At 64.8% G+C, this 54833-nt stretch carries 54 protein-coding genes and 2 tRNA genes (1 of these 56 running past the window's edge); 32 read left to right on the top strand and 24 right to left on the bottom strand.

Going from position 1 to position 54833, the window contains the following annotated elements; all coding sequences use genetic code 11:
- Window positions 1-3154, top strand: the 3' portion of a protein-coding gene (locus tag ACOHX0_RS15410) for a vitamin B12-dependent ribonucleotide reductase (RefSeq protein ID WP_420677932.1). Its footprint begins 494 nt before the window's first position; only the last 3154 of its 3648 coding nucleotides appear in the window; the start codon falls outside the window, past its left edge; its stop codon occupies window positions 3152-3154.
- Window positions 3155-3311: 157 nt separating this feature from the next.
- On the opposite strand, the gene ACOHX0_RS15405 is transcribed toward ACOHX0_RS15410, so the two are convergent.
- Complete coding sequence (locus ACOHX0_RS15405; protein WP_420677931.1) at window positions 3312-4871, bottom strand: trimethylamine methyltransferase family protein; 1560 nt, start codon at window positions 4869-4871, stop codon at window positions 3312-3314.
- 627 nt (window positions 4872-5498) lie between these two features.
- Here ACOHX0_RS15405 and ACOHX0_RS15400 point away from each other — a divergent pair.
- From ACOHX0_RS15400 to ACOHX0_RS15380, 5 genes are all read left to right on the top strand, one after another.
- Entirely contained in the window at window positions 5499-5852 is a 354-nt protein-coding gene (locus ACOHX0_RS15400; RefSeq protein WP_420677930.1) for a hypothetical protein, read from the top strand.
- Between the two features lie 238 nt (window positions 5853-6090).
- Window positions 6091-6672 (top strand): outer membrane protein, encoded by a 582-nt coding sequence (locus ACOHX0_RS15395; RefSeq protein ID WP_420677929.1) that lies wholly within the window; start codon window positions 6091-6093, stop codon window positions 6670-6672.
- A 344-nt stretch (window positions 6673-7016) separates the two neighbouring features.
- Window positions 7017-8399 (top strand): cysteine--tRNA ligase, encoded by a 1383-nt coding sequence (cysS, locus tag ACOHX0_RS15390; RefSeq protein WP_420677928.1) that lies wholly within the window; start codon window positions 7017-7019, stop codon window positions 8397-8399.
- The gene (gene cimA / locus ACOHX0_RS15385; RefSeq protein ID WP_420677926.1) at window positions 8399-10033 is read left to right on the top strand and encodes a citramalate synthase; all 1635 of its coding nucleotides are present in this window, start codon (window positions 8399-8401) and stop codon (window positions 10031-10033) included. Before cysS ends, cimA begins: the two co-directional genes overlap by 1 nt.
- Window positions 10023-10799: a phytoene/squalene synthase family protein gene (locus ACOHX0_RS15380; protein WP_420678012.1), complete on the top strand. Its 777-nt coding sequence runs from the start codon at window positions 10023-10025 to the stop codon at window positions 10797-10799. The genes cimA and ACOHX0_RS15380 overlap by 11 nt, the downstream gene beginning before the upstream one ends.
- A gap of 181 nt (window positions 10800-10980) precedes the next feature.
- Here ACOHX0_RS15380 and ACOHX0_RS15375 read toward each other — a convergent pair whose 3' ends face one another.
- Window positions 10981-12198, bottom strand: coding sequence for an MFS transporter (locus tag ACOHX0_RS15375; RefSeq protein ID WP_420677925.1), 1218 nt, complete (start codon window positions 12196-12198; stop codon window positions 10981-10983).
- Between the two features lie 97 nt (window positions 12199-12295).
- On the opposite strand from ACOHX0_RS15375, the gene ACOHX0_RS15370 reads away from it, so the two are divergent.
- Window positions 12296-12955: a DNA-3-methyladenine glycosylase family protein gene (locus ACOHX0_RS15370; RefSeq protein ID WP_420677922.1), complete on the top strand. Its 660-nt coding sequence runs from the start codon at window positions 12296-12298 to the stop codon at window positions 12953-12955.
- The gene (locus ACOHX0_RS15365; protein WP_420677920.1) at window positions 12952-13617 is read left to right on the top strand and encodes an alpha/beta hydrolase; all 666 of its coding nucleotides are present in this window, start codon (window positions 12952-12954) and stop codon (window positions 13615-13617) included. The genes ACOHX0_RS15370 and ACOHX0_RS15365 overlap by 4 nt, the downstream gene beginning before the upstream one ends.
- A gap of 99 nt (window positions 13618-13716) precedes the next feature.
- Here ACOHX0_RS15365 and ACOHX0_RS15360 read toward each other — a convergent pair whose 3' ends face one another.
- Window positions 13717-14151, bottom strand: coding sequence for a VOC family protein (locus ACOHX0_RS15360; protein WP_420677918.1), 435 nt, complete (start codon window positions 14149-14151; stop codon window positions 13717-13719).
- 12 nt (window positions 14152-14163) lie between these two features.
- Entirely contained in the window at window positions 14164-14811 is a 648-nt protein-coding gene (locus ACOHX0_RS15355; protein WP_420677917.1) for a pseudouridine synthase, read from the bottom strand.
- A gap of 238 nt (window positions 14812-15049) precedes the next feature.
- On the opposite strand from ACOHX0_RS15355, the gene ACOHX0_RS15350 reads away from it, so the two are divergent.
- Window positions 15050-15634 carry an HNH endonuclease gene (locus ACOHX0_RS15350; protein WP_420677915.1) on the top strand — a complete coding sequence of 195 codons (585 nt, stop codon included), beginning with the start codon at window positions 15050-15052 and terminating at the stop codon, window positions 15632-15634.
- Between the two features lie 226 nt (window positions 15635-15860).
- Here ACOHX0_RS15350 and ACOHX0_RS15345 read toward each other — a convergent pair whose 3' ends face one another.
- From ACOHX0_RS15345 to rocF, 3 genes are read right to left on the bottom strand one after another with little or no spacing between them, the layout of a single operon-like run.
- The gene (locus tag ACOHX0_RS15345; RefSeq protein ID WP_420677914.1) at window positions 15861-16907 is read right to left on the bottom strand and encodes an ornithine cyclodeaminase; all 1047 of its coding nucleotides are present in this window, start codon (window positions 16905-16907) and stop codon (window positions 15861-15863) included.
- Window positions 16904-17833: a citrulline utilization hydrolase CtlX gene (gene ctlX / locus ACOHX0_RS15340; protein ID WP_420677912.1), complete on the bottom strand. Its 930-nt coding sequence runs from the start codon at window positions 17831-17833 to the stop codon at window positions 16904-16906. Before ctlX ends, ACOHX0_RS15345 begins: the two co-directional genes overlap by 4 nt.
- A complete protein-coding gene (rocF, locus tag ACOHX0_RS15335; RefSeq protein ID WP_420677910.1) occupies window positions 17830-18756 on the bottom strand; it encodes an arginase in 927 nt (308 codons plus the stop codon). The genes ctlX and rocF overlap by 4 nt, the downstream gene beginning before the upstream one ends.
- A 116-nt stretch (window positions 18757-18872) precedes the next feature.
- Between rocF and ACOHX0_RS15330 the strand changes: the two genes are divergently transcribed.
- Window positions 18873-19298 carry an Lrp/AsnC family transcriptional regulator gene (locus tag ACOHX0_RS15330; protein WP_420677909.1) on the top strand — a complete coding sequence of 142 codons (426 nt, stop codon included), beginning with the start codon at window positions 18873-18875 and terminating at the stop codon, window positions 19296-19298.
- Window positions 19299-19349: 51 nt separating this feature from the next.
- Here ACOHX0_RS15330 and ACOHX0_RS15325 read toward each other — a convergent pair whose 3' ends face one another.
- Together ACOHX0_RS15325 and ACOHX0_RS15320 are read right to left on the bottom strand one after the other, a co-directional pair.
- Entirely contained in the window at window positions 19350-19817 is a 468-nt protein-coding gene (locus ACOHX0_RS15325; RefSeq protein WP_420677907.1) for a disulfide bond formation protein B, read from the bottom strand.
- A 2-nt stretch (window positions 19818-19819) separates the two neighbouring features.
- Entirely contained in the window at window positions 19820-20398 is a 579-nt protein-coding gene (locus ACOHX0_RS15320; RefSeq protein ID WP_420677905.1) for a YqaA family protein, read from the bottom strand.
- Window positions 20399-20564: 166 nt separating this feature from the next.
- On the opposite strand from ACOHX0_RS15320, the gene ACOHX0_RS15315 reads away from it, so the two are divergent.
- A tRNA-Leu gene (locus ACOHX0_RS15315) sits at window positions 20565-20650 on the top strand.
- 87 nt (window positions 20651-20737) lie between these two features.
- Here ACOHX0_RS15315 and ACOHX0_RS15310 read toward each other — a convergent pair.
- The 4 genes from ACOHX0_RS15310 to ACOHX0_RS15295 form a co-directional block, all read right to left on the bottom strand.
- Window positions 20738-21409, bottom strand: coding sequence for a class II aldolase/adducin family protein (locus ACOHX0_RS15310; RefSeq protein ID WP_420677903.1), 672 nt, complete (start codon window positions 21407-21409; stop codon window positions 20738-20740).
- An 11-nt stretch (window positions 21410-21420) separates the two neighbouring features.
- Entirely contained in the window at window positions 21421-22527 is a 1107-nt protein-coding gene (gene mtnA / locus ACOHX0_RS15305) for an S-methyl-5-thioribose-1-phosphate isomerase (protein WP_420677901.1), read from the bottom strand.
- 118 nt (window positions 22528-22645) lie between these two features.
- Window positions 22646-23491 carry a KPN_02809 family neutral zinc metallopeptidase gene (gene ypfJ / locus ACOHX0_RS15300; protein ID WP_420677900.1) on the bottom strand — a complete coding sequence of 282 codons (846 nt, stop codon included), beginning with the start codon at window positions 23489-23491 and terminating at the stop codon, window positions 22646-22648.
- Window positions 23492-23575: 84 nt separating this feature from the next.
- Window positions 23576-23785 (bottom strand): hypothetical protein, encoded by a 210-nt coding sequence (locus ACOHX0_RS15295; protein ID WP_420677898.1) that lies wholly within the window; start codon window positions 23783-23785, stop codon window positions 23576-23578.
- A 487-nt stretch (window positions 23786-24272) separates the two neighbouring features.
- Between ACOHX0_RS15295 and ACOHX0_RS15290 the strand changes: the two genes are divergently transcribed.
- The 3 genes from ACOHX0_RS15290 to ACOHX0_RS15280 all read left to right on the top strand — a co-directional run bounded on the left by ACOHX0_RS15290 (window position 24273) and on the right by ACOHX0_RS15280 (window position 28400).
- Window positions 24273-25235, top strand: coding sequence for a TAXI family TRAP transporter solute-binding subunit (locus ACOHX0_RS15290; protein ID WP_420677896.1), 963 nt, complete (start codon window positions 24273-24275; stop codon window positions 25233-25235).
- Window positions 25236-25362: 127 nt separating this feature from the next.
- Window positions 25363-27972 carry a TRAP transporter permease gene (locus ACOHX0_RS15285; protein WP_420677895.1) on the top strand — a complete coding sequence of 870 codons (2610 nt, stop codon included), beginning with the start codon at window positions 25363-25365 and terminating at the stop codon, window positions 27970-27972.
- The gene (locus tag ACOHX0_RS15280) at window positions 27969-28400 is read left to right on the top strand and encodes a universal stress protein (RefSeq protein WP_420677893.1); all 432 of its coding nucleotides are present in this window, start codon (window positions 27969-27971) and stop codon (window positions 28398-28400) included. The genes ACOHX0_RS15285 and ACOHX0_RS15280 overlap by 4 nt, the downstream gene beginning before the upstream one ends.
- A gap of 41 nt (window positions 28401-28441) precedes the next feature.
- Here ACOHX0_RS15280 and ACOHX0_RS15275 read toward each other — a convergent pair whose 3' ends face one another.
- Genes ACOHX0_RS15275 through ACOHX0_RS15265 form a run of 3 tightly spaced genes read right to left on the bottom strand, consistent with a single transcriptional unit; the run spans window position 28442 to window position 32554 of the window.
- Window positions 28442-29494, bottom strand: coding sequence for a lipocalin-like domain-containing protein (locus ACOHX0_RS15275; RefSeq protein ID WP_420677891.1), 1053 nt, complete (start codon window positions 29492-29494; stop codon window positions 28442-28444).
- Window positions 29484-31901 carry an FtsX-like permease family protein gene (locus tag ACOHX0_RS15270; RefSeq protein WP_420677889.1) on the bottom strand — a complete coding sequence of 806 codons (2418 nt, stop codon included), beginning with the start codon at window positions 31899-31901 and terminating at the stop codon, window positions 29484-29486. Before ACOHX0_RS15270 ends, ACOHX0_RS15275 begins: the two co-directional genes overlap by 11 nt.
- Entirely contained in the window at window positions 31898-32554 is a 657-nt protein-coding gene (locus ACOHX0_RS15265; protein ID WP_420677888.1) for an ABC transporter ATP-binding protein, read from the bottom strand. Before ACOHX0_RS15265 ends, ACOHX0_RS15270 begins: the two co-directional genes overlap by 4 nt.
- A gap of 204 nt (window positions 32555-32758) precedes the next feature.
- Between ACOHX0_RS15265 and ACOHX0_RS15260 the strand changes: the two genes are divergently transcribed.
- A complete protein-coding gene (locus ACOHX0_RS15260; RefSeq protein WP_420678010.1) occupies window positions 32759-33184 on the top strand; it encodes a potassium channel family protein in 426 nt (141 codons plus the stop codon).
- On the opposite strand, the gene cls is transcribed toward ACOHX0_RS15260, so the two are convergent.
- Window positions 33181-34596, bottom strand: a complete 1416-nt coding sequence (cls, locus tag ACOHX0_RS15255) for a cardiolipin synthase (protein ID WP_420677886.1) — start codon at window positions 34594-34596, stop codon at window positions 33181-33183. The two genes, ACOHX0_RS15260 and cls, sit on opposite strands and share 4 nt — an antisense overlap.
- Window positions 34597-34741: 145 nt before the next feature.
- On the opposite strand from cls, the gene ACOHX0_RS15250 reads away from it, so the two are divergent.
- Entirely contained in the window at window positions 34742-35623 is an 882-nt protein-coding gene (locus ACOHX0_RS15250; protein WP_420677885.1) for a YihY/virulence factor BrkB family protein, read from the top strand.
- 55 nt (window positions 35624-35678) lie between these two features.
- Here the strand turns inward: ACOHX0_RS15250 and ACOHX0_RS15245 are convergent, their stop codons facing one another.
- Both ACOHX0_RS15245 and ACOHX0_RS15240 read right to left on the bottom strand, forming a co-directional pair.
- Complete coding sequence (locus ACOHX0_RS15245) at window positions 35679-36395, bottom strand: RlmE family RNA methyltransferase (RefSeq protein WP_420677883.1); 717 nt, start codon at window positions 36393-36395, stop codon at window positions 35679-35681.
- Between the two features lie 76 nt (window positions 36396-36471).
- Window positions 36472-37584 carry a Ppx/GppA phosphatase family protein gene (locus ACOHX0_RS15240; RefSeq protein WP_420677882.1) on the bottom strand — a complete coding sequence of 371 codons (1113 nt, stop codon included), beginning with the start codon at window positions 37582-37584 and terminating at the stop codon, window positions 36472-36474.
- Window positions 37585-37915: 331 nt separating this feature from the next.
- Here ACOHX0_RS15240 and ACOHX0_RS15235 point away from each other — a divergent pair, with 331 nt between their 5' ends.
- The 3 genes from ACOHX0_RS15235 to ACOHX0_RS15225 are packed head-to-tail and all read left to right on the top strand — an operon-like array spanning window position 37916 to window position 40236.
- A complete protein-coding gene (locus ACOHX0_RS15235) occupies window positions 37916-38212 on the top strand; it encodes a virulence factor (protein WP_420677881.1) in 297 nt (98 codons plus the stop codon).
- A 26-nt stretch (window positions 38213-38238) separates the two neighbouring features.
- A complete protein-coding gene (locus tag ACOHX0_RS15230; RefSeq protein WP_420677879.1) occupies window positions 38239-39165 on the top strand; it encodes a methylenetetrahydrofolate reductase in 927 nt (308 codons plus the stop codon).
- A gap of 9 nt (window positions 39166-39174) precedes the next feature.
- Window positions 39175-40236 (top strand): methyltetrahydrofolate cobalamin methyltransferase, encoded by a 1062-nt coding sequence (locus tag ACOHX0_RS15225; protein WP_420677878.1) that lies wholly within the window; start codon window positions 39175-39177, stop codon window positions 40234-40236.
- Between the two features lie 227 nt (window positions 40237-40463).
- Here the strand turns inward: ACOHX0_RS15225 and ACOHX0_RS15220 are convergent.
- Window positions 40464-40553: transfer RNA gene (locus tag ACOHX0_RS15220), tRNA-Ser, on the bottom strand.
- 118 nt (window positions 40554-40671) lie between these two features.
- Between ACOHX0_RS15220 and ACOHX0_RS15215 the strand changes: the two genes are divergently transcribed.
- The 7 genes from ACOHX0_RS15215 to ACOHX0_RS15185 all read left to right on the top strand — a co-directional run bounded on the left by ACOHX0_RS15215 (window position 40672) and on the right by ACOHX0_RS15185 (window position 46974).
- Window positions 40672-41532, top strand: coding sequence for a DUF2059 domain-containing protein (locus ACOHX0_RS15215; RefSeq protein WP_420677876.1), 861 nt, complete (start codon window positions 40672-40674; stop codon window positions 41530-41532).
- Window positions 41533-41765: 233 nt separating this feature from the next.
- A complete protein-coding gene (rplU, locus tag ACOHX0_RS15210; protein ID WP_420677875.1) occupies window positions 41766-42317 on the top strand; it encodes a 50S ribosomal protein L21 in 552 nt (183 codons plus the stop codon).
- 11 nt (window positions 42318-42328) lie between these two features.
- Complete coding sequence (rpmA, locus tag ACOHX0_RS15205) at window positions 42329-42598, top strand: 50S ribosomal protein L27 (RefSeq protein ID WP_420677873.1); 270 nt, start codon at window positions 42329-42331, stop codon at window positions 42596-42598.
- A gap of 251 nt (window positions 42599-42849) precedes the next feature.
- Complete coding sequence (locus ACOHX0_RS15200; protein WP_420677872.1) at window positions 42850-43386, top strand: GNAT family N-acetyltransferase; 537 nt, start codon at window positions 42850-42852, stop codon at window positions 43384-43386.
- A gap of 116 nt (window positions 43387-43502) precedes the next feature.
- A complete protein-coding gene (gene obgE, locus ACOHX0_RS15195; RefSeq protein WP_420677870.1) occupies window positions 43503-44537 on the top strand; it encodes a GTPase ObgE in 1035 nt (344 codons plus the stop codon).
- Entirely contained in the window at window positions 44525-45631 is a 1107-nt protein-coding gene (gene proB, locus ACOHX0_RS15190) for a glutamate 5-kinase (RefSeq protein WP_420677867.1), read from the top strand. Before obgE ends, proB begins: the two co-directional genes overlap by 13 nt.
- A gap of 77 nt (window positions 45632-45708) precedes the next feature.
- A complete protein-coding gene (locus ACOHX0_RS15185; protein ID WP_420677865.1) occupies window positions 45709-46974 on the top strand; it encodes a glutamate-5-semialdehyde dehydrogenase in 1266 nt (421 codons plus the stop codon).
- A gap of 72 nt (window positions 46975-47046) precedes the next feature.
- Here ACOHX0_RS15185 and ACOHX0_RS15180 read toward each other — a convergent pair whose 3' ends face one another.
- Complete coding sequence (locus tag ACOHX0_RS15180; RefSeq protein ID WP_420677863.1) at window positions 47047-47643, bottom strand: histidine phosphotransferase family protein; 597 nt, start codon at window positions 47641-47643, stop codon at window positions 47047-47049.
- Window positions 47644-47672: 29 nt separating this feature from the next.
- Between ACOHX0_RS15180 and ACOHX0_RS15175 the strand changes: the two genes are divergently transcribed.
- From ACOHX0_RS15175 to tsf, 5 genes are all read left to right on the top strand, one after another.
- Window positions 47673-47855: a DUF3553 domain-containing protein gene (locus ACOHX0_RS15175; protein ID WP_420677862.1), complete on the top strand. Its 183-nt coding sequence runs from the start codon at window positions 47673-47675 to the stop codon at window positions 47853-47855.
- Window positions 47856-47959: 104 nt separating this feature from the next.
- Window positions 47960-48721 carry an L-ornithine N(alpha)-acyltransferase gene (gene olsB / locus ACOHX0_RS15170; protein WP_420677860.1) on the top strand — a complete coding sequence of 254 codons (762 nt, stop codon included), beginning with the start codon at window positions 47960-47962 and terminating at the stop codon, window positions 48719-48721.
- Entirely contained in the window at window positions 48718-49548 is an 831-nt protein-coding gene (olsA, locus tag ACOHX0_RS15165; RefSeq protein WP_420677859.1) for a lyso-ornithine lipid O-acyltransferase, read from the top strand. The genes olsB and olsA overlap by 4 nt, the downstream gene beginning before the upstream one ends.
- 180 nt (window positions 49549-49728) lie before the next feature.
- Window positions 49729-50499, top strand: coding sequence for a 30S ribosomal protein S2 (gene rpsB, locus ACOHX0_RS15160; protein WP_420677857.1), 771 nt, complete (start codon window positions 49729-49731; stop codon window positions 50497-50499).
- A gap of 76 nt (window positions 50500-50575) precedes the next feature.
- Window positions 50576-51451: a translation elongation factor Ts gene (tsf, locus tag ACOHX0_RS15155; protein ID WP_420677856.1), complete on the top strand. Its 876-nt coding sequence runs from the start codon at window positions 50576-50578 to the stop codon at window positions 51449-51451.
- Window positions 51452-51854: 403 nt separating this feature from the next.
- Here tsf and ACOHX0_RS15150 read toward each other — a convergent pair whose 3' ends face one another.
- From ACOHX0_RS15150 to ACOHX0_RS15140, 3 genes are read right to left on the bottom strand one after another with little or no spacing between them, the layout of a single operon-like run.
- Window positions 51855-52610, bottom strand: coding sequence for a helix-turn-helix transcriptional regulator (locus ACOHX0_RS15150; protein WP_420677854.1), 756 nt, complete (start codon window positions 52608-52610; stop codon window positions 51855-51857).
- Window positions 52607-53056: a type II 3-dehydroquinate dehydratase gene (gene aroQ, locus ACOHX0_RS15145; RefSeq protein ID WP_420677853.1), complete on the bottom strand. Its 450-nt coding sequence runs from the start codon at window positions 53054-53056 to the stop codon at window positions 52607-52609. The genes ACOHX0_RS15150 and aroQ overlap by 4 nt, the downstream gene beginning before the upstream one ends.
- Before the next feature lie 45 nt (window positions 53057-53101).
- Window positions 53102-53506: a hypothetical protein gene (locus ACOHX0_RS15140; protein WP_420677851.1), complete on the bottom strand. Its 405-nt coding sequence runs from the start codon at window positions 53504-53506 to the stop codon at window positions 53102-53104.
- 169 nt (window positions 53507-53675) lie between these two features.
- Between ACOHX0_RS15140 and ACOHX0_RS15135 the strand changes: the two genes are divergently transcribed.
- The gene (locus ACOHX0_RS15135; protein WP_420677849.1) at window positions 53676-54704 is read left to right on the top strand and encodes a phosphotransferase family protein; all 1029 of its coding nucleotides are present in this window, start codon (window positions 53676-53678) and stop codon (window positions 54702-54704) included.
- Window positions 54705-54833 lie beyond the last annotated feature (129 nt).

Raw genomic sequence — 54833 nt, 5'->3', positions numbered from 1 at the left:
GCATCACTACGTCGACTTCAAGACCGGCAAGCTGACCAAATCCGCCTCCGCCTATGAGCACCCGCAGCCGCATGCGTGCTTCATCCAGTCGGTGACCGACGACCTGGTGCAGGACGGCGGCATCATGGACCTTTGGGTGCGCGAGGCGCGGCTGTTCAAATACGGCTCCGGCACCGGCACCAATTTCAGCCACCTGCGCGGCGAGGGCGAGGCGCTGTCGGGCGGCGGCAAGTCGTCCGGCCTGATGGGCTTCCTGAAAATCGGCGACCGCGCAGCGGGCGCGATCAAATCCGGCGGCACCACCCGGCGCGCGGCCAAGATGGTGATCGTCGATGCCGACCACCCGGATATCGAGCAATTCATCGATTGGAAGGTGATCGAGGAGCAGAAGGTCGCCTCCATCGTTGCGGGCTCCAAGATGCACGAGAAGATGCTGAACGGCATCTTCGAGGCGATCCGCGGCTGGGACGGCGCCGAGGGCGATGCCTATGACCCCGCGGTGAACGGCGGGCTGAAGGCCGCGGTGCGCGAGGCCAAGAAGATCGCAATCCCGGAAACCTACATCAAGCGCGTGCTGGACTACGCGCGTCAGGGCCATACCTCGATCGAGTTCCCGACCTACGACACCGATTGGGACAGCGAAGCCTACAGCTCGGTTTCCGGGCAGAACTCCAACAACTCGATCCGCGTCACCAACGCGTTCCTGCACGCGGTGGAGAAAGACGCCGACTGGGAGCTCATCAACCGTACCGACGGCCGCGTTGCCAAGGTGGTGCGGGCGCGCGAGCTATGGGAGAAGGTCGGCCACGCCGCTTGGGCATGCGCCGATCCGGGGATCCAGTTCCACGACACCGTGAACGAGTGGCACACCTGCCCGGCGGATGGCGAGATCCGCGGCTCAAACCCTTGTTCGGAATACATGTTCCTGGACGATACCGCCTGCAATCTGGCGTCGCTGAACCTGCTGACCTTCCTCAAGGACGGCAAGTTCCAGGCCGATGACTTCATGCATGCCTGCCGCCTGTGGACGGTGACGCTGGAAATCTCGGTGATGATGGCGCAGTTCCCCTCGAAGGAAATTGCGCAGCGGTCGTATGATTTCCGCACCCTGGGCCTGGGCTATGCCAATATCGGCGGCCTGCTGATGAACATGGGCTTCAGCTATGACAGCGACGAGGGCCGCAGCTTGTGCGGGGCGCTTTCGGCGCTGATGACCGGCGTCTCCTATGCCACCTCGGCCGAGATGGCGGCGGAGCTGGGCGCCTTCCCGGGCTATGCCAAGAACGCCGAGCACATGCTGCGGGTGATCCGCAACCACCGCAACGCCGCAAAGGGCAACGCCGAGGGTTACGAAAACCTGTCGGTCAAGCCGGTGCCGCTGGACATCGCCAGCTGCCCCGATCCGCTGCTGACGGGTCTGGCGGCCGGCGCCTGGGACGAGGCGCTGGAGCTGGGCGAGAAACACGGCTACCGCAATGCGCAGACCACAGTAATCGCCCCTACCGGCACCATCGGCCTGGTGATGGATTGCGACACCACCGGGATCGAACCGGACTTCGCGCTGGTGAAGTTCAAGAAACTTGCGGGCGGCGGGTACTTCAAGATCATCAACCGGTCGGTGCCGTCGGCACTGGAAGGGCTGGGCTACAGTTCCGCCGAGATCGCCGAAATCGTAGCCTATGCGGTTGGTCATGGCACAATCTCCAATGCGCCCGCCATCAACCACACATCGCTGGCAGGCCACGGTTTTGGTCCGGCTGAGCTGGCCAAGGTGGATGCGGCGCTGGAAGCGGCCTTCGACGTGCGCTTTGTCTTCAACCAGTGGACACTGGGTGAGGATTTCTGCACCGGCGTGCTGGGCATTCCCGGACCCAAGCTGAATGATCCGACCTTCGACCTCCTGCGCCACCTCGGCTTTACCAAGGCTGATATCGAAGCGACCAACGACCACGTCTGCGGCACCATGACGCTGGAGGGCGCGCCGCATCTGAAGGAAGAGCACTACGAGATCTTCGACTGCGCCAACCCCTGCGGCAAGAAGGGCACCCGCTACCTGAGCGTGGACAGCCACATCCGTATGATGGCGGCAGCGCAGAGCTTCATCTCGGGCGCAATTTCCAAGACCATCAACATGCCGAATTCCGCCACGATCGAGGACTGCCAGTTGGCCTATGAGCTGAGCTGGAGCCTCGGCATCAAGGCCAACGCGCTCTACCGGGACGGCTCCAAGCTGAGCCAGCCGCTGGCCGCCGCGCTGGTCGAGGATGACGACGAGGCTGCCGAGGTGCTGGAAAGCGGCTCGCAGCAGGAGAAGGCCGCGGTGCTCGCCGAGAAGATCGTCGAAAAAGTGGTGGTGAAGGAGCTGGTACGCAGCCACCGCACCAAGATGCCCCACCGCCGCAAGGGCTACACCCAGAAGGCGGTTGTTGGCGGCCACAAGGTCTACCTGCGGACCGGCGAATACGAAGACGGCACCCTGGGCGAGATCTTCATCGACATGCACAAGGAAGGCGCGGGCTTCCGGGCGATGATGAACAACTTCGCCATCGCAGTCTCCGTTGGCCTGCAATACGGTGTGCCGCTGGAGGAATTCGTCGACGCGTTCACCTTCACCAAGTTCGAGCCTGCGGGCATGGTGCAGGGCAACGACTCGATCAAGAACGCGACCTCGATCCTCGACTACGTGTTCCGCGAGCTCGCTGTTAGCTACCTCGATCGCACCGACCTGGCCCATGTGAAGCCGGAAGGCGCCACTTTCGACGATCTCGGCCGCGGCGAGGAAGAGGGTGTGTCGAACCTGACCGAGCTGAGCGAAAGCGCGGCCAGCCGCTCGCTGGAGGTGCTGAAGCAGATCTCCTCCACCGGCTACCTGCGCAAGCGGCTGCCGCAGGAGCTGGTGGTGCTGCAGGGCGGCCAGAGCGAGGTGACTGCGCTAGGCACCGGCACCGACCCGGTGCGCGCACTGCAGACGCTGGTGCCGGAAACTTCCGAGCAGTCAACGGCGCAAGGCGCCAGCGGCATGGACGCGCGCGTCAAGGCAAAGATGCAGGGCTACGAAGGCGAAGCCTGTGGCGAATGCGGCAACTACACGCTGGTGCGCAACGGCACCTGCATGAAGTGCAACACCTGCGGCGGCACCTCCGGCTGCAGCTGAAGAATCTGGAGCGGGTGCGCCCGCTCTGAACACCGGGAAGGCCCAGGCAAGAAAACACTCGGGCAGTCAACGAAGGAGCCCGACCGGTGCGACTGGCCCCCTCCATCACGGAGGGGGCCTTTTCTTTGCGGGTTCCCGGTCTGTCCGCTGCGCAGGTTCAGGCCGGCAGGTGGATGTTGAACCGGGCGCGGATCGCCTTGTCGGTTGCCGCATCGAAACGGGCGGCCGCACGTTCCGACAGAATGCGCTCCTTGCGGGCGGTGGCCTTTGCGATCAGGTCGGGCTTGTCGCGCTCGGCCCATTCCTTGGGGGAGGTCCGGTCGCCAAGTGCCGGGTAGACATAGTCAACCTGCATCCGGCCCAGGGTTTGACCCGTGCCGAGGTAATGGCCGCTGCCGCCCAGGCAGACCTCGGCGATCTGCTCCACTGCGAGGGTTTCCTCACTCACCTCGATGCCCCGCACGCAGCGCAGCGCCTGGCCGATGATGTCATCCGAGAGGATCAGCGACTCGTGGCAGAAGCCCAAGAGCGACGCGTGCATGCCCGCGGCCTCGTACACCATGTTGAGCCCGGAGAGCCCCGCCATCACGTTGGAGCACATCTGCTCCCAGCCCGCCTGCATGTCCGGCAGCTTGGCATCCGACGCGCCCGCAGCGGCACCGCCCGGCAGATCGTAGAATTTGTGCATCTGGGCGCAGCCCGCGCTCAGCAGCGCCTGTTCGCCCGAGCCAACGGACATCGCCCCCGTGCGGAGGTCGAGCCCGAAGGGCCAGGTGCCAAAAATCGCGGGAGCGCCTGGCTTTACGGCGTTTACGTAAACCAGCCCGGCGAGGCATTCGGCAGTCGCCTGCACGATGGCACCGGCAATGGTCGAGGGTGCGGTGGCGCCTGCCATGCCCGCCGACAGCAAAAGCACCGGCATGCCGCCCTTGATGCATTCTTCCATCACCAGGCAAGATTCGGTGGCGAACTTCATCGGCGGCACGACAAAGCAGTTGGAGTTCGACACGAAGGGGCGTTCGCGCCACTTGTCCTCTCCGCCCGCGATCATGTGCAGCATTTCCAGCGCGTCCCGAACGTAGCTCGGATCGGTGAAGGAAGTGCCGACATGTTTGGTGGTGCCCGCGCAAGCGGCGTAGATCGTGTTCAGGTCCATGTCGCGGTTGTCGGCGATGTCGCGGCACACCATCGGCCGCTGCACGAAGTGGATGTTGTCCAGCTGGTCGCAGATGCGCGCGGCGTCATGCAGGTCCTGCACCGTGGAGTCGCGGTAGTTGCGCCCCTCCGCATCGACCATATGCACCGCAGCGCCGGCGGTGCCGTAGTGAACGCGTGATCCGGAGAGCTCCAGGTCCGTCCGTCCGTCGCGGCTGTGCAGCGTGACCGATCGGTTGGCCTTGGCGATGGTGTCTTCGACCAGGGCGCGGGGGAAGCGGATGCGTCCGTCCGCGCCGAGAGTGCAGCCCGCGGCGGTCAGGTATGCGACGCCGCTTTCGGGGGCGTCTGCCAGGCCGATCCGCTCAAGCGCGTCAAGTGCCGACGCGTGGATCTTCTCCATGTCCGATTGCGACAGAAGTTTCAGGGTGCCGCCCTCCTGGCCGGGGCGGACCGGGCGCAGGTGGTCGGGCAGGGAGGCGGCGCGGGCGGCGCGGCGCGCGTTGCGCCCGCCGCTGCGTGCGCTGGCTGCGGTGCGTGCGGTGTTTGCAGTCTGGTTCATGCGAATGTCTCTGATTTGCGTGCGGTGGAAGGGGAAAGCATCTGCCTCAGACCGGCCGCCCGCGGGCCGCACGTCCGCGCGCCGCACCGATGGTGCGGCATACCAGGCTCACTGAACAGCGTTCCCCCTGCATGCGGTCTCTCCTCACGTTAGGGACAGACTGGCAGCTGGGTGGTGCGATTCTATCGTGTTCGCGACGTCAGTGAAAAAAGCGACATCTTTTTCATCCCGCTGGCGCCTGTCCCATCTGCGGCCTGTCCCCGGCATTGTGCCGCAACCCGGTTAAATACGGATAAAATGCAAGCCAGCTCGCGCCGCCGCGGCGAGATTTTCTTTGGCGCTGAGAACCATGCGGTGGCACAGTGGCAGGAACCAATTGTTAAGACTTGCCTGCGAGACTGGCGGTCCAGGGATGGCGCGCAGAAACGGCGCAGACAGTAGGGGCAAAGCCACATGCCAGCAGCTTGGAAAATGCACCCCTTCCTGACCGTTGCCGCGGCTCTTGCCTGCCTGGCCGCTCCGCCGTCCCATGCCAGTGACTGGAGCAGGCCGCTGTTCTCTTCCGCAAGCTCCCGGCAGGCCGCAGCCCCAGCTGCTCCCGCGCGCAATCCGGCGCAGGCCGGCACCATGCGGCTGGATTATGACCGCGATTTCGGCAGCCTTGTGCTTGGCGGCATGGTCGCGCTCACCCAGGACGGGCCATTGGCCCGGGCGCTGGAGGCCGAGGAAACCCGCCAGCTGCGCGCCCGGGCGGGCTATGATTTCGGGCCCGCGCTTGGCTACGTCACCTTGGGCCGGGTGCAGGCCGCCACCGGGGGCGGGCGCAGCAGCGGGCCCGTGCTGGGGCTGGGCATGCGGGTGTCGCTTAACCGCGCGCTGCAACTCACCGGGGAGCTGCTGCATCACCAGGCCGGTCCTGCCAGCGGCCCGGCTGCACCGCGGGGTGAAACCCTGTCCTTGGGCGCCGCATTTCGATTTTAGCGGCTCCAATTGGGTGCGCGGCAGGCGTATTTCAACACGCGCCGTGCAAACTGGCTGGCGCAGTTGCAAAAATCCGGCGGCTATTGGCGGAAAAATGCACACGTCATGGGCGTTTTGGCAAACCGCCGCGTATTTGGCAGGGGCATTTGACACCAGCACTGGAAGTTCCGGTCCCGAGCCCTTTTGTACAATCCACCGGCGCACAACTTGCGCTGGCACTGCAAAAGGAGAAGTCTGAATGACTCGTTTCGTAGCTATGACAGCCATCGCCGCCGCAATGGGCAGTGCGGCATTCGCCGGCAACCTGAGCGAACCGGTTGTGGAACCGGCACCCGCGCCGGCACCGGTTCCGGTGGTCGATTACGGTGGGGACTGGACCGGTTTCTATCTGGGTGGCCAGGTTGGCCAGCTTGACGCCGACGCCGACAACGGCCTTTCGGGCGACGACGCTGCCTACGGTATTCACGGCGGCTACAATCACGATTTCGGCCGTTTCGTGCTGGGTGGTGAGATTGAATATGACGAGACCGATGTGGATCTGGGCGGCGTCGCGAGCGTCGATTCCGTCGCACGCGGCAAAGTGAAGGCCGGTTACGACTTCGGCCGCGTTCTGGGTTACGTGACCGCTGGTGTTGCGGAGGCCGAAACCTCGCTGGGTGATGAGACCGGCGAATTCTACGGCCTCGGCCTGGCCTACAAGGTGAACGACCAGTGGAGCGTCGGCGGCGAAGTCCTGGAGCATGACTTCGACGAATTCGGCAACACCGGCGTCGGCGGCGAGGCAACCTCGGTTGCGGTGCGCGCGTCGTTCCACTTCTAAGCCTGCCGGGGGCTCTGGCGCGGCCCGCCTCTGCGCAGCCGTGCCCCAAGGCCGTCCTGACTGTCCCGTTCATGGGGCGGCCGGGGCGGTCTTTTCGTTTGCCTGAATCCGCATTTTGCGGACCTTTCGCCGCCGCGCGCGCACGGCAGACTTGGCGGTGCGCAAAACCCGTGCTATCCAGCCTGCATGAAACAGACCCTCATCGCGATGATCTGCTGCATTACCTGCTGACATATCAGCGGGCCGGTTTCTGTCGTTTCCATTTTCCTGACAAGTTGCTAAGCCCGCGCTGCGCGTGAAGGGAGCGCCGGCCAGCCACGGCCGGGCATGTGAAAGGACCGGGCATGGACACCAAGGATATTGCGATCAAGCTGCACAACACCAAGACGCGGGCGCGGGAGGTTTTTGAGCCGATCGACGCCGCCAATGTGCGGATGTATGTCTGCGGTCCTACCGTTTACGACCGGGCCCATCTGGGCAACGCACGCCCGGTTGTGGTCTTTGACGTTCTGTTTCGGCTTCTGCGCGAGGTTTATGGTCGAAAATCAGTGACCTATGTGCGAAACTTCACTGACGTCGACGACAAGATCAACGCCCGCGCCGCGGAAACCGGCCGCCCGATCGGCGACATCACCGCCGAGACCACCGCCTGGTTCCTGGAGGATATGGGCGAACTGGGTGCGCTGGAGCCCACCCATATGCCGCGCGCGACGCAATATATCCCGCAGATGGTGGCGATGATCGGGGATCTGATCGCCAAGGGCCACGCCTATGCGGCGGAGGGCCATGTGCTGTTTGCAGTGGAGAGCTGGAAAGAGCGCTATGGCAGGCTGTCAGGGCGCTCGGTCGATGACATGATCGCGGGTGCCAGAGTGGAGGTCGCGCCCTACAAGAAGAACCCGATGGACTTCGTGCTGTGGAAGCCGTCGAGCGGCGATCTGCCCGGTTGGGACAGCCCTTGGGGCCGCGGCCGGCCGGGCTGGCACATCGAATGCTCGGCGATGGCGTATGAATTGCTGGGTGAGACCTTCGACATTCACGGCGGCGGCAACGACCTGATGTTTCCGCATCACGAGAATGAAATCGCGCAAAGCTGCTGTGCCCGTCCCCAGAGTGAGTTTGCGCGTTTCTGGCTGCATAACGAGATGCTGCAGGTCGAGGGCAAGAAAATGTCCAAGTCGCTGGGCAATTTCTTCACCGTGCGCGATCTGCTCGACCAGGGCTACCCGGGGGAGGTGATCCGCTTTGTGTTCCTGCAAACCCATTACCGTAAACCAATGGATTGGACCGACAGGAAAGCCAAGGAGGCCGAGGCCACGCTGCGCAAGTGGCGGGCGCTGACCGCGGGCATCGAGCCCGCGTCCAGCGCTGCTGCCGCGGTCCTGGAAGCACTGGCGGATGACCTCAATACCGCAGGTGCCATTGCCGAGTTGCACAAGCTGGCGGCGGCGGACGACGCGGCCGGACTGCTGGCTTCGGCCAGGATGCTCGGGCTGCTGACCGAGGACTTGGGGGCTTGGGCATCCGCACCTTCCATTGATCTGACGGCCTATGAGGAAAAGTTCTCCGACGTGCGGCGGAAGGCCATGGAAAGCAAGGACTTTTCCGAAGTAGACCGGCTGAAGGCGGTTTTTGTGAAGGCAGGCCTCGAGGTTCGTATGAGCAAAGCCGGTGTCGAACTGGTGCCGGGCACGGGATTTGACCCCGCTAAACTGGAGGCGCTTTGATGTCCAAGGAACGCCTTTTTCTCTACGACACCAGCCTGCGGGACGGGCAGCAAACCCAAGGGGTTCAATTCTCGACCGCGGAAAAAAAGCAGATCGCGCAGGCGCTTGACGGCCTGGGCATCGACTACATCGAAGGCGGCTGGCCCGGTGCAAATCCGACCGACAGTGCGTTTTTTGAAGAGGCGCCGAAGACCCGCGCCACCATGACCGCTTTTGGCATGACCAAACGGACCGGGCGGTCCGCCGGAAATGACGATGTTCTGGCGGCAGTGATCAACGCAGGCACCCCGGCCGTCTGTCTGGTCGGCAAGAGCCACGACTACCATGTAACCCACGCGCTGGGGATCGGGCTTGAAGAGAACCTGGAGAACATCCGCGCCTCGGTCGCCCATATCGTGGCGCAGGGGCGCGAGGCGCTGTTTGATGCCGAGCATTTCTTCGACGGTTACAAGGACAATCCGGACTACGCGCTGGCAGCCTGCCGTGCAGCGCTGGAGGCCGGGGCGCGCTGGGTGGTGCTGTGCGACACCAATGGCGGCGCGCTGCCCGCGGAGGTGCATCGGATCGTCACCGAGGTCGTTAAGGCCGGAATTCCGGGTGAGAAACTGGGCATACATACCCATAACGACACGGAAAACGCTGTGGCCTGTTCGCTGGCCGCGGTGGATGCCGGGGCGCGGCAGGTCCAGGGCACGCTGAACGGTCTGGGCGAACGCTGCGGCAATGCCAACCTCACCGCGCTGATCCCGACGCTCTTGCTGAAGGAACCCTATGCCAGCCGGTTCGAGACCGGGGTGAGCCTGAACGCCCTCGCGGGGCTGACCCGGATCAGCCGGATGCTGGATGATATCCTGAACCGGGTTCCGGTGCGGCAGGCGGCCTATGTGGGGGCCTCGGCCTTTGCCCACAAGGCGGGCCTGCACGCCAGCGCGATCCTCAAGGATCCTTCGACCTATGAGCATATCGACCCGGGCAGGGTCGGCAATGCGCGGGTCATCCCGATGTCTAACCAGGCCGGCCAGTCGAACCTGCGCAAGCGCCTGACCGACGCGGGGCTCACCGTTGCAAAGGGCAACCCGGCGCTGGCGCAGATCCTGGAGCGGATCAAGGCGCGCGAGGCGGAAGGCTATTCATATGACACCGCGCAGGCCTCCTTCGAACTGCTGGCGCGGGAAAAACTGGACCAGCTGCCGGAGTTCTTTGAGGTCAAGCGCTACAAGGTCACCGTCGAGCGGCGCAAGAACAAGTACAACCGGATGGTCAGCCTCTCGGAGGCCGTCGTGGTCGTGAAGGTCGATGGCGAAAAGCGCTTGTCCGTCAGCGAGTCGCTCGACGAAACCGGCAGTGACCGCGGCCCGGTGAACGCGCTCGCCAAGGCGCTGATAAAGGATCTGGGGCGCTATTCCGTGCAGCTTGAAGACATGCGGCTGGTCGATTTCAAGGTGCGCATCACCCAGGGCGGCACCGAGGCGGTGACCCGCGTGATCATCGACAGCGAGGACAGCCAGGGCCGCCGTTGGTCCACCGTTGGCGTCAGCGCGAACATCATCGATGCGTCGTTCGAGGCGCTGCTGGACGCCATCCGATGGAAACTGGTGCATGACTGCGGGGCCGGGCAGGCGGATGCAGTTTGACGACGATCTGACCGCCTGCGCGGAGCTGGTGCAAAAGAGCGACCCGGACCGGTTTCTTGCCACCATGGCGGCTCCGGCCGAGGCACGTCCGCTGCTGTTTGCGCTATACGCCTTCAACATCGAGCTGGCGCGGGCGCCCTGGGCCAGCCAGGAGGCGATGATCGCAGAGATGCGGGTGCAATGGTGGCGCGACGCCGGGGCCGAGATTGCCGCGGGTAAACCGGTGCGCCGCCACTACGTGGCAACACCCCTGGCGCGGACGCTGAAGCCGGAATTTGCGCGGCTGATAGAGGGCATGGCCGAAGCGCGGCGCTGGGACATCTACCGCGACGCCTTCGAGGATGCAGGGGCCTTTGACGCCTATATCGACGCGACCGCCGGGTCGCTGATGTGGATGGCGGCGGGCTCTCTGGGGGAGGCCGACGAGTCCGTGGTACGCGATTTTGCCTATGGGGCCGGGATCGCCAACTGGTTGAGGGCCGTTCCTGAGCTGGAGCGCAACAACCGCATTCCGCTGGTGGAGGGCACGCCGGAAGCCGTCCAGGCGCTGGCCCGTCGCGGGCTGGAGCGGCTGGAGGCCGCGCGTGCGGCCGGCAGCAAGGTCTCGCGCGAGGCGGGGGTCGCCTTGCTGGCGGGCTGGCAGGCCGGCTCCATCCTGCGGCAGGCGGTGCGTCAGCCCGAACGGGTGGTGCAGGGCGCACTGGGGCTGAGCGAATTCCGCAAGCGTGGCAGCCTGATGTGGCGCGCGGCGCTGGGGCGGTGGTAGCGCGACGGCTGTTTTGACACAGGGGCGGGCCGCGCCCGGACGTGCGAGGGGGCATGCGCCGTCCGGCTGGTGCAACCCGGTCCCCATTCAGATCCGCGGTTGGTCTTGCCGGGAGGTTGCAGCGCGCCCGCCCGGGGAGAGGGTCGGGGGCCGCCCTTCCCGGTGCCGCCGAGGCCTGCTCTCACGCCTCCCGCGGCCGCAGCACCAGCCACAGAAGCGCGCCGCCCGCAAGCACCAGGAAGGGCGTCATCGCCATGTTGACCGCGTTCCAGCCATCCACCGGGTTGCCGCCGGAGCAGTTCATCAAGCCGCCCGAGGCAAGCGAGGCCACGGTCACGCCGCCAAATACCAGAAGATCGTTCAGCCCCTGCATCCGGCCGCGCTCATGCGCCTCATGGGCGCCGGCCAGCATGGTCGTCGCGCCGATAAAGCCGAAGTTCCAGCCCACACCCAAGAGCACCAGCGCCACGAAGAAATTGCCAAGCTCCACCCCTTGCAGCGCCACCGCCCCGGCCGCGGCCAGGATCACCAGACCGGCCGCCACGATCTTCTCCACCCCGAAGCGGGCGATCAGATGGCCGGTGAAGAATGACGGCACATACATCGCCAATACGTGCGAGGTCACCACATCGGCGGCCCGGCCCTCGGAGTAGCCGCAGCCCACCACCGCCAGCGGGGTCGAGGTCATCACCAGGTTCATCAGCGCATAAGAGACCATCGCGCAGATCACCGCGACCGCGATTACCGGCGTCTTCAACAGCTCAGCCCGGCTGCGGCCGCGCGGCGCATCCACCGCAGGCGCCGGCGGTTTGGGGATGTCGAGGAACAGGAACAACGCTGCCCCCAGCACGTTCACCGCAATCACCGCCATATAGGTGCCGAGGAAGGGGATCACAAAGGCCTGGCTCGTCGCCTTCACCAGCTGCGGGCCGATTATGGCCGCCGCCAGCCCGCCGGCCATCACGTAGGAAATCGCCTTGGGCCGGAACGCCTCGGACGCCGTATCGGCGGCGGCAAAGCGGTAAAAGCCATGCGCGCTCATGTAGATGCCGGTCAGCAGACTGCCGAGCAGGAACAGCGGGAAGGAGCCGAGGTAGAGCCCATAGGCCCCGATCAGCCCGCCAAGCGCGCCAAAGGCTGCCCCCACGAAGAATCCCGCGCGCCGGCCCCAGCGCTGCATAATGGCCGAAATCGGCGTGGCCGCCAGCATCGAGCCGCCCACGATCAGCGAGATCGGCAGCGTTGCAAAACAGGGGTTGGAGGCGAGCGCCTGCCCCGCCAGCCCGCCGATGGTGAAAATCATCGGCATCTGCGCGCCCAGGATCGCCTGCGCAAGCACGAGGATCGCGACGTTTTTCTTGGCGACGCTGTCGCTGGGGGTGGTCATGCTCATGGTCATATGGGATGCGTAGCCGCGAATATGACGCGGGGCAAGCCGCCTGCCGCGCTGGAGGGCGCGGCATTTGCGGACCGTTTTGAGCCTGGAGGCGAGTGACGTGACGTCAGATCGGCAATCTTCGGCCCCGGGTGTGGGGCGCATCATCACCACCCCGGCCTGTGTCGAAGAAGGCGCGGCCTGGCTTGCGGCGCAGGATGCGCGCTTTGCCCGCGCGCTGGAACTCACCGGCCCGCTGCCGCTCAGGCGCAAGCCCGATGGCTTTGCGGAACTGTTGAGCGCGATTGTCAGCCAGCAGGTGAGCGTCGCCTCCGCCAATGCGATCTGGGCGCGGCTGAAGGACGCGCGCCTGACCGGACCGCGCAAGATCCAATGGGCCAGCGACGATGCGTTGCGCGCGGCGGGCCTCAGCCGGCAGAAGATCCGCTATGCCCGTGCCCTGGCGGAGGCCCGTATTGATTTCAATCGTTTGCGCGGCGCACCTGATGCAGAGGTGATTGCGACGCTGATCGAGGTGCCGGGCATCGGCGCCTGGACGGCCGAGATCTACGCGATGTTCTCGCTTGGCCGCGCCGATGTCTTTGCGCCCGGTGACCTTGCGCTGCAAGAAGGCGCCCGGATGCTGTTCGGTCTGCCGGAACGCCCGCGGGAGCGCGCGCTCAGACAGATGGCCGAGGATTGGTCGCCTTGGCGGTCGGTTGCGGCGCGCATTCTCTGGGCCTATTACCGGGTGGCGAAGGACAGGGAAGGAATCCGATGACTCGTGTACTTAATGCCGGCCGCAGGGAGCCGGTCTCCGGCCAGACCCGCTCTGTCGTGGTGTTCCTGCATGGCTATGGCGCCAATGGCGCGGACCTGCTGAGCCTGGCCGATCCGCTGGGCGAACACCTGCCGGACACGCTGTTTGTGGCGCCCGATGCGCCCGAGGCCTGCGCGGGCGCGCCGATGGGTTTCCAGTGGTTTCCGATCCCCTGGATCGACGGCTCGTCGGAAGAGGAAGCGATGCGCGGCATGCAAGCGGCGGTTGAGGACCTGAACGCCTTTCTCGACGCGCTGATGGTGGACGAGGACGTGCTGCCCGAGCAGGTGGTTCTGTTCGGCTTCTCGCAGGGCACGATGATGAGCCTGCACGTGGCGCCGCGCCGCGAGGATGCGGTGGCGGGGATCGTTGCCTTCTCCGGCCGGCTGCTGAACCCGGACCTATTGAAGGACGAGGCCATCTCGAAAATGCCTGTTCTGCTGGTGCATGGCGATCAGGATGACGTGGTGCCGGTGCAATCGCTGCCCGAAGCGGCCGAGGCGCTGCAGGAGGCGGGGTTCCAGGATGTGTTCGCCCATATCCAGAAGGGCACCGCCCATGGCATCGCGCCGGACGGTTTGAGCGTGGCGCTGGCCTTCATGCGCGACAAGCTGAGTCTCTGATCCCAAGCCGGCGTTCTGCGGGGGGTAAAATTCTTGTAAGAATTTTGGCCGGAAAACTTCCAATTTGTCCGGCCCCCGTGGCGGCGCCGGTCGCTCAAATCAGGGCTGCCAGAGGTGCGGTTCGGCGATTTCCAGGGAATTGCCGGCCGGATCGCGGAAATAGAGCGAGCGGGCGCCGTTGGGCCAGTCGAACTCGGCCTCCAGCGTGACACCGGCGGCGACGAGCCGGGCGCGCATCTGCATCATCGCCTCACGCGGCTGGGCAAAGCAGAAATGCCCCGGCCCCCGCGCGCCGTGCGGCGGCACCGGCAGGCGGGGGTTGCCAGGCGGTTTGACCGTTTCATCCGCAATGAACAACAGGAGCGTGCCGGTGCCGACGCGGAAGAACACATGCCGGCCCTCTACCCGCTGGATCTTTTCCAGCCCGATGACGCGGCCATAGAAATCCTCCGCCGCATCGAGATCATCCACGTAGAGCGCGGCTTCGAGGATCGCAGTTGGGGCAGGGGCTGCGGGCAGCGGGTTATCATTCATGACCGCAGGCTATCAGCGGCGGCGCGGCTTGTCACCCGGGCTGCGCTTCGGCGTCTTGGGCCTGCGCGGCGGCTTCTGCGAGGGTTTCGGCGGGCCGGGCACCCGCGGCGGCTCCACATCGTCCCAAGTGCCTTGCGCCAGCCCGTCCAGCGTCCAGGTGCCGATGCCGTAGCGGACCAGCCGCAGGGTCGGGTGGCCCACTGCCGCGGTCATGCGCCGGACCTGACGGTTGCGGCCCTCGCGGATCACCAGCTCGATCCAAGTATCAGGCACGGTCTTGCGCACGCGGACCGGCGGCGTCCGGGCCCAGAGGTTGGGCGGCTCTGCGATCAGCCGCGCTCGCGCGGGGCGGGTCACACCGTCTTTCAGCTCCACGCCCTCGGCAAGCGCCTGCAGCGCTGCCGTATCCGGCTCGCCCTCGACCTGCACCCAGTAGGTCTTTGCCATCTTGTGCTGCGGGTCCGCGATCCAGGCCTGCAGCCGGCCGTTGTCCGTCAGCAGCATCAGCCCCTCGCTGTCGCGGTCGAGCCGCCCGGCGGGATAGACGCCGGGGCAGGAAATGAAATCGCTCAGGGTGTTGCGCGGGCTGCCTTCGCTGCCGCGGTCGGTGAACTGGGGCAGCACGTTGTAGGGTTTGTTGAAGCGGATCAGGCGGGTCATCCTTGCGCAATATTGCGCGCAGGCGGGGCTGGCAAGGGCCCTCCGCCCGTGTCCGCTTGTGGATAAGTTCTTCTGCCGTCACAAGTTTGTCACGCGATTGGCCTAGGAAGCTCCCGAGATATTGTGGCTCAACAGGGCTTGTCAGGTTGCAACCACGATATATAGTCAATTTAGGCTGGGGCGGGTTCCCCCGCCCTGGTTCCGCGAGACGGAAGGTCAGGGCAAGGAAGACGTTCACATGGATGGCGATTTCAGGACTGAATTTGTCAGGGCGCCCGGCGCGCTCAAACAGCACCCGGCGCTGGTGCTGAATGCGGACTACAGGCCGTTGTCCTATTACCCCTTGTCGCTCTGGTCCTGGCAGGAGGCGGTGAAGGCTGCCTGGCTCGACCGGGTCGCCATCGTGGCGGAATACGACGAGGTCGTGCACAGTCCCAGCACCGAGATCCGAATACCCTCTGTGGTTGTTCTGAAAGACTACGTAAAACCTCAAAAGCGCGTCGCCTTTACGCGCTTTAATTTGTTTTTGAGGGATGAATTCCGCTGCCAGTACTGCGGCAGCAAGGGCGATCTCACTTTCGATCACGTGGTGCCGCGCGCCGCAGGCGGGGTGACCAGCTGGGAGAATGTGGTCGCCGCCTGTGCCGGTTGCAACCTGAGGAAAGGCTCCAAGTCGCTGCACCGGGCCGGCATGTCGCTGCGCAAGCCGCCGCGGCGGCCGGGAGCGGAGGAACTGCGTAACGTCGGCCGCAAGTTCCCGCCCAACCACCTGCATGAAAGCTGGATGGACTTCCTCTACTGGGATACCGAGCTGGACGCCTGAGACGGCCAGCCCCCTGACTGGCAGTGCTGGATATTTCCGCTCCCGCCCGCGGGCCGCGCAAGGCGCTGCGGCGGGCAGCAGATCCCCATGCTGCGTGCCGGAGGGCGCCTGACGGCACCCGCCCGCGAAGGGGAGCGGAGATGCCGGCGGCCTCGTTTCGGCGGGCCGCCGTGACATGGCATTCATGCGGAGGGCGGCGCAGCCATGGCGCCGCCGCCTGGCCCTATCAGCCCTTGGCGCGCTGCAGCATTCCGAAGAGATCGCGCGGATCGTCCGGGTCGGCCAGCATGTCCAGGTCGATGAAGAAGTCGGTGCCCTTGATACGGTCGCGGATGTAGCGCAGGGCGGAAAAATCCTCGATTGCGAAGCCGACACTGTCGAACAGGGTGATCTGGCGCTCGCCGCTGCGGCCAGGTTTCCTGCCCGCGACCACTTCCCAGAGCTCGGTGACCGGGAAGTCCTCCGGCATTTGCTGGATCTCGCCCTCGACCCGGGTCTGCGGCGGGTACTCCACGAAGACGTCAGAGCGGTTCAGGATGCCGGGCGCGAGCTCGGTCTTGCCCGGGCAGTCGCCGCCAATTGCGTTGATATGCACGCCGCTGCCGACCATGTTGTCGGTCAGGATGGTGGCATATTGCTTGTCGGCAGTGCAGGTGGTGAGGATCTGCGCGCCTTCGATGGCTTCTTCGGGCGTCTTGCAGGAGACCACTTCGATCCCAAGCCCTTGCAGGTTGCGCGCGCATTTCTCGGTCGCGGCCGGGTCCTTGTCATAGAGGCGCACGGATTTCAGGCCGATGATTGCCTTCATCGCCAGCGTCTGGAACTCAGACTGGGCGCCGTTACCGATCATCGCCATCGTGGTGGACCCTTTGGGGGCCAAGTACTTGGCGGCCATTGCTGAAGTAGCGGCGGTGCGCAGCGCCGTCAGCATTGTCATCTCGGTCAGAAGCACCGGGTAGCCGGTGTAAACATCGGCCAAGAGGCCGAAGGCTGTGACGGTCTGCAAGCCTTCGGAGGTGTTCTTGGGGTGTCCGTTCACATATTTGAAGCCGTAAGCCTCGCCATCTGAGGTCGGCATCAGCTCGATCACGCCCACGTCCGAGTGGCTTGCGACGCGGGGGGTCTTGTCGAACAGCTCCCAGCGCTTGAAATCTTCCTCCACGTAGTCTGCCAGATCGCGCAGCACCTGCTCGATGCCGGCGCTGTGCACCAGGCGCATCATGTTGTCGACGCTGACGAAGGGCACCAGCGCCTTGTCCGAAGGTTGTGTCATGCGGTTTTCCTTTCACGGGGGCTGAGGTGGATGCCTGCCAGCATGCAGCGCACCGACCCGCCTGCGGTTTCGATGGTGGGTATGGAGAGCGGCAGAAGGTCCGCGCTGCGCTCGATCACGGCGATCTGTTCCGGCCGCAGCGCGTCAAGCGCGCGGGCCGACAGGGCCAGGAGGCGCCGCGTGCCAGTGAGCTCCAGCGCGTTGCCGGCAAAGGCGGCAATCTGTTCGGGGGTGAGGTCGATCACCTCGCGGCCGGTTTCCTCCAGCCGCTGTGCGACCTCCGAGCGGCGCTTGGGATCAGGCAGCATCGACAGGCAGATCAGCGCATACTCCGTGCCGATGCCCATCAGCACATTGGTGTGATAGACATCGCAAACCTGCGCGTCCTTGGCCTCGAACACCATGGGTTCAAAGTTGAAATGGGTGCAGAAGCGTTCCAGCAGCACCGGGTCGGCGCGGTTCGATTTCACCGTGTAGGCAATGCGGCCGATATGGTCGAGCACCATGGCGCCGGTGCCTTCCAGCGCCAGCCCGTCCTGCTCCAGCCCGCTGTAGTCGATCACGTCCTGCACGCGGTAGTCGCGCTTCAGCATCTCGATCACGTCCCAGCGCCGCTCCTTTCGGCGGTTGGGCGCAAACATCGGGTAGACCGCCACATGGCCGCCGGCATGGGTGGAGAACCAGTTGTTCGGAAAGACGCTGTCCGGGGTCTCGGTGCCTTCGTCGTCAAAGACGTGAACGGTCACTGCCGCTTCGCGTAGAACCGCCACTGCCTGGTCGAACTCAGCCAGTGCCTGGGCGGCGGTTGAGGCTTCATTGTTGCGCGCAAGTGTCTGAAATGCATTGTCTCCGCGGGTTTCCGGGTTGGACTGGAAGTTGTGCGGGCGGATCATCACCACCGCGCCGGGGGCCTGCAGGCTGCTCATCGGTAGCTCCGGGTGGGGCGGTCAAAGACGCGGCGGCCAAGGGCCGATGCGCAGAGATCGACCATCAGATGCGCGGTGCGGCCGCGCTCGTCGAGGAAGGGGTTCAGCTCCACCAGGTCGAGCGAGGTCATCAGGCCGGAGTCATGCAGCATCTCGCAAACCAGATGCGACTCGCGCACGGTGGCGCCGCCCGGCACGGTGGTGCCCACGGCGGGCGCGACGGAGGGGTCGAGGAAGTCCACGTCGAGCGAGACATGCAGCATGCCATTGGCGGCGGCGACCTGCTCCAGGAAGCGGTTCAGCGGGCCGGCGATGCCGTTCTCGTCAATGTCGCGCATATCATGGGTGCGGATGGCGCTGCTTTCGAGGGCCAGCCGCTCCTCGGTATCGACGGAGCGCAGGCCGATCATGCAAACATTTTCCTGCGGCACCGGGTTGGCCACCGCGGGAAAGCCGTCGAAATCGCTGCGGCCGGTGAAGTAGCCCACCGGCGTGCCGTGCAGGTTGCCGCTGTCGGTTGTCTTGGGGGTGTGGAAATCGGTGTGCGCATCAAGCCAGAGCACGAACTGCGGCCGGCCCGCTTTGGCGGCGAAGTTGGCCACACCGCTGACCGAACCGAGCGACAGGGAGTGATCGCCGCCCAGGAACACCGGCAGGCCTCGCTCCATCGCCTTTTCGGCTGTGCGGGCCAGGCAGGAGGTCCAGCCGATGGTTTCGTTCCTGGCAAAGACCAGCCCTTCGCCGTTGTCCGGTTCATGGGCGTCGGGCGCGAGATTGCCGAGATCCTCCACCGTGTGGCCCAGGCTTTGCAGAGCGCCGGCGATATTGGCAGTACGATAGGCGTCCGGGCCCATCAGACAGCCGGCGCGGCGCTTGCCGCTGTCGACCGGGGCGCCGATCAGAATGCAATGTTGCGAAGACACGGGATTCAGCCTCTTTTGCGGGTTGATGATTTTCTATCATTTCCTTCCGTTTCGTGATGGAAACCAGCGGACATTTTGCCCATAATGCACGGCAAATGATCAAGATGGGTAGTGAAATGGACAAAACGGACGAGCGGCTGGTGGCAGCCCTTCGGCATAATGCGCGCGCGTCATTGTCGGACTTGGCACTGGAGCTGAGCCTGTCGCGCACCACGGTGCGCTCCCGCATCGAGCGGTTGCAGGCGCGCGGCGATATTCTGGGCTTTACGGTGGTCCTGAAGGAGGATGTGCTGCGCGATCCGGTGCGCGGGCTGATGATGATCGGCATCGAGGGCCGGGGCACCAGCCGGATCACCCGCCAGCTGCAGGGCCTGCCGGAGGTGCGCGCCATCCATACCACCAACGGGCGCTGGGACCTGATCGTGGAACTGGGCACGGAGACGCTGGAGACCCTGGATGCCGCGCTGGCCAAGATCCGGCTGTTCGAAGGTGTGGTCAGCAGTGAAACCAATCTTCTGCTGGCGACGAAGAAGGATACTTAGTCTTATTTTTCAACAAGTTGCGGGGCGCTTTTTATTCGGTTGATCCGGCTCTCAGCCGCGGTTGCGCAGGTGGTTGGCAGCGGCGATCCACAGGGCCGCGAGGCTGGCTGAGGCAATCGCGTTCCAGCTGGCCATCGACAGGCCGAACAGCTCCCACGGCACGTCATCGCAGCGCACCAGCGGCGCCGCCATGATCTGCTCCATCAGCTGATCCGGGCTCAGGCCCCCGACGGGTCCGGAAGTGCAGGTGCCGGGGCCTTCCCACCAGCCGCGCTCGACCCCGGTGTGATAAGCGCCGATTCCTGCTGTGGCGAGGGCTGCCAGCGCGCCCAAATACGGCAGAACAAGTAGCGGCAGAGCCAGCGCCAGAACGCCGATTCCGGCAGCGGCGGCATGCGGGTAGCGCTGCCAGTAGCAGAGTTTGCAGGGTGCCATCTCGCCAATGTACTGGAAGCCCAGCGCGCCCAGCAGCAACGCCGCCGAGCCTCCGGCGGCGATCAGGATCAGGAGACGGTGCATGTTCAGATATACCTCACCACGAAGAAGCCGCCGACCAGCATCACCATGAAGACCGAGAAGACCAGCCCCAGCCGGCGCTCGGTGAAATCTCGCACCGGTGTGCCGTAGCGCCACAACAGCGCCGCCACCGCAAAGAAGCGCAGCGCCCGTGCCAGCAGCGAGGTGGCAACAAAGGTGCCAAGCGGCATGCCGGTCCAGCCCGACATGATGGTGATCACCTTGTAGGGGAAGGGCGTGATGCCCGCGCCCAAGACGGCCCAGAAGCCGAAGTCGTTGAAGCGGGTGTTGAACTCTTCCATCGCGGCACCCTTGCCCATCGCCTCCAGCACCGGCTGGCCGATGCTGTCGTAGAAGAAGGCGCCGATCAAGTAGCCCAGCATACCGCCCGCGACCGAGGACAGGAGCGCAATCAGCGCGACCAGCCAGGCGCGGGCCGGACGGGCCAGGATCATCGGGATCATCAGCACATCGGGCGGGATCGGGAACACCGAGCTTTCGGCAAACGACACCAGCGCCAGGAGCCAAAGCGCCCTGGGGTGATCGGCCAGCGCCATCGTGCGCGCGTAAAGGGTGTTCAGCATACCGCCCCGTGGTCTGTTAATCTCCTTGGCCTAAGCTGTTGGCATGCGAGGGGTGGCATCGTCAAGCTTTCCCGTCCCGCGGGCGCGCCGGCGCATGAATTTTCGCCTCTGGCGGCGCGATTTGGCACTGGACGCCGCCCGCGCGCTTGGCTAGGAAAAGGGCGTGGCCCAAGTGGCGGAATGGTAGACGCAGGGGATTCAAAATCCCCCGCTGGTGACAGCGTGCCGGTTCGAGTCCGGCCTTGGGTACCAAGAATTTCAAGGGGTTACGTGGCGGGGTTCACGTAGCCCCTTTTCGATTTTCGATCTTTTGGAACGGCCCGTGAACTACGCGCGGGTTCAGCGGCTGTCTTTGAGGCCATAATCGGAAAAAGCTGCGGCGACGTCTGCCATTTCCGCGGTGCTCAGGATCGCCGGCCGGCCGATCGCAAGGCTTGCGGCATAGCCTTTGGCGAGTGTCTCAAGCTCCTCCATCCGCCAGAGCGCGCGGGCGAGGCTGTCTCCGGTGGTGACCGCGCCGTGATTGGCCATCAGGCAGGCGGAGCGGTCCTCCAGCGCGCGCAGGATATTGTCCGAAAGCGCACGGCTGCCGAACAACGCATAATCCGCCAAGGGCACGTCGTCTCCGCCGAAGGCCGCGACCATGTAATGGCAGGCGGGGATCGTCATCCGGTTCATCGCCAGCGCCGTGCAATGCACCGGGTGCGCGTGCACCACCGCATGCACCTGCGGCTTGGCGGCGAGGATCGCGAGGTGAAAGGGCCATTCGGTGGAGGGCTTCCTCTGCCCCCCGGCGGCCGGGCTGCCATCAAGCGGCATCCGCACAAGCATCTCCGGCGTCATCTGCGCGTAAGGCACGCCGGAGGGGGTGATCAGCATTGCCCCCTCCGCCCGCACAGAGATATTGCCGGAAGTGCCCTGGTTGATGCCGGAGGCGTTCATCGCAAGGCAAGCGTCAATCACCGCCTGGCGCAGCGCGGGCGTGTCCGCATAAGGAGGCTTCGGGGGCATGGCGGCGCGGCTCAGGCGGATTGCGTGGCAAACTCGGGGAACAGCCCGGCGAGGCCATCCTCGGAAGCCGCGCAGATGCCGCGCTCGGTGATCAGCCCGGTGACCAGCCGGTTCGGCGTGACGTCAAAGGCCGGGTTGCCGCCCGCGGTGCCTTCGGGGGTGACCTGCACCACGCCGATGCCGCCATCATCACCATCCAGCCCCTGCACATGGGTCACTTCGCGGGCGCTGCGTTCCTCGATCGGGATCTCGGCAACGCCGTCGGTGACCGTCCAGTCGATGGTGGGCGAGGGCAGGGCGACGTAGAAGGGCACGCCGTTGTCCTTGGCCGCAAGCGCCTTCAGGTAGGTGCCGATCTTGTTGCAGACGTCGCCGCGGCGGGTGGTGCGGTCGGTGCCGGTGATGACCAGATCGACCTCACCGTGCTGCATCAGATGGCCGCCGGCGTTGTCGGTCACATAGGTGTGGCTGATGCCGTGGCTGCCGAGCTCCCAAGAGGTCAGAGCGCCCTGGTTGCGGGGGCGGGTCTCGTCCACCCAGACGTGGATCGGAATCCCCGCGTCATGGGCCTGGTACATCGGGCTGGTGGCCGTGCCCCAGTCAACGGTGGCGATCCAGCCGGCGTTGCAATGGGTCAGCAGGCGCACAGGCTCGCCGGCGGGCTTCCGGGCGGCGATGTCGCGGATCAGCTCCAGGCCATGCAGCCCGATGCGGCGGTTAATCTCCACGTCCTCGTCGGCGATCTCATGCGCGAGCGCCAGCGCGGCTTCGGCGCGGCCGCCTTCGGGCAGCGGGCGCAGGCGGCTGCGGCAGCGGTCCAGCGCCCAACGCAGGTTGATCGCGGTGGGGCGGGTGGCGTTGAGGAAGCTCCAGGCCGCGTCCATCGCGCGGTCAGACGGGTCAAGCCGCATCGCCAGCGCCATGCCATAAGCCGCAGTGGCCCCGATCAGCGGCGCGCCGCGGACCCGCATCTCGACGATGGCGTCGGCGAAATCCTGCAGCGTCTCAACCGGTTGCACGCGGAAGTCATGCGGCAGCCAGCGCTGGTCGATGATGTTCAGGACATCGTCCTGCTGGTCCCACCACAAAGAGCGGTAATGGGTGCCGTTCACTTTCATGGCGATATGTCCTCTGGCTGTGGCTGCAGGAGCATGGCGTCTGCCGGGTGATCCTAGCGGCTGGTGTTGCCGAAATGAAGCCCGGGCGCAAGGCGGATCCGTGCCGGATGCTGCTCTCTCAGGGCGCACTGGAGGCGAAAGTATCGCAGGCGGCGACACTGCCGGACTCGTAGCCGCGCGCGAACCAGGCCTGGCGCTGCTCGCTGGTGCCATGGGTGAAGGTATGCGGCTGCGGCACCCGGCCCGCGTTGCGCTGCAGCGTGTCGTCGCCGATCTGCTTGGCCGCGTTCATCGCCTCCTGCACATCGCCAGGGTCCAGCGTGCCCAGCGCATCACGGGCATAGCGGGCCCAGATGCCGGCAAAACAATCCGCTTGCAGCTCGACTCTGACCGAGATCCGGTTGGCGTTGGTGCTGGAGGACGCGGCACGGGCGCGCCGGGTCTCCTCCAGAATGCCAAGCTCGTCCTGGACGTGATGGGCGACTTCATGGGCGACGACATAGGCGGCGGCAAAATCACCGCCCGCACCCATCCGCTGGCTCAGCGTGGTAAAGAACCCGGTATCGAGGTAGATTTTGCGGTCGAGCGGGCAATAGAACGGCCCCGTCGCGCCCGAGGCGCCGCCGCAGGGCGATTGCGTCACACCGGTGAACAGCACCAGTACCGGCGGCGTATAGCTGCGGTCCAGCTGGCGGTCGAAGATCTGGCGCCAGGCATCTTCAGTGTCGGCGAGGGCGACGCTGACAAATTGCGCCGCCTGCTGGTCGGCGGCAGAGGGCTGGCGGGCGGCGGAGGGCGGCGGTGCGTTTCCCTGCAGCAGCGGGGTAAGGTCGACCCCGAAAAAGGCGCCAGCCACGACCAGAAGCACCGCGCCCAGGCCGCCGATGCCCGCGGCGCGGCCCATCGGGCGCCGTCCGCGCCGGTCCTCGATGTTGCGGCTGCCGCGCCGTCCTCTCCATCGCATAGCGGCTCTCCCGGCTTGTTCGGTTCGAATGAAGAGTAGGGGATGGCCGCAGAATTTCAAACCGGCGGCTTCGGCCTTGCGCCGCTAGCGGGCCCGCAGGCCGCGTTCGTGCGCGGCACTGAGGATCAGGTCCCAGTTGCGGGGAGTGGAGGGAAATTCGGGCTGCACATCGCAGAGCAGCGCCGGGCGGTCGCTGCGCGGCAGAAGCCTTGCGGCGGCCGAGACGCTGCGCTCCAGCATCCAGAAATCGTCCACCTTGGGGTTTTCCGATAGCACCTGGCTCAGCAAAGTCACGCCGTGGTCCTCGCCTGTTGGTCGGGAGTGGGGTAGGGCTGGGTCTTGCGTATTCGTGTGTGTGAAAATATCGTTCAGGTTGTGCCGCGTCATCTGTATTCACTTTAGTCAATGCACGTTTTAACGGTCGTTTGGTGCAAACACCCAAGGCCGGACCGCCGCGACAGCGGCAGCGGGCGTCTGCAGCGGGCCAGCCGGACCGCTGGCGCGAATTTTCCATATTCAGGCGTTGCCTCCCGACGGAAACGGGGAAAAATTCGCAAGACGTGTCATCTGCGCGAAAAATATTCTTTTACCGGGGTGCGGCAAAAATTAGCACCCTTGACTTGACAACGCGCCGGTGAAACGCTTTTGCACGTGCGAAATTCCGCACGGGCGCCGCCCGTCGGTCTGATTTCAACCGGCACGGCCAATGCCTTAGGCGTTCCCAAGCGCGCGGGGTCTGGACGGCGCTCAAAATCATAAGACAAGTGGGAGAAACTTGATCATGACACACACCAAGCTGGGCCTCGGCGCCCTGGTGACGGCGGCTATCATGGCACCGGCCGCGATGGCGCAGGAATTCATCACCATCGGCACTGGCGGCGTGACCGGCGTCTATTACCCCACCGGCGGCGCCATCTGCCGCCTGGTGAACAAGGGCCGCAAGGAGCATGGCTTCAAGTGCGCCGTCGAATCCACCGGCGGTTCGGTCTACAACGTGAACACCATCCAAGAGGGTGAACTGCAGTTCGGCGTGGCCCAGTCCGACATCCAGTACAACGCGTATAACGGCGTCGTCCAGTTCGAGGGCAAACCTTTCGAAGGCTTGCGCGCTGTGTTCTCGGTTCATCCCGAACCCTTCACCGTCGTGGCCCGTGCCGACACCGGCATCAAGAGCTTCGATGACCTCAAGGGCAAGCGCGTCAACATCGGCAATCCGGGCTCCGGCCAGCGCGCCACCATGGAAGTGCTGATGGAAGCCAAGGGCTGGGGCATGGAAGATTTCGCCCTGGCCACCGAGCTGAAGGCGGCCGAGCAGTCCGCGGCGCTGTGCGACAACCAGATCGACGCGATGATCTACACCGTCGGCCACCCCTCCGGCTCGATCCAGGAAGCCACCACCGCCTGTGACTCCGTCCTGGTCGAGGTGAACGGCGAAGCAGTCGACAAGCTGGTTGCCGACAACTCCTTCTACCGCAAGGCCACCATCCCGGGCGGCATGTACCGCGGCACCGATGAGGACACCAGCACCTTTGGTGTCGGCGCAACCTTTGTGACCTCCGCGGACGTGTCCGAGGACGCGGTCTACGCCGTGGTGAGCTCGGTCTTTGAGAACTTCGAAGCTTTCCAGAAGCTGCACCCGGCCTTTGCCAACCTGAAGCCGGAAGAGATGGTCGCGGACGGCCTGTCGGCGCCGCTGCACCCCGGTGCTGCGAAGTACTACAAGGAAAAAGGCTGGATCGAGTAATCGCCGGCCCAGATAAATGTGACAGGGAACGGGGCGCGCAAGGTGCCCCGTTTCAGCCCCGGGGCGCAGGCTCCGGCACAAAAAAATCCAGGCCGCGCGGAAAAGGCGGCCCCAGGGGAGATTATCCATGACATCGGATGCTCAGGGAAATCGACCGCTTAGCGAAGAAGAGCTTCAGGAACTGGTCGCGTCCTCCGACGCCGGCGCCCGCAGCCCGGTAGGGTCGGTGGGGCTGTTCCTGGCCATCGTCGCGGTGATCTGGTCGGTGTTCCAAGTCGTTCTGGCCTCGCCGCTGGCGAATGTGCTGCTGCCCGGCAGCGTGATCAACAACTCGCGCCAGATCCATCTGGCCTTCGCGATTTTCCTGGCCTACGCGGCCTATCCCGCCTTCCGGACCAGCCCCCGCGGCCATGTGCCGGTGCTGGACTGGATCTTTGCCATCGCGGGCACGCTGATCGCGCTTTATGGCTATTTCTTCTACCAGAAGATCGTCGACTCGGGCGGGCTTGCGGATGAAACCGACGCGGTCTTTGCCTTCATCGGCCTGCTTCTGTTGTTCGAGGCCGCGCGCCGCGCGCTGGGGCCGGCGATGGCGATCATCGCCACGATCTTCCTGCTGTATGTCTTCTTCGGATCCTCCGAATGGGTGCCCGAAGTGATCCGCTGGAAGGGTGCGAGCCTGAAGAAGGCGATGAGCCACATGTGGATCACGTCTGAGGGCGTGTTTGGCATCGCGCTTGGTGTCTCCACCAAATTTGTCTTTCTTTTCGTGCTGTTCGGAGCTCTTCTTGATAAGGCAGGCGCGGGCAATTACTTCATCAAAATGGCCTTTGGCGCGCTTGGCCACCTGCGCGGCGGCCCGGCCAAGGCAGCCGTCGTGGGCTCGGCCGCGACCGGCCTGATCTCCGGCTCCTCGATTGCCAATGTGGTCACCACCGGCACTTTCACCATTCCGCTGATGAAACGCGTGGGCTTCACCAGCGAGCAGGCGGGGTCGGTCGAGGTGGCTTCGTCCGTGAACGGGCAGATCATGCCGCCGGTGATGGGGGCCGCGGCCTTCCTGATGGTGGAATACGTCGGCATATCTTATGTCGCAGTGATCACCCATGCCTTCCTGCCTGCCGCGATCTCCTACATTGCGCTGGTATATATCGTGCATCTGGAAGCGGTGAAGCGGAACATGCCGACGCTGGGCGACCGCGTCGTGTCGATGGGGCGGACGATTGGCGGCATGGCATTGTTCTTCGCAGGCTTTGCGGCGCTGTGCTACGGCGTGCAGTATCCGGTCAAATGGATCGTCGCGCTGATGCCGGAGGTCTCAGGCCTGGCGCTTTCGGCCTTGGTGGTTCTGGCCTATGCCGCGCTCCTGTGGCTGGCTGCGGGCGTCGAGGACCTGAAGCCAGACGATCCGAACTCCGAAAAGGTCGAGCTGCCGGTGGTGGGCGAGATCTACAAGGCGGGGCTGCATTACCTGCTGCCGATCATCGTGCTGGTCTACTTCCTGATGATCGAGCAGAAGTCGCCCGGCCTCTCGGCGTTCTGGGCCACCGCGCTCTTGTTCGTGATCCTCGTGACGCAGAAACCATTGAAGGCGCTGTTCCGCGGGGAAAGCCGGATGGCAGGCGCCTTCCGGGACGGACTCTACGACCTTTGGCACGGGCTCATCGACGGGGCCCGCAATATGATCGGCATCGCGCTGGCCACTGCCACCGCGGGCGTGATCGTGGGCACCGTGACGCTGACCGGCGTGGGGCAGGTGATGTCGGAGCTGGTCGAGTTCGTCTCGGGCGGCAACCTGATCCTGATGCTGGTGATGGTGGGCATCCTGTCGCTAGTCCTAGGCATGGGGCTGCCGACCACGGCCAACTACATCGTTGTGAGCTCGCTGATGGCGGGGGTCGTGGTGGAGCTTGGCGCGCAGTCCGGCCTGGTGGTGCCGCTGATCGCGGTGCATCTCTTCGTGTTCTACTTCGGGATCATGGCGGATGTGACGCCGCCGGTGGGGCTGGCAAGCTTTGCCGCCGCCGCGGTGTCCGGGGGCGACGCGATCCGCACCGGCTTCATCGCATTCTTCTACTCTCTGCGGACCGTGGCGCTGCCCTTTGTCTTCATCTTCAACACCGATCTGCTGCTGATCGATGTGGGCTGGATGCAGGGCATTCTTGTAGCGGTCTCCGCGACCATTGCGATCCTGGTCTTCACCGCCGGCACGATGGGCTATTTCGTGAGCCGCAGCCGGATCTATGAAAGCATCCTCTTGATCTTTGCCGCCTTTGCGCTGTTCAGGCCGGACTTCTTCATGGACCGGGTGATGCCGCCCTACACCCAGGTGCCGCCCGCCCAGCTGGCGCAGGCGCTGGATGATGCCGCCCCGGGGGACGAGCTGCGTATCCTGGTGGAAGGCCTGGACTTCGACACCTCCAGGATGACCTCGACCACGCTTGCCCTGACCGCGGATGGCTCGGACGGAGCGCAGATGGTGGACGGCTTCGGCCTGATGCTGATCGAGGAAGACGGCGTCGTGAAACTGGAGGAGCCGATGTTCGGCACGCCAGTGTCGTCCAGCCTGGAGAACTTCGACTTCTACGCCGACGAGCCGGTGCGGATCGTCGAGGTGAAGGCTCCGGCCAGCCAGCTGCCCAAGGAGCTGATGTTCATTCCGGCCCTGCTGCTGGTCGCCCTGGTGGCGCTGATGCAGCGCGGCCGGGCGCGCGAAACGGAAGGAGTGCCGGCATGAGCAAATCCGTTCTTTGTGCGGTCGAGCTGAGCGACCGCAAGACCGACGAGAAAGTCCTGCGCGAGGGCGCCCGCATGGCGGAGGCCGACGGTGCGCAGCTCGATGTGCTGAACGTGCTGCCGGACTTCGGAGAAAGCTGGGTGTCGGGATTCTTCGAGGAACACCACCACGAAAACGCCGTGAAGGACGCCACCCGCCGTCTGCAAGAACTCTGCGGTGAGGTTCTGGGCGAGGAGCGCAATGCCAAGGTGCGCCATCTGGTGGCCACCGGCACCGCGTATCAGGAGATCCTGAAGGTGGCGGAGAAAGCAGGCACCGACCTGATCGTGATCGGTGCTCACAAGCCGGATCTGAAGGACTACCTGCTTGGCCCCAACGCGGCGCGGGTGATCCGGCACTCGGACTGCTCGGTCTTCGTGGTGCGCTGAAACGCGCATTCAGGTTCGGATGAGGGCGCCTTCGGGCGCCCTTATTCGTATCCGGTCATCTCCAGATAGCCCCGGCCGCTGTGGCTGCCGCGAATGCGCACCGGGCCTTCCCAGTAGGACAGCGAGGTGCCCATCCATGCCGCGGGGTTCAGCGCCTCTACCTCGGCGTCGAGGCTTTTTTCGGGCAGGGTGACGCGCCAGGCAGTGGGGATCTCGCGGCCGGCAACGGCCGAGGTTTTCAGCGGTTCGGCCTGGAAGGCGCCAGGCGAAAGCGGCTCGGTGCTTCCGTCAGGCATGATCCAGGTGCCGGAGGTGAAATCGCCGCTCGCCCCGCGCAGGATAAAGCCCATCAGCTTCGCACCATCATCGAAACGCAGCGAGAACCAGTCCCAGCCGCTTTGATCTTCGGCCAGCGGCTGGCTCGACCATTCCCGGTCCAGCCAGCCGTTGCCGGTGACCTTGACCGGACCGGAGGGCAGGGTGATCTCTCCGCTCACCCGGAAATGCGGCTGGGAGTAATAGTAGCTCGCCTGCCCGGCGGCGGATTTCACCGAATAGCCTGCGTCGCCCTGCAGCACCAGCGGGCCTTCGGCGGCAAGCTCAAGCGCGTAGGCGAAGCCCTGGCCCTGTGCCGTGACGCTGAGCGCCTCCAGGCCGGCACTGCCTGTGGCCCGCATCTCCCAATCGTCGATCCATGCGGCAAAGGGCGCGGCGGTGACACCGGCCTGGCCGATGCCGCCACGCGCGATACGTTCGGCAAATTGGTGGCTGTCAGCGCTGGTCAGCGCCGCGTGGGCAAACCAGATCTGCGGGCTCTGCCAGCCCTCGCCTTCACCCGGCGCCAGGGCAGACCGGAACAGCGTCCACTGGATGCCGTATTCCGCCCCATCAGCCGCTGCAAGGTTGGCGGTCAAATACCACCATTCTATGCGGAAATCCGGATGAGCCCCGTGGTCTGCGGGAAAGCGGAGCGGCACACCGCGCTGCGGGGTGGCAAAGCCTTCAGCCGCACTGCCAAGCCCGGCGTAGCCCTGCGCCCAGGCAGCAGGGGCGCAGGCTGCGAACAGCCAGACCAAAGCGGCTTTAACGTTCATTGGCAAAGACCTTCAGCAGTTCGGAGGGGTCCAGACGGCTCAACCTTCGGGCCGGCAGCGCAGCGGCGAGCGCAGCCGCGGCCAGTGCCAGAGCCACGAGGCGCAGCCACTCGCCCGGGAAGAGGTGCATCGGCAGGCGCCAGCCGAAGGCCTCGGTATTGATCACGGCAAGCAGGGCCCAGGCCAGCACCAGCCCCAGCGGCAGCGCCAGCACGGCGGTGAGCGCCGCAAGCAGCAGGCTGCGCAGCACCTCTCCCATGGCCAGCTGCCGCCGGGTGACCCCCATCGCCCAGAGCGGTGCCAGCTGCGGCAGGCGCTGGCTCCACAGCGTGAGCAGGCTGGAGAGGATCGCGAAACAGGCAACCCCCAGCGTCAGCAGGTTGAGCGCGGCGGTCACCACAAATGTCCGGTCGAAGATCGCAAGCGACTGCGCCTTGAGCGCGGCCTGATCCACCATACTGGCCCGCGGCAGGCCGAAATCCTGCCGCAGGGCCCGGATCATTCCGGGCACGTCGGCGGGCGGCAGGCGCAGGCCAAACTGGCGGTTCGGCACCTGCGGTATCCGTTCCAGCAGCGCAGGCAGCGCGACCAGCGCCTGGCCGTGCGGGTTGCCATAGTCGGAGTAGACGCCCGCAACCGGCAGGGACCAGCCCGGCTCCAGCGCGATCTCCTGCCCGAGGGCAATGGTGTTGCGCCGGGCGAGCTGTTCGTTGATCAGCACCGCCTCGCCGCGGGCCAGCGCCTCCCAGACGCGCGGCTGGGACTGCAGCAGCGGCCAGTTGCGGCGGTAAGTGTCATGATCCCGGATGCCGTAGATACGCAGCGGTGCGCCCTGGAAGCGGCTCTCGGCGGAGCGGATCGGGAGTGCAGTGACACCCCGCGCCTCCAGCCAGTCTTCCAGCGCGGTTCCTTCGGCGTCTGAGCTGGCGGTCACGTAGACTTCGGCCGGCAGGCGCTGATCCAGCCAGCCGGTAAAGGTGAGCCTGAAGCTGGAAACCATTGTGCCGACGCCGATATTTGTCGCCAGAGCCAGCAGGAGCGCCATCAGCGCCAGCGCCATGCCAGGCAGCTGCGCCCGTGCGTCTGCCCAAAGCCACTGCGCCAGCGGGCGGCGCGCCAGGCGGCTTCCCAGCCGCAGGAGCTGCGCGGTCAGCCAGGGCAGCAAGAGCGCCGCGCCCAGCATCAGCCCGCCAAGGAAGGCAAAGCCGGCGGTCAGGCCGCCGAACAGCTGCAAGACGGCCAATCCGCCGGCGATGCAGCCCGCGCCTGCCAGCGCCGCCGCCAGGTGCGAGCGCCCGGCCTGCTGGCCGCGGGCATGCGCGGCGGGGGCGGCGAGAAGCGGCATTCGCATCACCGCAAAAAGCGCCTGCGCCGAGGCCAGCAGGGTGCCGCCCAAGGCCATCCCCAAACCGGAGAGGATCCAGGCGGGGCGCAACGACAGATTGCCGTCCACCGGCGCGCCATAGAGGCCCGCAAGCGTCGCGTTCACATCCGGCAGAAGTGCTGCCGCCACGAAGTAGCCGCCCAGCAGCCCGAGAGTGCCGGCCAGCAGCGCAAAGGCCGCCAGTTCGCAGAGCAGCAGCGCCGCCAGCAGCCGCATGGGCACCCCCAGTCCGCGCAAGGTCCGGATCAGCCCGCGCCGCTGTTCGAGACTCAGCGTGATGCTGCCCTGCACGATGAACAGCCCGACCGCAAAAGACAAAAAGCCAAAGGCGGTGAGGTTGAGGTGGAAGCTGTCGGTCAGCCGCTCGGCCCCGGCGGCACTGCTGCCGCCGCGCACCCGGATCAGATCGGGCGCCAGCTCTGACAGCGGCGCAAGCCCGGGACGCTGGCCCGGCAGGATGAGCAGGTAGGAAAGGCTGTCCGGCTGCTTCAGCAGGCGGCTCGCCAGGCTTATGTCGGCCACCAGCACCCCGCGCGGCAGCGCCTCGGAGCGGGTTAGGGGCGGCAGGCCGGCGGCCCCGGGAATGCGCGCCGCGGTGTCCGGGTGGGCAAACAGGCGGCCGGGCGCCAGCAGCGCATCCAGCGGCGCGGCGCTGTCTTCTTCGGCGGCTTCGGCGAGGGCCGGAACCAGCGGGTGGCTCAGCACATCAATTCCCATGATATCATGGGTTTCGGTTCCGATCCTCAAGCGGCCTTCCAGCACCGGCGCCAGTTGCCAGCCCGCCCGGCGCAGCGCCACGTAGCGCGCCAGCGGGACGCTGCCGCTGCGCGCCGCGAGCCGTTCGGTGCCGGCCATACCCAGCTGCCCGGCGGCGCGGGCATAGCTGGCGCGGGCCTCGCCGTTGATTGCCTGCACCGCGGACCACAGGCCGGTGGCGAGCGCGAGGCCGATGGCGAGGGTCAGCAGCTGGAACGGGTGGCGCCGCCAATGCGACAGGATCGCTCCCAGCGCGGCGCGGATCATGCGACCCGGCCGTGGCGCAGGTGCAGCTGACGGTCCAGCATCGCCGCGATGGTGGCGGAATGCGTGACCAGGAACAGCGCGGCACCGCTGTCGCGCACCAGCTCCAGCATCAGCTCCATCACCGCGCCGCTGGCGGTCTCGTCCAGATTGCCGGTGGGCTCATCCGCCAGCAGGAGCGCAGGGCGCAGCGCCAGGGCGCGGGCGATGGCAACCCGCTGCTGCTGGCCGCCGGAGAGTTGCTCCGGGTAGCGGTGGAGCAGATCGGAAAGGCCAAGCCGCCCGGTCAGCTCCGTGCCCCATTTGGCGTCCCAGCGTTGCCCAAGCCGTGCGTGCAGGGCGATATTCTCCCCGGTGGTGAGCGAAGGCACGAGGTTGAACTGCTGAAACACCAGCGACACCTCGCGCCGCCGCAGCGCCGCCCGCGCCGCGTCGCCAAGGCCGGAAAGCGGCGTCTGGCCGATCTCGATCTCGCCGCTGTCGAAATGATCCAGCGCGGCGGCCAGGTGCAGGAGGGTGCTCTTGCCCGAGCCGCTGTCGCCGGTCAGCGCAAGGCTGGCGCCTGCCGCGAGCTCAAGCGAGACCCCTTTCAGCACCGCAGTCTCGGCGCTCTGGCCGGGAAAGGCCTTGGTCACGTTCTTGATCTTCAGCACCACGGCGGGCGGCCCTCCGGCGTTTCTGCAGGTCTCAGGCGAATGACTGCAGTGAATAGCGCGGCCACGGGGAAGTCCAGTGCGGCGCCGCAATAGAGCGCCGGGCGGGCAATTGCATGTGGCGGGCCACGCTCATACCCTGCACCCGGGCCGGAAGCGGCGTGAGGACGGACAGGAGACGGAAGACCCGTGGGACATCAACTGATCATGGGCTCAATTTATCTTGGCGCCTGTCTGTTTCTGGAGATCGCGGTGCTGGTCTGGTGCGCGGCGCTGCTGGCCAGGCTGTCCAAGCGGTTTCCGGTGCCGCACGGGCGGCGGCACAATGCCGGAATCCTGATGATCGCAATCGGGCTCATCCTGCTGGCTCATACGGCGCAGGTCTGGATCTGGGCCTCGGCCTTCGTGATGATGGGCGCAATCGGCGAGTGGAATACGGCGCTCTACTTCTCGCTCGCCACCTACACGACGCTAGGCTATGGCGATGTGGTGCTGGGGCCAGGCCTGCGCATCTTTGCGGCCTTTGCGGCGGTCACTGGGATGCTGGCCTTTGGAATCAGCACCGCCTTTCTGGTCAGCATGATGGGGCGGATGTTCTCCCTGAACGGCCGCGCGCCCGGGGAGAAATCTTAAAGCACCGGCGCCAGCAGCCGGGCCAGCGGAGCAAGCATGCGGACCGGCCATTTCTGCTCGCCAAGCGGTATCGACAGCTCCTGTGCCTGTTCGAAATCCCGCTCCAGCATCCGCGAAACGCTGGCCGCCGACGCTTTGTCGAAATACAGCACCATGGTTTCGAAATTCAGCCGGAAGGAGCGGTTGTCGAGATTGGCCGTGCCCACGGCAGTGATGGTCTCGTCGATGACAAAGACCTTCTGGTGCAGGAACCCCGCGTTATAGCGCAGAATCCTGACGCCGGCAGCGCGCAGTTCGTCAAAGAAGGCAAAGGCCGCGAGCCAGGGCAGGTAGTGGTCGGCGGTCTCCGGGATCAGGATGCGCACGTCGAGCCCGCGCAGCGCGGCATGTTTCAGCGCGGCGGTCACGTCCTGGTCCGGCACAAAATAGGGCGAGGCGATCCAGACCTTCTCGCGCGCCGCGGTGATCGCCGAGAAGAACAGCATGGAGCCGTTTTCCGTGTTGTCGCCCGGACCGGTCGAGACCACCAGCGCCGGACGGTCTTCCTCAGACAGCTCGGCATCCCAGGTCAGCAGGTCCAGGATCGGCTCCTGCGTGCGCCAGTGCCAGTCCTCGGCAAAGGACAGCTGCAGCTGCTGCACGGCGGGCCCGGTCAGCCGTAAATGGGTGTCGCGCCAGTCGCCAAAAGCCGGGTCCTCGCCAAGATATTCCCTGCCCACATTGAGCCCGCCGGTGAAACCAGCCTTGCCGTCGACGATAACGGTCTTGCGGTGGTTGCGGAAGTTGATCCGCAGCCGGTGCCAGGGCCGGTTCGGCGCCACAGGTTCCGCGATGTCGACGCCTGCGTCCTCCATCGCCTTCAGGTAGCTGCCGGGCAGGCCGTAGCACCCGATACTATCGGTGATGACCCAGACCGCCACGCCGCGCCCGGCGGCGTCGATCAGGCGTTTTTGCAGGTCCATCCCAAGACCATCCGCGCGCAGAATGTAATACTGCAATAGGATATACTCCTGGGCAGATTCAATAGCCTCGAAGATCGCCTTGAACGTCTCCTCCCCGTCGATCAGCAGTTCAAAGCCGTTGCCGCTGCAGACCGGCAGGCCGGAGATCGCCTCGAAGGGGGCAGTGTTGACATCCAGTTGCACCGGGCGTCCAGCCTGTGTCCCTGTATAGCTGCGCATGTCCCGCACCACTTGCTCGGCGGCGCGGCGGGCATTTCGGTAGCTGCGGAAGCGGTGGTGGCCGAAGACGAGATAGGCGGGCAGGGCGGCAAGAGGGGCAGCCAGCAGGAAGACGACCCAGCCGATCGCCCCTTGGGGCGTGCGGGCGGTACGGGCAGCGCTGACCGCGGCAAGCGCGGCGGCTATCCAGACGATGGCGACGGTGGTCGAGCTGAGCGTGAACCAGTGCATGCGGCCTTCCAATCGGATGACATTCGGCTCCGCATCTCTGCACATGCGCAGCCGCGCTGCAACCGCTTGCCGCGGCCGCATGGAAACTTCCGGCTTTGCCGCTTTGATACTGGCATTTTGCCTTGCACTGTGGGAGGTTGCCGGCATGCCCGCGCTGCCGCCTCTCAACTGCTGGCCCGCCGCCTTGCTGACCGCGGCCCGCCGCTTCAACCGCAAGAACGGCTGGGTGATGAGCAGCCATATCGCTATGTCGATGATGCTGGCGCTGTTTCCCTTCATGCTGTTCACGGTGGCGCTGGCGGGCACCATCGCGGGCATGCTGTCGCGCGAGGTGGAGCTGGAGGCGATGACTGAGCAGGTCTTCGGGGTCTGGCCGGACAGCGTGGCGCGGCCGTTGCTGACTGAGCTGCGGGCCGTGCTGCGCACATCCAATACCCAGCTGGCCACGCTGGGCGGGCTGTTTGCGCTGTATTTTGCCTCCAACGGGGTGGATGCGGTGCGGGTGGCGATGGTGCAGGCCTATCACGACACCGACACGCGGCCGTTCTGGCGGGCGCGGGCGCTGTGCATCGGGCTAGTCATCATGGGCGGCGCCGGCGTTTTGGCTGTTGCCGTCTTCGAGGTGATCCTGCCGCTTTATGTCCGCCACATCACCAAGCTGTTGCCCTTTGCCAGCGTGCCGCAGGGATGGGAGCAGGGATTGAGCGGCGTCCTCGCGCTGGCGCTGCCAGCCGGTGCGGTTCTAGCCTTCCATGTTCTGCTGCCGGGCCGGGTGCACCGATTGCGGCGGATTCTGCCGGGGGCGGTGCTGACGCTTTTGCTCTGGTTGGCCTGCGGCAGCGGTTTTGCCATCTACGTCGGCTCTGTCGCGCAATACTCGGCGACTTATGCGGGGCTGGCCGGGGCGATGGCGGCGATGATCTTTCTCTACCTCAACTCCGCGATCCTGATCCTCGGCGCGGAATTCAATGGCGCGCTGATCGACATGGCCAATCAGATTGCGGAGCTGCCGCAAAACGGGGGCTGAGACGGCTCTGCCGCCGTGCCCGCACCCTGCAACAGCCCGCGGCAGGCAGCCGCCCTCAGCCCCGGAAGCCCTGGGCGACCACAAATTTCTCGGAGCTGTCCGCGCGGGATGAAGGCGGCTTCACATTGGCCACCTTGGTGAACTTCTGCTTCAACAGCTTCTGCAGCTCGCCCTCGGCACCGCCGGCGAGCACCTTGGCTACAAAGGTGCCGCCTTCTTCCAGCACGTCAAAGGCAAAATAGGCCGCGGCCTCACACAGGGAGATGATGCGCAGATGGTCGGTCTGCTTGTGGCCGGAACTGGCGGCAGCCATGTCCGACATCACCACGTCGGCCTTGCCGTCCAGCCATTCCTTGACCCTGTCATCAGCGCCGTCATCCATAAAATCGAGCTGGTGGAACTCGGCTCCGGCCAGGGGCTCGACCTCCTGCAGGTCGACGCCGATGATGCGGCCCACCGCCTTGCCCTGTTTTTCGCCCAGGGCGTTGATGCGCTTTACCGCCACCTGTGCCCAGCCGCCGGGCGCGCAGCCCAGGTCGACAACCCGGGCGCCCGGCACCAGGAAGCGGAACTTGTCATCCACTTCCATGATTTTGAAAGCGGCGCGGCCGCGGTAGCCTTCGGCCTGGGCACGCTTCACATAGGGGTCGTTCAGCTGCCGCTGCAGCCAGCGGGTCGAGCTGAGCTTGCGCCCGCGCGCGCTTTTCACCCGCACCTTCAGATCGCGCTGGCCGCGGCCCGAGGTGTTCTTTCCGGTCGGTGTCTTCGCCATTTCCGCCACCATCTGCTCCGGGGCCGGAATTTCTGAAAAATTCCGGCCCGGAAAATTTGAAATTTTCCGGCCCCGCTTAGAAGGGACCGTCCTCCAGAACACCATCGGCGCTCATCTGTGCGTAGAGCAGGCCCTCGCGCAGCCCGCGGTCCGCCACCGACAGCCGGTCGGTCGGCCAGCAGCGCAACAGCGCCTGCAGGATCGCAGCTCCGGACATGATGAGCGCCTGCCGGTCCTCGCCGATGCGGGGGTCGCGGCGGCGGCCGTGAGGTCCGAGTTCTAGATAACCGCGGATCACCTTGTCAATCTGATCGCTGGTCATTCTGAGCCCGTCGACCTTGGTGCGGTCGTAGCGTTTCAGCCCGAGGTGCGACGCGGCCACCGTGGTCACCGTGCCGGAGGTGCCGACGATCTGAAAACCGGCGCGCGTCTGCTCGTCCTTGTAGGGGGCGAAATCGGCAAGGTTTTCTTCGAAGAACCAGCTCATCAGCGCAAAGCGGGCGGCGTCATCCTCCACATCGTGGAACTGGTCGCGCAACGTGGCCACGCCCAGGGGCACGGAGATCCAATCCACCACCTTGGCCGCCGGAAACGGGCTTTCGGCGGCGTGGAAGCCGTTGTGCAGCCGCATGATCGCGGACGGCCGGTCGCGCCGCGGCACCGAGGAGATGTCGATCCACACCAGTTCGGTCGAGCCGCCGCCGATATCCACCACCAGGAGCTGATCAGTCTTGGTGGAGACCAGCGGCGCGCAGGAGATGACCGCCAGCCGCGCCTCTTCCTCCGGCTGGATGATCTCCAGCGTCAGGCCGGTTTCGCGTTTGACCTGGCGGATGAAGTCGCGGGCATTCTTGGCGCGGCGGCAGGCCTCGGTTGCGACCAGCCGCATCCGGCGCACACGGTTGCGCTTGAGTTTCTGCTGGCAGATCCGCAGCGCCTGGATGGTGCGCGCCATCGAAGACCGCGACAGCCGTCCGGTCCGCTCCAGCCCGGCGCCCAATTGCACCGACTTGGAGAAACTGTCCACCACATGAAAGCCGCTGCCCTTGGGCTGGGCAATCAGCATGCGGCAGCTATTTGTGCCCAGGTCCAGCGCGGCATACAGCGCATCTGGATCGGGCCGGGCCGGTGCAGGGGTCTCTACCGCCTTGGGAAACGCGCCCGCACCTTTCGAGCGCCTGGGCGCCATGATTCACGCCCTCCGATTATCGTGTTGCCTCCGAGAATAGGTGCGCGCGTGCACAGGTGCAAGGCGCTCTATCGGGACTGGCGCGGCAAATTTGCAAACCGGGCCGCCGCACCGCGCATGGCTGCGGGGTGGCTGCGGGAAAGATTCATAATCCACATGAAGATTTTGGCGGATCGCGCCGGTGGCTTTCCCGCGCCGCGGCCCGTAGGTTGGCCGGGCAGGGGCGCAGGCCAAAACGTCGCTCAAACCCCCCGTGTTGTCGAAATCCGACCAACGCAGAATCCGCAGCCGCACTAGAAAGTGGTCTAACCAGGTAGGAGGAAGTTTCGGGATGCCCGACGTCACCATCGTGTACTGGCGCGATATTCCCGCGCAGGTCATCGTAGGCAAAGGCCGCCGCGGCGCCAAGCGGCAGCTGGAGGAACGCTTCGAGCAAGCGATCGACCGTGCCGCGATGAAGGTCAACGCCAAGGACGCCGACGCCTATCTGGCCGAATGGCGCAAGGCCGCGCCTTTTGCGGCCGAGGGTGAGCCCGGTGACATCGCCGAGGCCGAAGCCGCCCGCCTGGAAAGGGAATACGATCAGGACCGCCTGAAGGCGCTGATCGCAAATGACGGATGGGCGTGAGCCTGACACCACTATTGGAGGCCATGATGGCTTTGCTGAACTTCAAAAAACGTGACACCGCCGCTGCCCAGCCCGTCAACTCGCAAGTGGAGGCCTTCCTGCAGGGCTATTCGATCGAGGTGATGCCGCGCACCGCGTCCAAGGTCGATGATTTCCGCGAGCTGCTGCCCGCGGGCACCCGCGTCTACATCGCCCATATCGAGGGCACCCCGATCGAGGAGATGGTGGCGACCGCCAAGCGGCTGAACGCCGAAGGCTACCCTGTGATGCCGCATTTCCCGGCCCGGATCATCCAGGACGAGGCGACACTTGCCGACTGGATCGCGCGCTACCAGGGCGAAGCCGATGTGAAGCAGGCGCTGCTGCTCGCCGGCGGCGTGGCGCAGCCGCATGGCGATTTCCACAGCTCGATGCAGCTCTTGGAATCCGGCCTCTTCGACAAGGCGGGCTTTACCAACTTGCACGTCGCAGGCCATCCCGAGGGGAACAGGGATATCGATCCGGACGGCTCCTCCAGGAACGTCGCCGAAGCGCTGCAATGGAAGCAGAAATTCTCCGAACGCACCGATGCCAAAATGGCGCTGGCCACCCAGTTCGCCTTTGAAGCCAAGCCGATCATCGCCTGGGCCAACAGCATCAAGGAAGCCGGCGTCGACATTCCGATCCACATCGGCATCGCGGGCCCGGCCAAGCTGCAGACGCTGATCAAGTTCGCAATTGCCTGCGGCGTCGGCCCGTCGCTGAAGGTGCTGCAGAAACGGGCGATGGATGTGTCCAAGCTGCTGCTGCCCTACGAGCCCAACGACGTGATCACCGAACTGGCGGCGCACAAGGCCGCCAACCCGGATTTCAATATCACCAACGTGCATTTTTTCCCGCTGGGCGGCATCAAGAGCAATGCCACCTGGGCCATCAACAACGGCGGCGCCGCGGCGCAGCCGGTCAATTCCTGAGGATCAACAATGACCCGTACAGTCGTAGAATCAAAAACCAAAACCGCGATCCTGGGCTTTGACGAGCCGTTCTGCGTGATCGGTGAGCGCATCAACCCGACCGGCCGCAAGAAGCTGGCGGCCGAGCTGGAAGCCGGCGATTTCTCCACCGTGGAAAAAGACGCGCTGGCGCAGGTGATGGCGGGTGCCAACATCCTCGATATCAATGCGGGCGTGGTCTATAACTCCAATCCGAACCCGAACGAGACCGAGCCGCCCTTGATGACCAAGATCGTCGAGCTGGTGCAGGGGCTGACCGATGTGCCGCTGTGCATCGACTCCTCGGTTCCGGGCGCGCTGGAGGCGGGCCTCAAGGCGGCTCAGGGCCGGCCGCTGCTGAACTCCGTCACCGGCGAGGAAGAACGCCTGGAGCACGTGCTGCCGCTGGTCAAGAAATACAATGTGCCGGTGGTGGCGATCTCCAACGACGACACCGGAATCTCCGAAGACCCCGATGTGCGATTTGCCGTCGCCAAGAAGATCGTCGAGCGCGCCGCCGATTTCGGCATTCCGGCGCATGACATCGTGGTTGATCCGCTGGTGATGCCGATTGGCGCGATGGCGACTGCGGGCCAGCAGGTCTTTGCGCTGGTGCGCCGCCTGCGGGAGGAGCTGGGCGTGAACACCACTTGCGGCGCCTCCAACGTCTCCTTTGGCCTGCCGAACCGCCACGGCATCAACAACGCCTTCCTGCCGATGGCGATGGGTGCCGGCATGACGTCGGCGATCATGAACCCGGTGGCGCTGCCGGTGGCGCAGAAGGCAATTGCCGAGAAGAAGGCACTGGTCGAGGCAGCCGGTATCATCCTGCCGGAAGGCATGGACGACGAGACTTTCGTGACCATGTTCGGCCTTGGCTCGACCCAGCCGCGGCCAGGCAAGGAAATGGAAGCGATCCGCGCCGCCAACCTGTTGACCAACAACGACCCGCATGGCGGCGAGTGGATCCGCTTCAACAAAGCGCCGCCAAAGGAAGGCGAAGAAACTCGCGGCCGGGGCGGCCGTGCAGGCGGGCGCCGCCGCCGCGCCTGATCCTTGCAGCAGTTCCACCGTGGGGCCGGGCAGATTGCCCGGCCTTTTCGATTGCGGCATCAGGTGATTGCGGGCAGGGCGTGCCCCATATTCCGGGCTGCGGCTCCTGCCCGCCAGATGCTGCAACAGTGAAATGCCAATGGTTTCCGGAAATCAGATCTCCCGGATAGACGCACGCCCGAAGTAGCGCCGTCCGGCAGGAGTGATCTGACTATCAATGGGGAAAGTGGCGGAGAGACAGGGATTCGAACCCTGGGAACCCGTGAAGGCTCAACGGTTTTCGAGACCGCCCCGTTCGACCACTCCGGCACCTCTCCGCGGGGGGTGAGGGGCGGTTTAATGTTGTTTCCGGATGGGTGCAAGGCGGAAAATCCCTGTGCGTAAAAAAAACTGCAACCGCATTGCCCGTCCAAGGATTTTGGCTAAATTTGCGTTATGACACAGCTATTCCTCCTTGTGCTGAAATCCTGCCGCGGGCTTGGCGCCGCGGGGTTGTTTGTTTTTGTCCTGATGGCGGGGTCACAGCCCGCACAAGCGGCGGAGCGGGCGCAGATCGAGGCCTTTCTGGAGGTCACGGGCTTTGATGTGGCGCTGGACAGCATTGCCTTCGCCGCCGCGGGCGCGCCCGAGATGCTGGGGTTTGATGCCGGCAGTTTCGGGGCGGAGTGGACCAAGCTCTCCGAGGAAGTTTTCGAGACTTCCGCGATGCGGGCGATTGCGCTGGATATTCTGGAGCAGACTCTCGACGAGGAAGCGCTGGCGCATGCTGCGGAGTTCTACGCCACGCCCCTGGGCGTCCGGCTGGTTGCCGCAGAAAACGCCGCGCACCGGGTGCGCGATGAGGAAGTGAAAGCCGAAGCCGGCGAGCGCATCATTGCGGACCTGGTGAAAGAGGAAAGCCCGCGGGTCGAGCTGTTCAAGCGGCTGGGGCGGGCGATTGACGCGGCCGATACCGGGCTCAAAGCGCTGCAGGAGATTCAGTTCCGTTTCATCATGGCCGCGGCTGCCGCCGGAGTGATCGAGCTGGAATTGGACGCGAGCGAGCTGCGCGCCTATCTGGCGGAACAGGACGATGCGCTGCGGATGGCGCTGGAGGCCTCGGGCCTGGCGTCCTCCGCCTACACCTATCAGGGCTTCAGCAACGCCGAAATCGGAGCTTACGCGGAAGCGCTGGAGCATCCCAGGATGCAGCGCGTTTACGAATTGCTGAACGCAGTGCAATATGAGATCACCGCCAACCGTTTCGAGGCACTGGCTTATCGGATGAAGGATCTGGCGCCTGAACAGGACATCTGAGCGCCCCGCAAGGCGGACGCCGCGCGCATTCAGGGGCTTGTGTGGGAATTTGCTGCCCGGCCGGTTGACAGCATGCCGCCTTCTGTTCCATAAGCCCGCATCCCGGCCCGGATTCCGTGCGCCGGGGTTCTTTTGTAATACGCCCGCACAAGGGCGCGCTGTCCGGGGCGGCATCCGCCACAACACCCGAGTTCGGGGGGCCGAAGGACGCGGCTGAAAAAGGAAAGACGCATATGTTTGCGGTCCTCAAGACTGGCGGCAAGCAGTACCGGGTTCAGGCGGGCGACGTGCTCCGCGTGGAAAAACTGGCTGCTGATGCTGGCGAAACCATCCAGTTCAACGACATCCTGATGCTTGGCGGCGACTCCCCCGTTGTGGGCGCTCCGCTGGTAACAGGCGCGGCCGTGCAGGCCGAGGTGATCGAGCAGATCAAAGGCGAGAAGCTGATCCACTTCGTAAAGCGCCGCCGGAAGCACTCCTCCAAGCGCACCAAGGGCCACCGCCAGAAGCTGACCCTGGTCAAGATCACCGAGATCCTGACCTCGGGCGCGGAAAACTCCGGTGTCAAAGCTGCCACCGGCAAGGGCGACGCATCCGTTTCCGCTGCCGATGATCTGACCCAGCTGACCGGTGTCGGCCCCGCCGCTGCCAAGAAGCTGAACGAAGCAGGCCTGACCAGCTTCGCCCAGATCGCGGCCTTGTCGGAAGACGACATTGCTGCTATCGAAACGGTCAAAGTGAAGCCCGAGTGGGTTGAACAAGCCAAAGATCTGGCTAAAGGCTAAGGAGAGACAGAATGGCACATAAAAAAGCTGGCGGCTCTTCCCGTAACGGCCGCGACTCAGCAGGCCGCCGCCTTGGCGTCAAGCTGTTCGGTGGCCAGGCGGCCATTGCTGGCAACATCATCGTGCGTCAGCGCGGCACCAAGTTCTGGCCGGGCGAAGGCGTGGGTCTGGGCAAGGATCACACCATCTTTGCCACCGCCGACGGTGCAGTGACCTTCCATAAAGGCCTCAAAGGCCGCACCTTTGTATCGGTTCTCCCAGTGGCGGAGGCCGCTGAGTAAGCCGACCCGAAGGGTAAAGAAATCTTAGGGGGGATCGGCTATACAGCCGGTCCCCCTTGCTGTTTCCGCAATGCGGGTCCCGGAGCGGTAACCCGGCGGCGATTACCGCCAGGCCGCAATTGCTTCAGCGTCCCGGCGGTAACAGAATTTGTAGTGCAAGTTGAACCGGGTAGCGCTTGCTTTGAAACCCCGCCGTGCCCATCTGCAACGCATGCAGTGGCGGCAGGCTTTGGACGTGGAGGAGGGAAGCCATGAATTTGGAACAGATCGTGTGCCAGGAGGTGATCGAAACCGAAAGGTTCACCTTGCGGCCGTTGCGCAAGTCCGATGCCGGACTGATTGCGCATTACGTGGGCGAGGAACGCGTGGCCCGCATGACACGATCGATCCCGCATCCGCTGCCGCCCGGCGCGGTGGAGGCTTTTGTTGCCCGCGCCATGTCGGAGGACCGGGTTGAAGACGTCTGGGCCATCGATGGCACCCGCGACGGCGATGCCGAACTGAAGGGGGTGATCGGGCTGAAGCGGATGGACCGCAACCAGTCCGAGGTCTCTTATTGGACCGCGCCGCCGTTTTGGAACACTGGCCTTGCCTCTGCCGCGCTGAAAGCGCTGGTCGATGCAAATCCGCAAAACAACGCGGCAATGTTCGCTTCCGTTTTTCAGGACAACCCGGCCTCGGCCCGGGTTCTGATCCATTGCGGCTTCGACTACCTGGGCGATGCCGAGAGCTATTCCGTCGCCCGCAACACCCCCGTTCCAACCTGGACCTACAGCCGAAAACTGTGATTGGCGCGGCGCGCGCTTTGCGGTAAGGCAAGACAAACCGCCCTGGCGGCAGATTGGGTCTGCTGCCGGGGCAAGACGCGGTTTGGGGAGTGCCTCCGCCGCCTAAAGGAGCTGACATGAAATTCCTCGATCTGACAAAGGTTTACATCCGATCGGGCGCGGGCGGGAACGGCTGTGTCAGTTTCCGGCGCGAGAAATACATCGAATACGGCGGCCCCGATGGCGGCGACGGCGGCAAGGGCGGCTCGGTCTGGGCCGAGGCGACCGAAGGGCTGAACACGCTGATCGACTTCCGCTATCAGCAGCATTTCTTCGCCAAGAACGGCCAGTCCGGCATGGGCCGGCAGCGCAGCGGCAAGGACGGCGACGATATCGTGCTGCGGGTTCCCGTCGGCACCGAGATCCTGGACGAGGACGAGGAAACCGTGCTTGCCGACCTGACGGAGGTGGGCGAACGCGTGCTTCTGGCCAAGGGCGGCAACGGCGGCTTTGGCAACCTGCATTTCAAATCCTCCACCAACCAGGCGCCGCGCCGGGCCAATCCGGGGCAGGAGGGCGTCGACCGCACCATCTGGCTGCGGCTCAAGCTGATTGCGGATGCAGGCCTGCTGGGGCTGCCGAATGCGGGTAAATCCACCTTCCTGTCGGCAACTTCCAACGCCCGGCCCAAGATTGCCGATTACCCGTTTACCACGCTGCATCCGAATCTGGGCGTAGTCGGCATCGACAATACCGAGTTTGTCGTCGCGGATATTCCCGGCCTCATCGAAGGCGCCCATGAGGGCCGCGGCATCGGCGACCGCTTCCTTGGCCATGTCGAGCGCTGCGCGGTGCTGTTGCATTTGATCGACGGCACGTCAGACACCGTGGTGGAAGACTACCAGACCATCATCGGCGAGCTGGAGGCCTATGGCGGCGCGCTGGCCGAAAAGCCGCGCATCACCGCGTTGAACAAGGTCGATGCGCTTGATCCCGAGGAGCGCGACGACAAGCGCGCCGCGCTGGAAGCGGCGGCTGGCGGGCCGGTGTTCCTGATGTCGGGTGTCAGCCGGGAAGGGCTGAACGAGGTGCTGCGCGCGCTGCGCGCGCAGATCGACGACGACCGTCTGCGCTTCAAATCCGCGGAGGAGGACGCGCCTTGGCAACCCTGACCGCCTGCAAGCGCCTGGTCGTCAAGATCGGCTCGGCGCTGCTGGTTGACCGTGAAAGCGGCGAGCTGCGCGCGGGCTGGCTGCATTCGCTGGCCAATGACGTGGCCTGGCTGAAGGCAAAAGGCATCGACGTGATCCTGGTCTCCTCCGGCTCCATCGCTCTTGGCCGCGGGGTGCTGGGATTGCCGCGTGCGGAGCTGCCGCTGGAACAGTCGCAAGCCGCCGCCGCGGTCGGACAGATCCGGCTGGCCCGCGCGTATGAAGAAGCGCTGGCGCCGCACCGGATCACCACCGCGCAGGTGCTGGTGACGCTGGAGGACAGCGAAAACCGCCGCCGCTACCTGAACTCGCGCGCGACGCTCGAAACCCTGCTGGCTATGGGCGCGGTGCCGATCGTGAACGAGAATGACACCATCGCCACGGATGAAATCCGCTATGGCGACAACGACCGGCTCGCGGCGCAGGTGGCGGTAACAGTTGGCGCCGATGGCCTGATCCTTCTGTCGGACGTCGACGGGTTCTACAGCGCCAACCCCGCCATTGACCCTGACGCGCGCCGCTACGAGCGGATCGACGCGATCACGCCCGAGATCGAGGCGATGGCCGGCGATGGCGTCTCGGGGCTCTCCAAGGGGGGGATGATCACCAAACTGCTGGCCGCCAAGATGGCCACGGCGGCAGGCTGCGCCATGGTGATCACTGAAGGTTCACTTCTGAACCCTTTGAAAACACTGGAAGATGGCGCGGCCTGCACCTGGTTCACCGCACAAGGGGATCCGCAGGCGGCTCGCAAGCGCTGGATCGCTGCGATGAAGACCCGCGGCGTGCTGACGGTGGATGAGGGTGCAGCCAAGGCGCTGCGGTCTGGCAAGAGCCTGCTGCCGGCGGGCGTGCGGCACGTGGAGGGGGACTTCGGCCGCGGTGAACCGCTGGCCATCCTCGGCCCGGACGGGCGCAAACTGGGGCAGGGGCTGTCGCGTTACACCGCGGAAGAAGCCCGGGCGATCCAAGGCCGCCAGTCGCAGGAGATCGAGGCGACACTGGGTTATCCCGGCCGCGCCGCGCTGATCCACCGCGATGATATGGCGCTTTGACCTGAGCACCCCATCCTGTATTTGAGCCGGAGGGCACCGCAGCGTGCCAGACCGGGACCGGCAAGGGCGCAAGACTTATGAAAGACAATGAGAACATTCCCGCATTGATGGCGGACATTGGCAAGCGTGCAAAGCAGGCGGCCCAAACCCTGGCTACGGCTAGCGCTGCGTGCAAAGAAAAGGCGTTGGCTGCCGCGGCGGAGGCGGTGTCGTCGCGCCGGGCGGAAATTATCGCTGCAAATGCCAAGGATCTGGAATTTGGCCGCAACAAGGGGCTGAGTGCGGCGATGATGGACCGGCTGATGCTGGACGAGCCTCGCATCGAGGCGATCGCCGCAGGATTGCGCGCGGTGGCGGGCCAGCCCGATCCGGTGGGCGAAGTGATGGAGGCTTGGGAGCAGCCCACGGGCCTCAAGATCCAGCGCGTGCGCACGCCCCTGGGCGTGATCGGTGTGATCTACGAAAGCCGGCCCAATGTGACCGCCGATGCTGGGGCGCTGTGCCTGAAATCCGGCAATGCGGTGATCCTGCGCGGCGGCTCGGAGAGCTTCCACTCCTCGCAAGCGATCCATGCCTGCCTGGTTGAGGGCCTGCGCGCCGCGGGCCTCCCCGAGGACGCGGTGCAGCTTGTTCCGACCCGCGACCGCGCCGCGGTGCAGCAGCTGCTGACGATGACCGATTTTGTCGACGTGATCGTGCCCCGCGGCGGCAAGGGGCTGGTGGGCCTCGTGCAGCGCGAGGCGCGGGTGCCGGTCTTTGCCCATCTCGAAGGCATCGTGCATATCTACCTCGACAAGGCCGCCGATCCGCAGAAGGCCCTGGACGTGGTGCTGAACGCCAAGACCCGCCGCACCGGCATCTGCGGGGCCGCCGAATGCCTTCTGATCCATCAGGACATTGCGCCGTCCCTGGGCAAGGCGGTGCTGGAGGCGCTGGCCGCCGCCGGGGTGGAGATCCGCGCCGAAGCGGGCCTGCCGGGGCCGGAGGGTATGGTGACCGCGACGGATGAGGATTGGGGCAAGGAATACCTCGATTCCATCATCGCCGCGAAACAAGTCAGCGGCGTCGATGCGGCCATCGCGCATATCCGCGCGCATCATTCACAGCACACCGATTGCATTATCACCGAAGATGCGGCGGCGGCGGATCAGTTCTTTGCCGAGCTGGACAGTGCGATCCTGATGCACAATGCCTCCACCCAGTTCGCCGATGGCAGCGAGTTTGGCATGGGGGCAGAAATCGGCATTGCAACCGGCAAGATGCACGCGCGCGGCCCGGTGGGAGCGCGGCAGCTGACCAGCTTCAAATATTTGGTGCGCGGCAGCGGCACCACGCGGGCTTGACCCATAGGGGACGCAACAAAGCAAAACGCCGGGCGTGGCGCCCGGCGCTTCGTTCTGACCTTGCAGAAGGGATCAGAATTGCAGCGTGATCCGCTCCAGCGTCTGTTCCACCCGCACGGTGCGGCCTGCTTGTCTGGCGGCCTCTGGCAGCAGCGCAAATTGCACCAGCGCCGGAGTGATCTCGGCGCTGGAAGTGCCGCCGCTGACGCGGGCCCAAAGTTCATCGTTGACGCTCAGCTTGCTGCCTTCGCCGATCACGGCCCATTTGCCGTCGGCGCAAAGCAGTTTGATGGTGCCGCCAAAGGGCAGCGCCGTTTCCAGGCAGAGCGCCGCGAGGAAGGCCATGCGCACCTCGCTGCGGGTGCTGCCTTCGCCCGGGGCCCATTGGTAGGAGACCCGCCCGGCCTTGCTGATGTCAGCCAGGATCGAGACAGCCTCGGCCCGGCCCATCTGCTGCTCGCCCGCGGCCCCGAAGGCGACCCGGAAGAAGCGGATGCGGGCATTGGCATTGGACACGCTGTCGGAGATCAGCTCCAGCTCCGGGCCATCCATTGTTCCCGCCATTCCAAGCAGTTCCAGGCCGTTGTTGATAGCCCCGACGGGGCTGATCAGGTCGTGGCAAATCCGCGACCCTACCAATGCGGCGAGATTGGCGTTATCTACACTCATAACATTCCTCCGACTTGGGCCACCCGCCAATGAATGACCTCAATGCTTTCCTCGCCCCGGGCATGTACGTGCGGCACCCCGACCATCCGGAATGGGGGGTCGGCCAGGTGCAATCCAACGCGGGCGGCAAGATCACGGTAAACTTCCCCGATCAAGGCAAGCTTGTGTTTGATGGATCGCGCGTATCCCTGGTCCCTGTCTTTGATCCATAAGAGTTGACGAAAAGTTAACAGGTCATTGTCAATTGTTACGACTTTGCGCCTTCTGTGCCGAATGTGCCGGTGCAGCGCAAGCCAGAAGCCATCAGGATATGCCCATGCCAGACCCGGCGCCCGAGTTTTCCGTCTCCATCGCCGCCACTGACGAAGAGCTGCGCGCAGCGCAGGCGCTGCGCTATGAGGTGTTTGTGCGCGAACTGGGCGCCGGCGGCAGCCTGATCGATCATGACGCCGGGCTGGAGCGCGACCGGTTCGATGCCTTTTCCGATCACCTGCTGCTGCGGGATGAGCGCAAGGGGCGGACTGCGGGCGTCTACCGGCTGATGCGCGGCGATCAGGCGGCGGCGGCTGGACAGTTCTATTCGGAAAGCGAATATGACCTGGCGCCGCTGAAAGCTTCGGGCCGCAAGCTGTTGGAATTGGGTCGCTCTTGCCTGCAGGCTGACTATCGCGGCAGCATGGCGATGTATCATCTCTGGGCGGGGCTGGCGGATTATGTGCGGGAGCATGGGATCGAGATCCTGTTCGGTGTTGCCAGTTTTCACGGCACCGATCCGCGCGCCCTGGCGGAGCCGCTGGCTCTGCTGCATCACAACCACCTGGCGCCGCGTGCTTTGCGGGCGCGGTCCAGGGCGTTTCAGGACATGAACCTGGTGCCGGCCGCGGAGCTCGACCGCCGCCGCGCGATGCTGGCGATGCCTGCGCTGATCAAGGCCTACCTGCGGCTGGGCGGGTTCGTGGGTGAGGGCGCTTATGTCGATCATGAGTTCAACACCACCGATGTTTGCCTGATCCTGGACACGGAACGGATGAACCCGCGGCAGAGCCGGCTCTACACCGACGGGCGCGGCGCGCGATGACGATGAGCTGGCAAGGCAGCCAGGCGCCGGACCCGGTCCGGATCGGCGGTGCGGGCTGGGCACGGGTGCTTTTGCGGGGGCTCTTGCTGGGCGCGCTGGTGTTTGGCGGGCTGGCGTGTTTGTTGCTGCTGCGGCTTCTGGAACGTCCTCTGTTTCGCCAGCACCGGCCGCTGACGCCCTTTCTGACCCAAACGGTCTGCCGCGGGGCGCTGGCCATTCTCGGCCTGCGCTGCTGCAGCCGCGGGCGGATCATGCGGCACCCCGGTGCGGTGGTGGCCAACCATGCCTCCTGGCTCGACATCTTTGTGCTGAACGCGCACAAGCGGGTGTATTTCGTCTCCAAGGCGGAAGTTGCGCGTTGGCCCGGGATCGGCTGGCTGGCCCGCGCCACCGGCACGGTCTTCATCGAGCGTGACCGCAAGAAGGCGCGCGCGCAGACTGAACTGTTCCGCGAACGTCTGGCGGCAGGGCACAAGCTCTTGTTCTTCCCGGAAGGCACATCGACCGATGGGTTGCGGGTATTATCTTTTAAAACAACGCTTTTTGCGCCGTTCTTTAACGACGGTTTGCGGCACGCCAGCCATATACAGCCGGTCTCCCTGCGCTACCGGGCGCCCGCTGGCGCGCCGGCGCGCTTCTATGGCTGGTGGGGCGACATGAGCTTCGGCCCGCATCTGCTGAAAGTGCTCTCGGCGCCGCGGCAGGGTGTGGTGGAGGTGGCTTGGCACACGCCCTTGAAGGTATCGGATTTTCCCGACCGCAAAGCGCTCGCCGCACAAGCCTGCGACACCGTCCGGTCCGGAGTGTTTGCGGCGGATGACGGGTGAACACCGCCGGTTTTCCGCGCAAGCGGCCTTGCCATGCCACGGGAACTGCTCTATAGGCCCGCGTACGAACCCGCAGGCGGGGTTTGGCCTGTGCGGGGGAGACATCCCCGCCAGACCGCCGGTTGGAGCACCTGCTCTGAGACCCCCGCCGAGGATTAAACCGGAAAAGGATAAGATAGCATGGCTCTTCCTGAGTTCTCCATGCGTCAGCTGCTGGAAGCTGGCGTTCACTTCGGCCACCAGACCCAGCGCTGGAACCCGCGCATGGCACCCTTCATCTACGGTGCGCGCAACGGCATCCATATCATGGACCTGACCCAGACCGTTCCGATGCTGGACCAGGCGCTGCAGGTTGTGCGTGACACCGTTGCCAAAGGCGGCCGCGTGCTTTTCGTGGGCACCAAGCGCCAGGCTTCCGCGCCGATCGCCGAAGCCGCCGAGAAGTCCGCGCAGTACTTCATGAACCATCGCTGGCTCGGCGGCACGCTGACCAACTGGAAGACCGTTTCCCAGTCGATCAACCGCCTGAAGGAAATCGACGAGAAGATGTCCGCCGGCGCCGAAGGCCTGACCAAGAAAGAGCGTCTGGGCATGGAGCGCGACCAGGAGAAGCTGGAAGCGTCGCTGGGCGGCATCCGCGAAATGGGCGGCGTGCCGGACCTGCTGTTCGTCATCGACGTGAAGAAAGAAGCGCTGGCAATTGCTGAAGCCAAGAAGCTGGGCATTCCGGTTGTCGCGGTTGTCGACACCAACTGCTCGCCCGATGGCGTCGACTATATCATCCCCGGCAACGACGACGCCTCGCGCGCGATCTCGCTGTACTGCGACCTGGTGGCCCGTGCGGCACTGGACGGCATGTCGGCTCAGCTGGGTGCAGCAGGTGTTGACCTGGGCGCGCTGGAAGAAGCCCCGGCCGAAGAAGCCGTGGCTGAAGAAGCTGCCGAAGCCTGATCCGTCCGTCACGGATTTGACATGCGGGGCAGGTACCGCCTGCCCCAATTCTGTTCTGAATTGAGGAGAGCCTGACATGGCAATCACTGCAGCAATGGTAAAAGAACTGCGCGAATCCACCGGCGCAGGCATGATGGACGCGAAAAAGGCACTGGTCGAAAACAACGGCGACATGGAAGCCGCTATTGACTGGCTGCGCACCAAAGGCCTGGCGAAAGCCGCCAAGAAATCCGGCCGCACCGCGGCGGAAGGCCTGGTCGCCGTTGTCGTCGAAGGCGGCAAAGGTGTTGCGGTTGAGGTGAACTCGGAAACCGACTTCGTTGCCAAGAACAGCGAGTTCCAGAACATGGTTGCCGGCATCGCCAAGGAAGCCTTGAACGCTGATGACGTCGATGCCCTGGCCGCGGCCGACCTGGGCGGCAAAACCGTTGCCGAAACCCTGACCGACAAGATCGCCACCATCGGCGAAAACATGTCGCTGCGCCGCATGGAAAAGCTGGAAGGCGAGACCGTGGTCTCTTACGTCCACAATGCGGCCGCTGCCGGCATGGGCAAGATCGGTGTTCTGGTTGCGATGAACGGCGGTGACGAGGCGATCGGCAAGCAGATTGCCATGCACATCGCAGCCGTGAACCCGGCGGCGCTTTCTGAATCCGACCTGGATGCCTCCGTGGTCGAGAAGGAAAAGCAGGTCCAGATGGACATCGCCCGCGAATCCGGCAAGCCTGAACAGGTGATCGAAAAGATGATCGAAGGCCGGATGAAAAAATTCGTGGCCGAGTCGACCCTTCTGAACCAGCAGTTCGTGGTGAACCCGGACCTGACCGTCGAAGCTGCCGCCAAGGAAGCCGGCGCCACCGTCACCGGCTTTGTCCGCGTGGAAGTGGGCGAAGGCATCGAGGTCGAGAAGGAAGACTTCGCAGCCGAGGTGGCCAAGGCTGCTCAGGGCTAAGCCCGCGGGCCACTGTCCCGGTGAGATTTGGAAAGCCGGCGGTTATTCCGCCGGCTTTTGCATGTCCAGTGGCAAAAAGCGAACGGTCCCATGCGGGATGCCTGCGGTTTCGCAAAGGCTGGCGCCACCGAAGCAGTCGCAGGGCAGGGGAGATTGGCGAGGAGTCCCGCTGATGGGGATGGGCGAGACTCCTCTGAATAACGGAAGCCGGCGTGGACCAATACACGCCGACATCCGAACAGCAGTGAGAGCCCTGAAATCGCAGGGAATCACAACTAGAAGTTCCAAGGCCAAAGCCACCACTCACGGAACACGTGTAGTTTGCAGGCTTTGATACGAAGAAGGTAGTAGTGAATTCCCTACCTTCTTTCCGGCACTTAACGCTTGCAATCCTGGGGCGGCCTTAAGGCTCGACAATATACATCTGGTTGTGCAGCGCGGCCTTCAATACCGCCTGCGCCGTTGTCTCCACCGACAGAGCCTCCCGCGCGAGCCGCAGGTGTTTTTCCACCGTCGCAGAGGTCAGCCCCATTAGCATGGCAATGTCCTGCGTTGTCTTGCCGTCACCGACCCATTGCAGCACTTCGCGCTGGCGTTTCGTCAACCCGCGGTTCGGCGGCGTGTAGGGCAAGGTGAGGATCTTCAGATGCGCAACATTATTCATCAGCACGATGTCGCTGCCGTGCGCCTGCCAGACCGCATCGGCCTCTGCCTGGCTGCTCCCGGGCGTGGCTGCCAGCGCAATCGCGCCCTTGTGACGCCTGGAGGCACTGGGAAAGCTGATGGTATAGCCCGCAGTGATGTCCATGCTCTCGTTGAACTCATAAACCCGCTGTGCCTCGGGCGGAAGACGGCCGCTGGCTGCCATCTCCTGGGCCCTCCGCCAGCTGCTGGCGCCTTCATTTTCCAGTGCCCACCTTAGCATAGGGGCCTGGTTGTAAAGCCCTCCATGGACGTATCCTGAGAGGTACTCGGCGGTGTGGTTGCTGAGGATCACGAAATCCTCGGGATCTCCGAGCGAGGTGTCGGTCTTGTAGCGGGTATAGCCATAGAGAAGCCGGTCGAAGCCGTAGCGGGACATCTGGCGCACATGGGTGTCCCACAGCGCCTCCAGGCTGCTGACACCGCAGAGGAAATGCAGGTAGTCCGAAACCCTCATGCAGATGCGCAGTCCCGTAAGTGCGCCGCCAGCGCGTCCAGCGCCAGCAGGTAGCCGCGGGATCCGAAGCCGCAGATCTGCCCCAGCGCGGCCTTGGCGATATAGGATTGATGGCGGAAGCTTTCGCGCGCGTGGATGTTGGACAGATGCACTTCCACCGCGGGGATCTCCACGGAAATCAGGGCGTCCATCAAGGCAATTGAAGTGTGCGTATAGGCGCCTGCATTCAGGATGATACCGTCATGCACGCCTTTTGCGGCATGGATGGCATCAATCAGAACTCCCTCGTGGTTGGATTGAATGCAGACGGCTTGCAGCCCCAGCTTGCCGGCATGGGCGGCGCAGCTGTCCTCCACCATGGCCAGCGTTTCCGTCCCGTAGACCTTTGGCTGGCGTGTGCCCAGCAGGTTCAAATTCGGCCCGTTCAAAACCAGAATACTTTGCATCGAGGGTATTTCCTTGTCGTTCTTCTTCCTATTCTTCTAAGCCACTCATGGAGAAAAGGCTAATGGGTAATTTCGCACGTTAAGCCAAAAGAAAAAGTGTTTCTTTTTCTCTCTATCTGGCGTGTTTGCCCGGGCCGGCAAGGCAGTAGCGCCAACTGTCCTTGGCGCCAAATAGGCGTTGGGGCAGGGCGCCGCCGCGCGGACCTCGCCGGTGATCCGGAGAAGTCTATGAAAGTCTTGTATTTTTCGTTTCCGCGAAAGATGCGCCGAAGATATGCCCGGTATCGTCGCTCCGGAAAGCGGCAGCGGCAATTCGTCAGAAAGAGTGACAATTCCCACTCCTACTAATGAAACATTAAAATATAAGGTGTAAAAGGCCGCAATTGCCGGCAGGATGTTCAGATCGGGAAATCCCGAAAAACTGCGCATCGGCCGGCGTTTGCGCGCCATATGCGGCATGAGCCGCCAAACCGGGTCATGAAGCTTTGCGCTTCGTAAATCCCGCGGGCGGGCCCAATCGCCTCCGTGACGTTGTGTTGCCTGTCTTCCGGGCCCGTTGCTTCAATCGCCGCTGCGTGCCAGCCTGCAGGAAAACCAGACGGCAAACGCGGGAGGCGACATGACGGCACCAGCCCACACCCTCGATCTGGAGGCAGTCTCCGCCTATCTGCGTGGCCGGCTGCCCGGGTTTGACGGCCCGGTCCGGGCCCGCAAATTCGCGACCGGCCAGTCGAATCCAACTTTTCTGCTGGAGACCGCGGCCGGAAACTACGTGTTGCGACGCAAGCCTCCGGGGGTGCTGCTGAAGTCGGCCCATGCGGTCGAGCGCGAGTTCCGCGTGCAGCGTGCCTTGGCCGGCAGCGCGGTGCCGGTCGCGCGGATGCATCTTTTGTGCGAGGACGACAGCGTCTTGGGCTCGGCTTTCTACGTGATGGATTATGTTCCAGGCCGCAGTCTGCTCGACCCTTCGCTGCCCGATGCTGGCCCGGCCGGGAGGGCGGCGGTCATGGACGAGATGAACCGCGTGCTCGCCGCGCTGCACGATGTGGACACCGAAGCAGCGGGCCTTGCTGACTACGGCCCGCCGGGCGATTACTTCGCGCGCCAGCTGAGCCGCTGGACCAAGCAATACCGGGCCAGCGAAACCGGCACCATCCCGGAAATTGAGGAACTGATTGCCGCACTGGAGGCCGGCAATGCGCCGCAAGACGGCCAGCGCAGTCTGGTGCATGGCGATTTCCGCATCGACAACATGATCTTTGCCGCGGGCGGTCCGTCCTGCCGGGCGCTGCTGGATTGGGAGCTGTCGACGATAGGCCATCCTTATGCCGATCTGGCTGCCGTTATCATGCAGTGGCGGATGCCGCCGGGACCGGAGGGCAGGGGGCTTGCAGGGCTCGGCCGCGCCGCGCTCGGGCTGCCGGAAGATGCCGAGTTCATCGCGGCCTACTGCGACCGCCGCGGCCTGCCGGGTGTCGAGCGGTTCGGCTACTGTCTCGGCTTCAGCTTCTTCCGGATGGCGGCGATCCTGCAAGGTGTGCGAAAACGCGCGCTGGACGGTGCCGCTTCCAACCGGGAACACGCGCTCCGTCTCGGCGCGTATGTGCCGGAATTTGCACGTCAAGGCTTGCAGGCACTCAGCGAATAAGCTGTTCTCTGTTTGCGGGATCGTCAAGTGCGGGTTCTATTGCCGTTCGGGGTCCTGGTTCTCTACGAAGTCGGTGTTTCCGCTTCCTGATGGCGTCCGGGAGCTGACCAGCCAGAATGTCATTCGCGA

The organism is Cribrihabitans pelagius, from assembly GCF_048820915.1.
Taxonomy (GTDB): Bacteria; Pseudomonadota; Alphaproteobacteria; order Rhodobacterales; family Rhodobacteraceae; genus Cribrihabitans_A; species Cribrihabitans_A pelagius.
This window is presented reverse-complemented; position numbering and strand designations above follow the sequence as displayed.

Coding starts and splice junctions, on each gene's coding strand:
- ACOHX0_RS15260 (WP_420678010.1), top strand. CDS start 32,759: ATGGGCTCAATTTATCTTGGCGCCTGTCTGTTTCTGGAGATCGCGGTG.
- rpmA (WP_420677873.1), top strand. CDS start 42,329: ATGGCACATAAAAAAGCTGGCGGCTCTTCCCGTAACGGCCGCGACTCA.
- ACOHX0_RS15360 (WP_420677918.1), bottom strand. CDS start 14,151: ATGAATGATAACCCGCTGCCCGCAGCCCCTGCCCCAACTGCGATCCTC.
- ACOHX0_RS15245 (WP_420677883.1), bottom strand. CDS start 36,395: ATGGCGAAGACACCGACCGGAAAGAACACCTCGGGCCGCGGCCAGCGC.
- ACOHX0_RS15395 (WP_420677929.1), top strand. CDS start 6,091: ATGACTCGTTTCGTAGCTATGACAGCCATCGCCGCCGCAATGGGCAGT.
- cysS (WP_420677928.1), top strand. CDS start 7,017: ATGGACACCAAGGATATTGCGATCAAGCTGCACAACACCAAGACGCGG.
- obgE (WP_420677870.1), top strand. CDS start 43,503: ATGAAATTCCTCGATCTGACAAAGGTTTACATCCGATCGGGCGCGGGC.
- ypfJ (WP_420677900.1), bottom strand. CDS start 23,491: ATGCGATGGAGAGGACGGCGCGGCAGCCGCAACATCGAGGACCGGCGC.
- ACOHX0_RS15200 (WP_420677872.1), top strand. CDS start 42,850: ATGAATTTGGAACAGATCGTGTGCCAGGAGGTGATCGAAACCGAAAGG.
- ctlX (WP_420677912.1), bottom strand. CDS start 17,833: ATGAGCAGCCTGCAGGCCCCCGGCGCGGTGGTGATGATCCGCCCGCAC.
- ACOHX0_RS15330 (WP_420677909.1), top strand. CDS start 18,873: ATGGACAAAACGGACGAGCGGCTGGTGGCAGCCCTTCGGCATAATGCG.
- olsA (WP_420677859.1), top strand. CDS start 48,718: ATGACGATGAGCTGGCAAGGCAGCCAGGCGCCGGACCCGGTCCGGATC.
- ACOHX0_RS15175 (WP_420677862.1), top strand. CDS start 47,673: ATGAATGACCTCAATGCTTTCCTCGCCCCGGGCATGTACGTGCGGCAC.
- aroQ (WP_420677853.1), bottom strand. CDS start 53,056: ATGCAAAGTATTCTGGTTTTGAACGGGCCGAATTTGAACCTGCTGGGC.
- ACOHX0_RS15270 (WP_420677889.1), bottom strand. CDS start 31,901: ATGATCCGCGCCGCGCTGGGAGCGATCCTGTCGCATTGGCGGCGCCAC.
- ACOHX0_RS15285 (WP_420677895.1), top strand. CDS start 25,363: ATGACATCGGATGCTCAGGGAAATCGACCGCTTAGCGAAGAAGAGCTT.
- ACOHX0_RS15275 (WP_420677891.1), bottom strand. CDS start 29,494: ATGAACGTTAAAGCCGCTTTGGTCTGGCTGTTCGCAGCCTGCGCCCCT.
- ACOHX0_RS15375 (WP_420677925.1), bottom strand. CDS start 12,198: ATGACCATGAGCATGACCACCCCCAGCGACAGCGTCGCCAAGAAAAAC.
- ACOHX0_RS15240 (WP_420677882.1), bottom strand. CDS start 37,584: ATGGCGCCCAGGCGCTCGAAAGGTGCGGGCGCGTTTCCCAAGGCGGTA.
- ACOHX0_RS15250 (WP_420677885.1), top strand. CDS start 34,742: ATGCCCGCGCTGCCGCCTCTCAACTGCTGGCCCGCCGCCTTGCTGACC.
- ACOHX0_RS15215 (WP_420677876.1), top strand. CDS start 40,672: ATGACACAGCTATTCCTCCTTGTGCTGAAATCCTGCCGCGGGCTTGGC.
- cimA (WP_420677926.1), top strand. CDS start 8,399: ATGTCCAAGGAACGCCTTTTTCTCTACGACACCAGCCTGCGGGACGGG.
- ACOHX0_RS15140 (WP_420677851.1), bottom strand. CDS start 53,506: ATGGCGCGCAAACGCCGGCCGATGCGCAGTTTTTCGGGATTTCCCGAT.
- ACOHX0_RS15350 (WP_420677915.1), top strand. CDS start 15,050: ATGGATGGCGATTTCAGGACTGAATTTGTCAGGGCGCCCGGCGCGCTC.
- rplU (WP_420677875.1), top strand. CDS start 41,766: ATGTTTGCGGTCCTCAAGACTGGCGGCAAGCAGTACCGGGTTCAGGCG.
- ACOHX0_RS15290 (WP_420677896.1), top strand. CDS start 24,273: ATGACACACACCAAGCTGGGCCTCGGCGCCCTGGTGACGGCGGCTATC.
- rpsB (WP_420677857.1), top strand. CDS start 49,729: ATGGCTCTTCCTGAGTTCTCCATGCGTCAGCTGCTGGAAGCTGGCGTT.
- ACOHX0_RS15400 (WP_420677930.1), top strand. CDS start 5,499: ATGCGGCTGGATTATGACCGCGATTTCGGCAGCCTTGTGCTTGGCGGC.
- ACOHX0_RS15380 (WP_420678012.1), top strand. CDS start 10,023: ATGCAGTTTGACGACGATCTGACCGCCTGCGCGGAGCTGGTGCAAAAG.
- ACOHX0_RS15345 (WP_420677914.1), bottom strand. CDS start 16,907: ATGACACAACCTTCGGACAAGGCGCTGGTGCCCTTCGTCAGCGTCGAC.
- ACOHX0_RS15230 (WP_420677879.1), top strand. CDS start 38,239: ATGGCTTTGCTGAACTTCAAAAAACGTGACACCGCCGCTGCCCAGCCC.
- ACOHX0_RS15225 (WP_420677878.1), top strand. CDS start 39,175: ATGACCCGTACAGTCGTAGAATCAAAAACCAAAACCGCGATCCTGGGC.
- ACOHX0_RS15185 (WP_420677865.1), top strand. CDS start 45,709: ATGAAAGACAATGAGAACATTCCCGCATTGATGGCGGACATTGGCAAG.
- ACOHX0_RS15355 (WP_420677917.1), bottom strand. CDS start 14,811: ATGACCCGCCTGATCCGCTTCAACAAACCCTACAACGTGCTGCCCCAG.
- ACOHX0_RS15135 (WP_420677849.1), top strand. CDS start 53,676: ATGACGGCACCAGCCCACACCCTCGATCTGGAGGCAGTCTCCGCCTAT.
- ACOHX0_RS15310 (WP_420677903.1), bottom strand. CDS start 21,409: ATGCCCCCGAAGCCTCCTTATGCGGACACGCCCGCGCTGCGCCAGGCG.
- ACOHX0_RS15280 (WP_420677893.1), top strand. CDS start 27,969: ATGAGCAAATCCGTTCTTTGTGCGGTCGAGCTGAGCGACCGCAAGACC.
- ACOHX0_RS15405 (WP_420677931.1), bottom strand. CDS start 4,871: ATGAACCAGACTGCAAACACCGCACGCACCGCAGCCAGCGCACGCAGC.
- olsB (WP_420677860.1), top strand. CDS start 47,960: ATGCCAGACCCGGCGCCCGAGTTTTCCGTCTCCATCGCCGCCACTGAC.
- ACOHX0_RS15325 (WP_420677907.1), bottom strand. CDS start 19,817: ATGCACCGTCTCCTGATCCTGATCGCCGCCGGAGGCTCGGCGGCGTTG.
- tsf (WP_420677856.1), top strand. CDS start 50,576: ATGGCAATCACTGCAGCAATGGTAAAAGAACTGCGCGAATCCACCGGC.
- ACOHX0_RS15150 (WP_420677854.1), bottom strand. CDS start 52,610: ATGAGGGTTTCGGACTACCTGCATTTCCTCTGCGGTGTCAGCAGCCTG.
- ACOHX0_RS15235 (WP_420677881.1), top strand. CDS start 37,916: ATGCCCGACGTCACCATCGTGTACTGGCGCGATATTCCCGCGCAGGTC.
- ACOHX0_RS15180 (WP_420677863.1), bottom strand. CDS start 47,643: ATGAGTGTAGATAACGCCAATCTCGCCGCATTGGTAGGGTCGCGGATT.
- cls (WP_420677886.1), bottom strand. CDS start 34,596: ATGCACTGGTTCACGCTCAGCTCGACCACCGTCGCCATCGTCTGGATA.
- mtnA (WP_420677901.1), bottom strand. CDS start 22,527: ATGAAAGTGAACGGCACCCATTACCGCTCTTTGTGGTGGGACCAGCAG.
- ACOHX0_RS15365 (WP_420677920.1), top strand. CDS start 12,952: ATGACTCGTGTACTTAATGCCGGCCGCAGGGAGCCGGTCTCCGGCCAG.
- ACOHX0_RS15320 (WP_420677905.1), bottom strand. CDS start 20,398: ATGCTGAACACCCTTTACGCGCGCACGATGGCGCTGGCCGATCACCCC.